The sequence below is a fragment of the Pseudarthrobacter sp. CC12 genome, from assembly GCF_039907755.1.
In the GTDB taxonomy this organism is placed as follows: Bacteria; Actinomycetota; Actinomycetes; order Actinomycetales; family Micrococcaceae; genus Arthrobacter; species Arthrobacter niigatensis.
Genome location: NZ_JARDJH010000011.1, coordinates 56801 through 114325 on the forward strand (window position 1 = coordinate 56801; position 57525 = coordinate 114325).

Below are 57525 nucleotides of genomic sequence, written 5' to 3' on the forward strand. Positions count from 1 at the left end.
GGTGACCTCCGCGGCTTTCTGGTCCGCGAACGCAAGCCAGCTGCGGAGTTGCGCGGGCAGCCGGGTCTCCTCGTCAACGTCATGCGGGACGTGCTGGGTTGAGGTGGACGTGGAGACTGCCACCTTGCCTGCGGCGGCCCTCAGCCCATCGAGTTTCGCGGCCGAGGCAGCGAGGTCGTTGCGCCAGATGTTGTGGCCGTCCACGACGCCGGCAACCAGGGTCTTGTTGCCCAGGCCCGCCAGTGCTGCGGCGGAGGGAACAGCGCCCTTGAAGACGTCGATGTGCAGGGCGTCGATGTTGGTGGCGGCAAGCGTTCCCAGCTGGCCGCCGAGGGACCCGTAGGGGGTGGAGACGAGGATCTGCGGGCGGTTGGCCGCCGCGGTGAGGATGTCGTAGGCGCGGGCAACCGCTGCTTCGACCTCTGCAGCGGGGGTGTCCTGGTCGACCACCAGTGCGGGTTCGTCGAGCTGCACCCAGCCGGCGCCGGCGGCGGCCAGCTTTTCGAGCAGCTGGACGTACACCGGCAGGATGTCCTCGAGGCGGGACAGCGGCGCGAAGCCGGCCGGGGCGTCGTCGGAGGCCTTGGACAGGAGCAGGTAGGTAACCGGGCCGACGATGTACGGGCGGGTTTCGATGCCGTTGGCCAGTGCGAAGGCGAACTCGTCGACCTTGGCGGTGGAGGCCAGGGTGAATTCGGTTTCGGGGCCGATCTCAGGGACCAGGTAGTGGTAGTTGGTGTCGAACCACTTGGTCATTTCCAGCGGCTGCTGGTCCTTGGTGCCGCGGGCCAGGGTGAAGTAGCCGTCGATGTCCAGCTGCCCGGCGGCGTTGAGGAGCCTGCCGAAGCGTGCGGGCACGGCACCCAGGTGGGCCGTGGTATCCAGGACCTGGTCGTAGTAGGAGAACGTGCCGGGGACGGCTGCGGCCTCGGTCAGTCCCAGGTCATGGAGGCGCCTGGCGGTGGACAGCTGGATGTCCTTGGCGGCCGCGTCCAGTGCGGCGGCGTCGATTCGGCCGGCCCAGTAGGCTTCGACGGCCTTCTTGAGTTCGCGGCGGCGGCCGATCCTCGGGTAGCCGAGGAGTGAGGCGGACGGGAAGGGCGTGTTGTTTTCAGGCATGGCAAAGGTCCTCAGGTCGGAGGTAGGTCAAAAAGGGCGTGGGTCAGCGCGGTGAAGCGTGGAGGGTGCCGGGCCGGCGTTCAGCTGGCCAGCTGGGTCCGGGCAGCGGCGGCGCGGGCGTGGCTGCTGCGGTTATGCCGCGGCAGGGCCAGCTTGTCCAGGACTTCCAGCGCGCTTTGGTGCTCGTTGAAGGTGTAGAGGTGGAGTCCGGGGGCTCCGGCATCGAGGGCGGCATTGGCCAGGTCGACGGTGGCGTCGACGCCGATGTGGAGCCGTTCAATGTCGTTATCGGCAGCCGCGAGGCGATCCATCAGCCTGGGTGCCGGTTCCACTCCCGCCAACTCCCCCAGCCGCTTGAGGCGGCGGAGGCTGGTGAAAGGCATGACGCCGGGAATGATGGGAATGGTTACGCCGGCACGGCGGGCCCGGGTGAGCAGGTCCTCGTACTGCGAGGCTTCGAAGAACACCTGGGTGATGGCGAAATCGGCGCCGGAACGCTGCTTGGCGAGCAGCACTTCGACGTCGTGGTCTTCGCTGGGTGACTCCGGGTGGCGGGTGGGGTAGGCCGCCACGCCAACAGCGATCTTCCCGGCACAGAGCAGGGCCGAACGGCGCTGCTCCACCCGGCGGATGAGGTCGATGAGGTCCTGGGCGTACCGCAGGGACCCGGCCGCCGGCGGGGCGCCGTCCTGGGGGAGGTCGCCGCGCAGGGCGAGGATGCCACGCACCCCGATGTCCAGCAGGTCGCCGATGATCGCAGCGAGTTCCTGGGGGGTGTTGCCCACGCAGGTCAGGTGGGCCAATGGCCGCAGCGTAGTTTCGACCAGGAGCCGGTTGATGAGCTCGAGGGCGGTGTCCCGGTTCGATCCGCTGGCGCCGTAGGTGACGGAGACGTAGTCGGGCTCAGTAGTCTCCAACTCGCGGATTGTGGTCCAGAGGGTCTCCGCCGCCGCGGGCGAACGCGGCGGGAACAACTCATAGGAGAGAGCCACCGGGGCGGTCTCGGATAACTGGGGATGTGCGTCAATAAGGCTTGGTGGTGACATTTGCGTCCTTGGCTTTTGGGCCATTGGGGCTGCCTGCCCCAAGGGGCGGACAACCGGCAATGAATTTGAGTTTGGGAACACGGAGGGACTCCACGAGGACGCAGCCGCGACTGTTACGCCTGGAATGAAGTAGTCCGTGAGCAAATGTCAGGCCCACATGGGGGCACCCACACCCTCCGGAGCGGAGGATCGCTGACACGTTACCGCGGTAACTTGTCTAAGACTCTAGGGGGCCCGGCGGGCCGGGGACAAGTTGGTACCGAATTAAGACGCAGTTTTACGGGTTGTTTCTTGCGGCAACAGAATAATGTTCGTCCGTGGGCGCCCTACCACGGTCGCTCCGGGGCGGTGGCGTCCCCGCCGTCCAAGTATTCTTCCCGTTCGCGCCCGCTGTTCCGCTCCCGTTCCGCTTGCCGGGCACTGTCCTGCAATTGGTCCAGCTGATCCTGCCGGTTGTCACCGGACGGGTCCGGGGTCGGCTCCCCCGCCGGCGCAGGTTGCTGCGCCGCTTTTTGTCCGGCGGCCCCCAGTTTGTCTTCCAGCCGGCCTTCAGCGTCCGACAAGCGGCCGCCCGCTCCACCCTCTGCTTCGTTGGACCGGCAGCTTTGCGGCGCCTGCCCGGCAACGTCCAGCGCCTGCGTGAACAGTTGAACGGCCGACGCCGGGTCCCCGGCCTGAAGGCGCTGGTCACCCAGACGTTCAATCACCAGGACGAGGTTCACGCGCACCGGGCATTCGTCGCCGGATCCGTCCGGGACCATCGCCAGCGACTGTTCGAACAAGGTCCGGGCACTCTGGTGGTCACCCGACAGCACGGCAGCATCTCCGGCGGCGAACGGCGCCTTGTGCGGCTCCACCAGGTTGGCTATTCCAAGGCCGCCGGCCGCACTGCCCACCGCGGACGTGTTTCCGGCCTCGAAACCGGTGGCGGCCTGACGGGCGAGGAGGCCCAGGCTGAGGAGCTTGGCGGCGACACACAGCGCCAGGAGCACCGGCAGGGCGGACCACAGCAGCAGGCGGCGCCTGCGGATGTTGGCCGTCATGGTTTGCCCCCATTGCGGGACGCGGGACGGAGCCCCTGGAGTTGACGGATGATGCCCACCGCTTCGGGCAGGGCCAGCAGGAAGGCGCCGATGGAGAAGGCCCAGTAAAGCTCGCTGGCAGCTCCCAACGATCCGTCCTGGTCCGTTCGTTCGGCCCTGCCGGGGTGGGCCCGTTCCATCATGGCTGCCACAGGATCGCCGGCAGAGCGGTGGAGGTAGGGCACGCCCAGCTGGGAAGCGACGGTCCGCAGCCGCCCTTCGTCGATGACGGACAGCGCGTCCCCGGAGCTGCCGGGCCGGGTGTCCTGCACGTAGTTCGCCGGGGCACCGCTGCCGCCGCCGTCGGAAGCCTGGCCGGTGTTCGCTTTCATCCGGCCGCCGCCGGAGGTGCCGTACCCCAGCACCGCTCCCCCGGCCACCAGCCCGCCGTCGACCTTCATGGCCTCCGGCTCCTTGCCGCGGGTCTGTTCACCGTCCCCCAGGTAGTACACCAGCCGGGGCCGGTCCGGCCGGCTGTCCCGGGCAGCGGCCAGCCGTTCGGAAAGGACCTGCCTGGCCGCGGTGATGCTGCTGCCCCTGGCGTAGGCGGTCACCTGGGGTTCCATGACGTCCGTAATGGTTTCCAGCGCCAGGGTGTCGGTGCTGAGCGGCATCCGGACATGCGCCGTGGTGTCGAAGGTGATGACGGAGAAGCGGGCTCCCGGCAACTGTTCGGCGATGGCCATGATGTCCCTGCGGACGCCGTCCAGCCGCGGGGACCTGTTGCCGTAGTCCTCGGCCACCATGCTGGTGGTGGTGTCCACCACGAAGAACACGTCCAGGTCGGCGGTGGCGGCCTGCACCGAACCGCCGGGCATGGCGGGCCGGAGGGCTGCCACCAGGACCAGCAGGACAATCCCGCCCCGCCGCACCGCCACGCGGCTGCGCAGCGCTGTCCGCTGCAGGTGCCACAGGACCGCGGACAGTACGAGCCCGGACAGCAGCGCAACGCCCAGCGGCAGGCCCGGCACTTCCGAAAACACTGCCCGCGGTGCTCCCTGGATCGCCGCCCTTTCGGTCTGCTCCACGGCGGTGACAATTTCCGGCACAGCATCGGGACTGCCAAGGGAGTAGTACGAACCGCCGGTAGACAAAGCAGCAGCGCGCAGCCGGGCACCGGGTTGGTCGGAATCGCCGCCGTAGTCCAGATCGCCCGGATTAAGAGCGTAGACATGCACCGACCGCTCCTTCGCCAGCAGGGCAGCCTGCTCCAAGGTCAGGATCGGCTTGCCCGAAAGGAAGTTGTCCGTGGCCAGCACCACAGACCGCGAACGCGTGGGCATACTGCCGCCGCCTGCCGCGTTCCCGTCCTCACCGGAGGGTCCGCCGGTGGCTCCCGGGAAGCTGTTGAGGCAGGAGGCCAGGCCATCCCCGATAAGCGAGGATCCCCTGCTGCTCCAGGTGCCGTCCAGGAATCCGGAGCTTCCTGGTTTGCCGTCAAAGGCGTCCTTGGCAGCCTGCAGCTGCTCCTGGGCGTAGGCATAGTCATCGGTCAGCGGAAACACCTGGATGGCGCTGCTGTCGAAGATGGTCAGGCCGATCCGCTCGCCGCGGAAGTTCTTCGCCAGGCCGGCGAAGACCTCCACGACCGCAGCGTCGGCACCGCTCATGGAGCCGGAGGCGTCCAGGCAGAGCATGACGTCGCGGTTGTGCTGCTCCGGGCGGATGGTGGTCACGTCCGCCGGCCGCGCTGCCGCAACGGCCGTGGCTGCCAGCAGCACCGCGCAGGCGGTCGCGGCAGCGGCCATCCAGCGGCGGTGCCGCCGGAGGGCTGCCTGGTATTCCGGGAGGGCGGTGAGCCTGTCGGCGTGCGCCACGGGCCGGCGCCCTACGTTGGAGCCCCGGCGCCCGCGCAGCGCAACCCAGGCCGCCGCACCGGCGGCCAGAGCGGCGAGCGGCAGCAGCCACCAGAAGATCAGTTCCATGCGCGCACCGCCTCGGAAGCTTTTGCTGCCGAGGCAGCCACGGAGGGCAGCGGTCCGGGGCCGAATTCGGCGGGATAGAGGGCCTCGATGACGTGTGCCGCAGCCGGGAGCGGGTGCCGGGCCAGGTCCTGGTGCGTCATCCTGGTGGCGTCGACTCCCGTTGCGTCCCGCACGAACCCGCGCAGCAGGAGGCTGACCTGCTGGTGCGCTGCGCGTGCGTCAAGGTTTCCCGCCGCCGCCTCCTGTTCCACATCGCGGATCCGCTGCAGGTACGCCGCCTTCAGCCCGGGCAGGTCCGTCAGGGCGGACCGGGAGCGGGCCCGGCCGGCCGTGGAGCGCACAGGAGGACGCGTGGTGGCAAACACGAAGACGTACCACCCTGCCACCAGGGCCAGGACTGCCGCGCCGCACCACATCCAGGCCGTGCTGTACTGCAGCGGGCCGTAGAACCCAGGGTCAGCCTGCACGCCGGTGCCTCTCCAGGAGGGCGAACAAGCTGGCGATGACATCCCCGCTGCCGGCCACCTCACCTTCGGTGATTCCGGCCGATTGCAGCATGGCTTTGCGCGCTGCGTCACGGTCCTTAGCGGCTGCGGCGTAGGCAGCCGCTACCACGGAGGACGTGGCCGGCTGCCAGGCAAGGAGGGAGGAATCTGCCACGCTGTAGGAGTCGCCGCTCCGCTGTAACCTTGCGTCGGCCAGGGGTGGAGGAACCAGTTCCGCATCCCTGACCGTCAGCCACAGGATCTCATGCTGGGCGCGCAGCCTGCGCAGGAGGCGTCCGGTGGCATCGTCCGCAGCCAGTTCATCCGCGACGACGAACAGCAGGTGCCGTCCGCTGATGTTCCGCGCGATGTAGTCGAGCTGGTCGCGGATGCTGCTGCCAGGCGCGTCGAGGCCAGTGTGTGAGTCCACGTGCCGGAGCAGCCGTTCGAGATGCGCCTCTCCGCCCTTCGCCGGGAAGGACCGGGTTGCGGCCGAGTCACCGCACACCATTCCCACCACGTCGCCGTGACGGAGGGCCAGGTAGCCCAGGACGCCGAGGGACAGCACGGCGATGTCCTTCTTCGCTTCCCCGGACCGCGCCTCCGCCGCCATGTTGCGTCCGGTATCGGTGACCAGGAGGACTGTCTGCCTGCGGACGGCCACGTAACGCCGGATCAAGGGCGAGCCGTGGCGCGCCGACGCTTTCCAGTCAATGTCGCGGACCTCGTCACCGGGGACGTAGGCGCGCAGGTCGTCGAAGTCCAGGCTGCGGCCCCTGAACACGGAACCGTATTCGCCGTCGAGCATGCCGCGGGCTTTGCGGTGCGCGAAGATGGCAATCTTCGATTTCACGCGCTGGAGGAGGGTGGCCATGCGGGGTCAGGGAGTCTGGACGGCGGCGACGATGGCGTCGATCACCGATTCCACGGGAACCTGCTCGGCCACCGCGTCAAAGTTCAGGATGAGCCGGTGCCGGAGCACCCGGTGGGCCAGCGACCTGACGTCCTCGGGGATAACGTGGTCCCGGCCGTTCAGCAGGGCCACCGCCCGGGCTGCCTGGCTGAAGGCAATGCTGGCCCGGGGGCTGGCGCCAAACTCGATGAATCCGGCAAGTTTCGCATCAATGTACGCGGGCGCGTTCCGGGTCACGTACACCAACCCCACGATGTAGTTGATCACCGCCGGATCGATGTAGATGCGGGCAGCCAGTTGCTGGATCCCGGTGACGGCGTCCAGGGAGGCGGCAGCGGCGGGCTTCTGCTCCGGGGTGTAGACGCCGGCGTCGATCCTGCGGATGATCTCGGCCTCTTCGGCCGGGCTGGGGTAATCCAGGACGTCCTTGAGCATGAACCGGTCCATCTGCGCTTCTGGCAGCTGGTAGGTACCCTCCTGCTCGATGGGGTTCTGGGTGGCCAGGACAAGGAATGGCGAGGGCAGCCGGTAGTCCTGCCCGCCGATGGACGTCTGGCGTTCCTGCATCGCCTCGAGCATCGCGCTCTGGGTCTTGGCGCTGGAGCGGTTGATCTCGTCCAGCAGCACAATGTTGGCGTGGACCGGTCCGAGCTGGGTGTGGAAGCTTCCCTTGGCGGCGTCGTAGATCTGTGTTCCCACGATGTCGCTGGGCAACAGGTCCGGGGTGCATTGGATCCGGCGGAATTCACCGCTGACGGCGTCGGCAAGGGCCTGCGCGGCGGTGGTCTTCGCCAGCCCCGGGACGCTCTCCAGCAGGATGTGTCCGCCGGTCAGCAGGCCCACCAGCAGCGATTCCCGCAGCCGGGGCTGCCCCACCACCTTGGCATCGAAACTTCGTGAAATGTTGGCGGCCACCTGCTGCGCCCTGGCCAGCTCCGCAGGTTGGATTCGTGCGGGCACGCTGGTCGAAAGCACTGGATTCCCCCTGATGACGGTGTTGGGCGGACGGTCCGGGCCGGCCGCGTCCCGTCCGTCATCCTATCCAAGCCGGGCAGCCCCGGCCCGGCAATGGGCACCCCTCCCCATGCGGGTCCGGCAGGTCTATCCTTTTGCCATGATTGAGCTCCCAGCCAGTTACAAGGAATATCTCGCCGACAAGAGCCAGATGGTCATCGACACCGTCAGGCCCGTCCTGATGCAGTCCGCTGCCGATAAACTCCACGGCGTCCGCGTGGTGGACACCCACCACGGCCACCAGGCCCATCTGGATGACACCCTGCCGTTCGGTGTGGTGCTTGAGGACATCGATTAGCCCCTTACAGCTCCCGACAGGGCCAGTGAGTTGCCGGACCCGCGCGCCACGATGGCGTAGAGGGCCAGGACCGGAATCGAATAGAGGATCGAGAATGCGGCCAGTTGGCCGTAGGCAACTGCCCCGTGCTGGCCGAAGAAGCTGAAGATCGATACTGCTGCCGGCTGCCTGCCCTCGGAGAGCAGCAGCACGAACGGGACGAAGAAGTTCCCCCAGGCCTGGATGAAGACGAAGATGAACACCACGCCCAGGCCGGGCCCCATGAGCGGCAGCACGATTGCACGCAGGCCCGCCAGCCGGGAGGCGCCGTCCACCCAGGCCGCCTCCTCCAGCGCCAGGGGCACGGCATCCATGAAGTTCCTGGTCATCCAGATGGCCATGGGCAGGCTGGCGGCTGCCAGGAACAGCACCGTGGCCGGGAGGGAATCCAGCAGCCGGAACTGCACGAACAGGCCATAGACGGGCACCATGATGGCCGTGACGGGCAGGCAGGTTCCGAAGAGGATGCCGGACATGAACGGGGTGGTGAAGCGGGAGCGGTAGCGGGACAGGGGGTACGCGGCGGGAACGGCGGCCGCCAGCGTCACGATCCCCGTCCCGGCGGACAGCAGCAGGCTGTTCCACAGCGGCCGGAACAGCAGTTCCGGAGTGAGGACGGCGGCGAAATTGTCCAGGGCCGGCCGTTGCGGGACCTTGACCGCATGTCCCGCGGCAGGATCCAGCGAGCCGAGGACCAGCCAGAGCAGCGGCAGCAGGAAGCACCCCCCAATCAGCAGCAGGATAACGTCCGCCAGAATGCTGCGCCTGCCTTTTCGCCCGGCGGTCACGGCTTCTGCTCCTTCAGCAAACGAAGGTATGCTCCCCCGAATACTCCGCCGATGAGGATCAGGACCGTAGCGACGGCGGTGCCATAGCCGATGTCTCCGAACTTGAAGGCCTCCTGGTAGGCCAGCACGGGCAGGGTGGTGCTGCCGTTGGCAGGACCGCCGGCGGTCATGACCCAGATCAGGGTGAAGACGGCCAGGGTCTGCAGCGTGACCAGCATCAGGTTGGTGGCTATGCTGCCCCGGATCACCGGAAGGGTAATGGACACCAGCCGCTGCCAGGCCCCGGCACCGTCCATCTGTGCAGCTTCGGTCAGCTCGCCGGGGACTCCGGCAAGCGCGGACCGGTAGACCAGCATGGAGAAGGCGGTCCCGCGCCACACGTTCGCCAGGATCACGGCCGCCATGGGAACCGCGTAGAGCCAGTCTGTCTCCGCCAGTCCCAGCCCGCCGAGCAGCTGGTTGAGTGTTCCGTCGCGGCTGAAGAAGGCGTAGGCTGCGAACGCCGCCACGATCTCCGGCAGGACCCAGGCGGCGACGACGGCGGTCCCGACAGTTGCGGAGACCACCGGCCGTGCACGCCGCATCAGGACCGCGAGGGCGAGCCCCAGCACATTTTGGCCCAGGATCGCCGAACCGGCGACGAAGAGGACGGTCAAGGCCAACGACAGCGGAAAGGTTTGGTCCTGCAGCAGCCGCTGGTAGTTGTCCAGGCCCACCCAGTCGGGGTTCCTGGCGTGGCGCCCGGTGAGTGCGGCGTTGGTCAGGGAGGCGTGGAAGGCCCACAGCACCGGGCCGGCGAGGAACACAAGCAGAAGCACGACGGCGGGCAGCACCGGCAGGTACCGGACCACGTGCCGTGTGCGGTGGCTGGCGGGCACCGCTTACTTCCGGATGGTTTTGTCGCCGCCCACAATGCCGGCCACGGCCGCGTCGTAATCGGCTGCCGCCTGTTCCGGGGTCCTGTTACCGGTGATAACGGCTTCGGTGGCCTCCTGCACGGCAGCGGAGATCCGCGGATAGTCGGACGTCGCGGGGCGGTACCGGGTGACTGCGACCAGGCTGGACACGTCCTTCACGAACGGGTTGGCAGATTGGTAGCCGTGGTCGGCAGCGACGTCGGTGCGGACGGCGATCTGCGAGCTGTCCACCGTGAACCTGAGGGAGTTCTTTGCGTCCAGGGCGGTGGTCAGGAATTTGAACGCGAGGTCGGGCTGCTTGGTTTCCGCGCCCACGGCCAACGTCCATCCTCCGGACATGCTCACTGCGCCGGGCGGGCCCCCTGCCTGGGTGGGGAACGGGGCCACTCCCATGTCCTGCCCGTACTCCGGCCAGGCGTAGCTGCCGCCGTCCTGCCAGAACGACGGCGCGTAGGAGCCTTCCACGGTTGCGCCAAGTTTTGCCTTCGGGAACCATTCGCCGAACACCTTTTTCCAGACGTTCGGATCCAGCGCCTCGGCCGGAGGCACTGCGAGCTTTTCCCCATAGAGGGTTTTGAGGAAGGCCAGCGAATCCTTGAAGCCGGCCGAGCCAACGACCCACTTTTTCGAATCCTGGTCATAAAGGGCCGTCCCGGTGCCGTACAGGAGCTCGTAGAAACCCTGCATCACGCTTCCTTCACCGGTGCCCTTGCCGGCATACATGTTGAAGGGAATCACATCCGGCTGGGAGGCCTTGATCTTCCTGGCGGTGTCCAGGATCTCCTGCCAGCTTGACGGGCGCCACGGCAGGCCAATGCCGGCAGCCTCAAAAACCTTCTTGTTGTACCAGATGGCACGCGTGTCGGTGCCCAGCGGGACCGCGTACGTGCCGCCGTCGTCCGCTTTGCCTGCTTCCTTGGCGCCGGCATCGAACTTGTTCCAGTCCCCCCACCCGGACAGGCGGCTGTCCAGGTTCAGGAGGTAGCCGGCGTCCACGTCGGAGCGGACCTTGAACGTGTCCTCGTAGAAGACGTCCGGGGCGGTGGCGGGCGACCGCAGCGCCAGCGCCAGCTTGGTGCCGTAATCGTCGTCATTGGCCTGGATGGGCTGCAGCTCAATTGCCACACCCTGGTTGGCGGCCTCGAACTCCTTCTTCGCCTCCTGGAACATGGTGTCCAGTACCGTGAACGAGTCTGTTTTCTGGTACGCCACCTTGATGGTCCGGTTTCCGCCGGCAGGATCGGCGGGGGTGCAGGCCGCGAGGACCAGGACTGCGGCGGCCGCCAGCGATGCGGCTTTGGATGCCCGGCGGAACACGGCCCCGTCAGCTTTCCAGCAGGAGCCGCTGGGCGCGCGGCGCGAGCGTATGTTCCAGGACCAGCGAGGCGGCGCCGATGGCGCCCACGTCCTCCCCCACCCCTGTACCCACGACTTCGATGGGGTGGATCAGGCGTGCGGCGCTGTTGGCGTCCAGCAGCGGCGGGACCAGTTCGAGGTAGCGCTGCGACAGGCAGGTCCAGAACGGGCCACCGAAGACCACCCGTTCAACATCCAGGGTGTTGGTGACCACCGAGACCGCCCGGGCAACCAGGACGGCGGACTTGTCCAGGATGGCGGCGGCGCCCTCGTCGCCGGCGTAGGCACGGGCGCACAGCTCGGAAAAGCTCTGCTGGATTTCGGCGGCACTTCCGGCCTGGGCCCCCTCCAGGACTCCCGCTGCCACAGCTTCCGCCACCAGGACCTGCGGTATGCAGGATGACTTCACGCAGCCGCGCTGGCCGCAATCGCAGGGCGGTCCGTCCGGGTCCACGATGATGTGGCCGATCTCGCCGGCGTTGCCGGATGTGCCGCGGACCACCTCATCGTTCAGGACGATCCCGCAGCCGATGCCGGTCCCCATGTACATGAACACGAAACTGCCGGCGCCGCTGGGGCCGCCCGCCCATGTTTCCGCCACGGCGGCGCTGGTGACGTCCTTGTCCACCAGCACGGAATAGCCGGTGGCCTTGGCCAGCGCGTTCCGCAGTTCCACCCTGTCCCATCCGGGAAGCAGTGGCGGGTCCACCACGGTGCCGTGGTCCAGGTCGATGGGACCTGGAGCGGCCACTCCGAGTCCTGCGATGCGGGCATGGTCCACGCCGGAATCCTCCACGAGCTGGGCCAGCTCCGCGGCGATGGTGGCGATCACGGCGGCGGGATCGTTTCCGCCCGGGGTCTTGATCCGGGAGTGCCGCACCACGGCTCCCACGAGGTCAAGCACCACGAATGTGGTCACGGCCGGGTCCAGGTGGACACCGAGGGCGTACATGCCGCCGGGGTTCAGGCGCAGGATGGTGCGGGGCTTGCCGGGGCCGCTGCCCTCCTTGCCGGCTTCGACGATCAGGTTCTGGTCCAGCAGGCGGCGGGATATGTTCGAGATGGTCTGCGGCGACAGGCCAACGATCTGGGCGAGTTCCACCCGGCTCAGTCCCCCGGAGGTCCTGCGGATTGCGTCGAGGATGACCGTGAGGTTGAAGTCCCCCATCCTGGGCAAGTTGGTTCCGCGCCTCGGAGAGGATGGGCGGATCTCAGACACGGTGTCCCCTAAACGTCTTCGGCTACCTGGCGGTGGTGATGCTTTGAATCGTACGTTAAGCGTCCGCCACCGCCCACATGTCCTGCCAGCGGCGCGGCGGATGTCGTGGCCGGTGAGGGGAAGGAAGGGGTCAGCGGGACCTGCGGGCGCTGCGGGTGACGGTGAACTTCGGGTTACGGCCCTCCACCGCGGTGGGCCCGACGGACCGCTCCAGGGCGGGCAGGTAGTCCAGGTGCCGGTTGTACACCGTCCACAGCTCGCCCCCCGGAGCCAGGACCCGTCCCGCGGCTTCGATCATCTTCAGCCCGGCGCCGGCGTGCACCCCGGCACCAACATGGAACGGCGGGTTCAGGAGTACGGCGTCCACCGAGCCGTCCGCGAAGGTGCTGAGCGCATCGTCCTGCAGCACCGTGATCCGGTTCCCAAGACCATTCAGGCGGGCGGTGGCCAGGGCGGACTGGACGGCCGCCGCGGACTGGTCGGTTGCCGTCACCGCGGCCTCCGGGAACTGCCTGGCATACATTGCGGCGAGGATACCGGTGCCGCATCCGAGGTCGACGGCGTGGCGTGCCGGCTTCATGGCGGGCAGGAACGTCAGCAGGAAGCGCGTGCCGATGTCCAGCCTGGCGCCGGCGAAGACAGCGCCGTGCGCGGCGACGTCCAGGTCCAGTTCCGCAAGGTGTTCAACCACCGGAAAACGCGGGGATGCGGCGGCGGTTTTGGGACCGGCCGCGAGGAGGATCCGCGATTTTTGCCGCGCCAGCTGCGGCTGCACGGACACGAAATACCGTTCAAGGACGGCGTTCATGCCCAGTGACATGTGCTTCACCCGCCCACCTGCGAGCAGCCGGACATCCGGTGCGGCGTACCTGGCAACGGCGGCAGCGATCTCCTCAAGCTCGGCGAGGGTCTTGGGGAGTTGCAGCAGGACGGTGTCCGCTCCGGCCAGCAGTTCGGGCCCCAGGGGCAGCTGCATGAAACTGGACCCGGCGCTGTCTGCCGGAAGCCCGGCAGCCTCCCGCCTCGCTGACAGTTCGGCCGCGTTCAGCCGCAGGGCCCGCTCCCCGGTGACCAGGTCCTGGTGCACGCGAAGCGACGCCGGGGCCAAGGTCTCGGCGGTGCCGAGAGTGAGTGCTCCGTAGCGGTCTCCAATAACCGCCACGCCACCGCCCGCCCGTCCCAGGGCGACAGCTGTTTCCAGCAAGAGCCGGTCGGTGGCGTCCCAGGCCTGCAGGTTGGGGGCTTCCACATCAGGCCGCCGTCGCAGCCCGTCGAAGATGTCCGCCAGGGTGTTTGCTGCCACCGGTGTGCTGCCGCCTTCTGTCGCCTCTGCCGGCCCCGGGACCCGGGGCATCACCCCCACGTTACCGGTTCCGCCGCCGTCACCGTCGCCATCGCCGGCAGCTTCAGGATCGCTGCCACTGCTGCCCGTCCGGCACGGTTGGCGCCGATGGTGGACGACGACGGGCCGTACCCGACCAGGTGGACGCGCGGCTCGGCCGCCACCTGCGTTCCGTCCATGGCGATCCCGCCGCCCGGTCCCCGCAGCTGGAGCGGCGCCAGGTGTTCCAGTTCCGCCCTGAACCCTGTGGCCCACAGGATGACGTCGGCCTTGAGCAGGGTGCCGTCGGCGCGGCGGACCCCCTCGGGTTCAATGGCGGTAAACATGGGCTGCCGGTCCAGCGCTCCCCGTTCCTTCGCTGCACGAAGGGCGGGCGTCCAGATCAGGCCCGTCACCGATACGACGCTTTGCGGTGGGAGCCCCTTGCGGACGCGCTCCTCCACGAGTGCCACGGCGTCATGGCCCGCCCTGGCATCAAACGCTTCGTCGCGCCACACCGGCTCCCGGCGCGTGAACCAGCTGGTGGAAGTGACGCGGGAAATCTCCTCCAGCAGCCCCACGGCAGAAATCCCGCCGCCCACCACGATCACGTGCCGGCCGCGGAACTCATCCGCGGACACGTAGTCGGCCACATGCAGTTGCCTGCCGCGGAACGAGGAACGGCCGGGATAGATGGGCCAGAACGGGCGGGTCCACGTGCCCGTGGCGTTGATGAGTGCCTTGGCGCGCCAGTCGCCGTCGGACGTTTCGATCCGCAGCCGGCCGGCCGGATTGCTGTCCTCGCGCCGCACGGCCCGCACCTTCACCGGCCGGTGGACGGCAAGCCCCAGCTCCGCCTCATAGCCGGCGAAATAGCGGGTCAGGAATTCCGAGCTTGGTTCCGCGGGGTCCACCTCCGGCTTGGCGATCCCGGGAAGGTCGCTGATCCCGTTGACGGTGGCCATGCGCAGGCTCTTCCAGCGGTGCCGCCACGCGCCGCCGGGACCTTCCCCGGCGTCGAGCACGGCGAAGCTGAGCCCGCGGCGCTGGAGATGGTACGCCGCCGACAGGCCTGCCTGGCCGGCCCCGATGACCACCACATCGGTTGGGTCAGGAATCACTCCCCCATGATAGTCGCGGAGGGCTGCCGGGCCTTAGGGTGGGCGCATGGACACTGAAGACGCCGGACAGAGCGGAACCGGAGTGCGTGGACACGCCGCCAGGCTGGAGAAGGCGCTGGGGGTGGTTTTGGGCACCAGCGAAGTCCCGCTGAGGCTGCGGGCATGGGACGGCTCGGAAGCAGGCCCCGCCAACGCACCGGTCCTGGAGTTCAAGTCCCGGAAGGCTTTGCGGCGGATGCTCTGGTCACCGGGGCAGCTTGGCCTGAGCCGGGCGTACGTGGCAGGCGACATCGACGCCCCCGGTGACATCTTCGAAGCCTTCGCTGCGTTGAGTTCAGCCGGGAAGTTCGCCGAGCCCGGACCCTTCCGGCCGCTTTCCGCCAGCGAACTCTGGCTGCTGGTGCGTACCGCGGTCCGGCTGGGCGCTGTTGGACCCAGCCCTGCCCCTCCGCCCGAAGAGGCGCGGATCGCCAGGAAGGGCAGGATGCACTCCCGTGGACGGGATTCGGCTGCCATCTCGCATCACTACGACGTCGGCAACGATTTTTACGCCTTGGTGCTGGGACCCTCAATGGTCTACTCCTGCGCTGTGTGGCCGGACGAAGGCGCCCCTCCCGGCGGCGGGCCGGACAATGGACTGGACTCGGCGCAGGAAGCCAAGCTGGACCTTGTCTGCCGCAAGCTGGGCCTCCAGCCCGGGATGCGGGTCCTCGATGTTGGCTGCGGGTGGGGCAGCTTCGCCCTCCATGCCGCGGCAAGGTACGGCGCCAGGGTGGTGGGCGTGACGCTGTCAATGGAGCAGGCCATCCTGGCCCGCAAGCGCGCAGCCGACGCCGGCCTCACCGACAGGGTGGAGATCCGGGTCCAGGACTACCGGGACGTCAACGACGGGCCCTACGATGCCATCAGCTCCATCGGCATGTCCGAGCACGTGGGACGGCCCCAGACCCCTGCCTATGCCGCAGCGCTCTTCGGGCTGCTCCGCCCCGGCGGCCGGCTGCTGAACCATGCCATCTCCTGGAACGCCGGCCCCACCGCCCCTGATCCCGACTCATTCATCCCCCGGTACGTCTTCCCGGACGGCGAGATGATCAGCCTGGGCGAAATGGTGTCCGCCCTGGAGACTGCCCGGTTCGAAGTCCTCGACGTGGAAGCACTGCGCCCCCACTACGCGCTGACCCTGCGGGCGTGGGTCAGGCGGCTGGAGCAGAACTGGGCGGAAGCGGTGCAATTGGCCGGAGAAGGGCGCGCGCGGGTGTGGCGGCTGTACATGGCGGCCAGCGCCATCGGATTCGAAAACGGACTCACTGGAGTCAACCAGGTCCTGGTGCGCCGTCCGGGCGGGGAGGAACCGCCGTTGCGCCGCACAGCCTGGCTGTGACGCAAGCGCCTTCCTGCCAGGACGCAACCTGGCAGGAAGGCGGCTTGGCGACCCCGCGGTCAGGCCCCAGCGCGGTCAGGCCACCGGGGAAGGTCCGCCCGGCTGGGTGAAGTGCTGGGTCTTTTCGATCTGCACCACTTTGGGATCCGTTTCATCGGCGGCGTAGTCCGTGGGGCGGGTAAGGTCTTCGCCGGTCCGGACCTTGAGGGCCCGCATCACCAGGGTCAGCACGGCGGCGACCACCAGGTTCAGCGCGAACGCCGACACGGCAATGTAGACGCTGAAGTCCGTGCCGGGAATGGGGGCCACCGAACCACCAAAGTGTGCCTTGGTCACGGGGTTGACCACGTTGTAGGCGGAGACGGTACCGAAGATGATGCCCACCGCCCAGCCGATCAGCAGGGCCCAGCGGTCGAACCAGCGTGTGTAGAGGCCGGCCACCACTGCGGGGAAGGTCTGCAGGATCCAGATGCCGCCCAGCAACTGCATGTTGATGGCCGCCGACTGGTCCATGGCGATCACAAAAACCAGGGCGCCCACCTTCACCACCAGGGAGACAATCTTGGACACCTTCGCCTCCGTTTTTGGATCGACGTCCGGGCGGATGAAGTCGCGGTAGATGTTCCGGGTGAACATGTTGGCGGCGGCAATGGACATGATCGCTGCAGGCACCAGGGCCCCGATGGCAATCGCGGCCAGTGCGATCCCGGCGAACCAGGCCGGGAAGTGGTCAAGGAACAGCTGCGGGACCACCAGCTGCGGATTGACCGATCCGTCCAGGTCGATTGGCTTGGTGCCCGCCTTGATGGCCACGAAACCCAGCAGGGCCAGGAATCCGAGCATCAGGGAGTACAGCGGCAGGATGGCGGCATTGCGGCGGATGGTGTTGCGTGCCTTCGAGGCCAGCACCGCGGTCACCGAGTGCGGATACATGAACAGCGCCATGGCCGAGCCCAGCGCCAGCGACCAGTAGGCGGAGTAGTTTGCCGCCCCGGGGACGAAGACACCCGCCGGCTTGCCCGTGGCCTGGTTCACCGCGCCCAGCTTGGTCTGCGCCGCCCCGAAAATGGTGTCCCAGCCGCCGAACTTGATGGGCAGGTAGATCACGGCGACAATCACGGCAAGGTAGATCAGGAGGTCCTTCACGACGGCGATCATCGCCGGGGCGCGCAGGCCCGAGGTGTAGGTGTAGGCGGCCAGGACCACGAAGGCCAGGATCAGCGGCAGGTCGGTCAGCAGCACGTTGCCGGAGCTCCCCAGGCCAAGGACGGTAAGGACTGCCTTGATACCCACCAGCTGCAGCGCAATGTAGGGCATGGTGGCGACGATGCCCGTCACGGCCACGGCCAGGGAGAGCCAGCGGCTGCCATAGCGGCCGCCCACGAAGTCCGCCGAGGTGACGTAGCCGTGGCGGTGCGATACGGACCACAGCCGGCTCATGATGATGAAGATGATCGGATACAGGACGATCGTGTACGGAACCGCGAAGAAGCCGCTTACCGCGCCGGTGGCCCACATGGCTGCCGGCACCGCCACGAAGGTGTACGCGGTGTAGAGGTCCCCGCCCAGGAGGAACCAGGTGATCCAGGTGCCGAAGCCGCGGCCGCCCAGTCCCCACTCGTCCAGGCTGTGCAGCCCTTCCACTTCGGTGCTGCGGCGCCACTTGGCGGCGAGGAAGCCCATCACGGCCACGATGACGAACAGCAGCACCACAATGATCAGGGCAGTCCAGTTGATCTCGCGCGTGTTCATGGCCGGCCACCTCCCAACCCGGCCCCGGCGGAGCCACTGCCTGCCTGGGGCGGGCCACCTGCGCGCGCCTCGGCCCGCCGTCGTCGGTCTTCCTTGGTGACCAGCCAGTACGCACTGCCGGTCAGGATCGCAGAGATTGGCACCCACAGCAGCTGGTACCAGTAGAAGAAGGGCATCCCTGCCAGCCGCGGCGCGTCAAAGGAGTAGAGCTGCGGCATTAATGGGAAAAGGATGGCGGCGGCCAGCAGGATACCGGCGCCGATATAGGGTGCGGGCCTGGCCGGTCCGCGGATAGCGGTGTCCCGGGTCAGGCGCGGTTCATCCGGAAAAGCCCCGCCGTTGCGGTCGTAGCCGTCTGCGTGGGACATCTGTGACCTCCTCGTCAGCCTGTCCCGCGGCCGCCGCTTTGGATGAAAGCTGTCCGGAGGCGGGACGATGTGCCCTCAACCACAGTTGTACCGCGCTTTGACCTGCGCCGGAAGGGTTTCGGCCCAGTATCGGTTGCCGGTGGCAACAAAAAAAGGAACCATCACGTGTGATGGTTCCCTTTCCGTACTGGTGGAGCTGAGGGGACTCGAACCCCTGACCCCCTGCATGCCATGCAGGTGCGCTACCAGCTGCGCCACAGCCCCGTACGTTTGTTTTCCGGTGGAATTCCCCGGAGCAACCTGACCAGAGTAATGCACTTTTCCGCTGGACGCCAATCGGCGGTGATCAGGCGTTTGGGCACCCCACCACGACGCCTTGACGCGACAAAAAAGTCCGCCGGAACCACATGGTTCCGGCGGACTTTCCGGTGGAGCTGAGGGGACTCGAACCCCTGACCCCCTGCATGCCATGCAGGTGCGCTACCAGCTGCGCCACAGCCCCGGATTGTTGCTGCCCTTGCGAGCTATCTTCAGGGTCTCCCCCGAAGCAACTCAAATATCTTAGAACAGCATTTCCGAAAATTCCAAATTGGGAATATTCGCCGCCAGGCGTGGCCTACTCGCTGTCGGAAACAGCGCCGGCTTTGGCTGACGCGTCATCACCGAGCTCCAGGTCGACGACGGGGCAATCCTTCCAGAGACGCTCAAGGGCGTAGAACACGCGGTCCTCCTCGTGCTGGACGTGGATCACGACGTCGGCGTAGTCCAACAGGACCCAGCGGCCGCCGGACCGGCCCTCGCGGCGCACCGGCCGCAGGTCCTGCTTGGCGAGCTCTTCCTCGATGCCGTCCACGATGGCGTTGACCTGGCGTTCGCTGGGCGCCGAGGCGATGAGGAAGACATCGGCGAGGGCCAAACGTTCGCTGACGTCCATGGCGACGATGTCCTGGGCGATCTTGTCCGCGGCGGCCTTGGCGGCCGTGCGGGCTATAGCGATGGACGATGATGTTGCAGTCACAAGACTCCTTGTTTTGGTTAAGTGTTGGTGCCGGCTGGCAGGTCAGCGGGACATGCCGCTGACGATCAGGATGATCCCGGCGATGAGGGCCAGGATCCCGAAGGCGAGGATGCAGAACTGGAGAATGCGGTTCCGGCGGGCCCTGGTGAGGCCGGCGGTGGCGGCATCCAGGGGATCGAGCCCGTAGGCGGAGCGGGCGGGAACCCGGGGAAGGTCTTCGAAAAGATCCTCCGACTGGTCTTCCGGCCGCGAAACCGGCTTGGGACGGCTGGCGGCTTTGGCAGCCGCCTCGGCGCGGGCGATGACCTGTGAGCGGCCGGTTGCCGCATCCGGGGCTGGCGCTTTGGGCCGTGCGGCGGGCCTCCGTTTTCCAGCGCCCGGTACTTTCGTGCCGGGCAACTTGGTACCGGGCCGGGTGGTCACCGGAACGTGGGAGGTGGCCGGCGGTTTCATGACCGGCCGCTCCACGCCCGGCACCTGGACGAACTCCAGGGGCGTCACCATCGCGAGGTTGCTGGCCGTTGACGGGCCCGCGGTGTCCTTTTGCGCCGGAGCGTTGCCGGGGGCGCCGGCGGGATTGCCGGCCTGCTCGGCAAGTTTCTGCCGGGCCATGGCGCGGCGGTTCAAGACGGCGGCCCGTTCGGCCAACGCAATTTGCTCAGCCAGGATTTCGGGATCCACGGCTTCCGGATCCAGGGAAGCGATGTGCTCCATCTTGGCAATCTGGTTCCTGGCCTGCGCGGCGATGAGTGCGCGCGCTTCCAGGGCCTGTTCCACCGTCATGCCCTCCGGGGCGCCGGCGGGGGCATGGGCAGGGTTGATTGCGTTGGTATTGTCCGCGCCCTCTCCTGCCCCGCCGGTGTCTTTGCCTGGCGTGGCAGGCTTGGGGGTACCTGGCGTGGCCGCCTTGCCCGCAGGAGGAGGGGCGGCCGGAACGATGGGGTTGGCGGACGTCAGGGCCTGCTCCTTGAGCTGCTGCAAGCGCAGCTGGCGCCGGGTGGGGGGCCCGCCGGCAGCAAGCTGCCCTTCCTTTTCCTCAAGCTCCTTGATGGTGCGCAGTGCGGCACGGTCGCGGGCGCGGATCTGGGAGGAGCGTTGCATGGCGGCCTGGTCCGACGGCGCCTGGGTGTGGGCTGCCGGGGCGGCTCCCCCTGCGGAACCGGAGGCGGGCGCCGAATCCTGGCCGTCCTGCGCGGGCGCGCTGTCAGCCGGCCGGTTAGCGGCCGGTGGGCGCTGCTCCGTGGCAGGCAAGGTGGCCTGCTGGGCGTCCCTGGCCTTCCGGAGTTCCCGGCGGCTGCGGATTGGGGGCTGTTCCTGACTCATTGAGAACTCATTCAGTACTGGCTGGTTCGCGTGCTTCGGACGTTGCGTCATCCGCGCCTGCCGGTGCCTCCGAGTACAGACCGTACTTGGCGATGTACTGGACCACCCCGTCCGGGACGAGGTACCAGACCGGGCTGTTGGAGGCCACCCGGGCGCGGCAGTCCGTCGACGAGATGGCCATGGCGGGCACTTCCAGAAGGCTGACGTCGTCCCGGCCCATGCCGTCCAGAACGTGCCCGGGCCGGGTCACGCCAACGAAGTGGGCGAGCGACCAGAGTTCGTCGATGTCCTTCCACGACAGGATCTGCGCCAGCGCATCCGCGCCGGTGATGAAGAACAGGTCGGCGTCCGGGCGCTGCGCCCTGAGGTCGCGCAGGGTGTCGATGGTGTACGTGGGACCGGGGCGGTCGACGTCGACACGGCTGACGGTGAACCGTGGATTGGAGGCCGTGGCGATGACGGTCATCAGGTAGCGGTGTTCGGGCTCGCTGACCTGTTTATGGGACTTTTGCCATGGCTGCCCGGTGGGAACGAAGACCACCTCGTCAAGGTCGAACTCCGCTGCGACTTCGCTGGCCGCCACAAGGTGGCCGTGGTGGATGGGATCGAAAGTCCCGCCCATCACGCCCAGGCGCAGCCTCCCCCGGGCCCCATTGCGTTGCAGGTTGTGGGAAATGTTAGTGGCCCTGCCCGCGATCGTGCTTGTTGGGGTGCTGGCGGTGCGGATCCGCGTGCTCATCCGTGGCAGCGTGCCGGTTGCCCAGGTTGTTGTAGGACCAGGCAATGAGCATCAGCACCACCAGGATGCCGAACATGGACACGCCGAAGACCCACGGTTCGGCCCACAGGGGCGCGAGCTCCTCGTGGCCTGATTCGCCTGCAGCGGCGACGGACGTGGCAATCTGCTGGAGCAGCATTTTCTCCCCTTGTTCAAGGATTTACAGGCAGCGGAACCTTCCGCTGCTTTCCGGGTTCTGGTCTATGTTACCGCGTTGCTACCCGCGGACCTGGCCTTCGCCCTGGACGATCCACTTCGTGGTGGTGAGTTCGGTCAGGCCCATGGGACCGCGGGCATGCAGCTTCTGCGTGGAGATGCCAACCTCCGCACCCAGGCCCAGTTCCCCGCCGTCGGTGAACCGGGTGGAGGCGTTGACGATTACCGCAGCGGAGTCAACCTCGGCGATGAAACGCTCGGCATTGGCGAGGCTGTTGGTGAGGATCGCCTCGGTGTGGCCGGTGGACCAGGTCCGGATGTGCTGGACGGCTTCGTCCAGGCTGTCCACCATTGCCACGGCCAGGTCCAGGTCCATGTACTCCGTTTCCCAGTCCGCGTCCGTCGCCGGTTCGGTTTCGACCGTGGCGGGCAGTGCGGCACTGATGCGCCCGTCCACGTGGAGCCGGACACCGGCGCTGCGAAGGGCGGAGGCGACGGCGGGAAGCACCGTTGAGCCGGAATGGACCAGCAGTGTCTCCACGGTATTGCAGACACTGGGCCGCTGGGTCTTGGCGTTGAGCAGGATCTCCACGGCCATGTTCTCGTCGGCGGACTCATCGATGAAGATGTGGACGTTTCCCTCGCCTGTTTCGATGACCGGCACGGCGGAGTTGGTGACCACGGTCTGGATCAGGTCCCGGCCGCCGCGGGGAATCAGGACATCCACCCTTCCGCGGGCTTTCATCAGGACGGTGGCGCCTGCACGGCCGTACTGGTCCACGGTCTGGACTGCGTCAGCCGGCAGGCCAACGGATTCCAGGGCTTCGCGCAGGATCCGGACCAGCACCTGGTTGGTGGCTTCTGCCGCGCTGCCGCCGCGGAGGATGACGGCATTGCCACTCTTGAGGGCAAGTCCTGCGATGTCAACAGTGACATTGGGCCGTGCCTCGTAGATGGCAGCAACCACCCCCATGGGCACATTGACCTGGCGGAGGCGCAGCCCGTTGGGGAGGGTCTGCCCGCGCACCACGTTGCCCACGGGGTCCGGAAGGCCGGCCAGGTTTTCCAGGGCCGCCACCAGCCCGGCGACGCGGGATTCGGTGAGGGTGAGCCGGTCCAGGAGGGCAGCGGAGGTCCCGTTGGCCTTGCCCCGCTGCACATCCATGGCGTTGGCAGCGAGGATGGCCGGGACATTCTCCTGCAGGGCGGCGCCCACGGCACGGAGGGCACGGTCTTTCCAGGCCCGGTTGGCGGTGGCCATTTGACGGGCGGCCAGGCGGGCGCGGTCGGTGATGGCGTGGACGGCCGGCTCCACCCCGGCAGCGGGCAAGGGTGCCTCGGCCGATTCCGGTTCTGCTGCGGGAACCGGCTGCTCCTGCGCAGCGGTGGTTCCGGAATGTTCAGCAGCGTGGATCAGGGCGTCAGTCATGATCCAAGTTTAGGCGAGGTGGCAGCTCAGACCAGCACCAGGTCATCAACATGAACAACTTCACGGTTGTAGCCGCTGCCCATTTCCTCGCCCAGCTCATGCGTTGACCGTCCCAGCATCCGCGGCAGCTCCTCGGAGGAGTAGTTCACCAGGCCGCGGGCAATAATGGTGCCGTCGGCTCCGGCCAGCTCAACGGCGTCGCCGGCTTCAAATTCGCCATGCACGGCGGAGATGCCAGCCGGCAGCAGGGACGTGCGGTGGTGCCGCACAGCGCGGACTGCCCCCTCGTCCAGGACCAGCCGGCCCTGGACCGACGCAACGTGCGCCAGCCACAGGAGGCGGACCGGTTTGCGGGAGCCGTTGACGGCGAACCACGTGCCCACGTCCTCGCCGTTCAAGGCCGCTGCGGCATTGGGTGTGGACGTCACCAAGGCGTGGATTCCCGATCCTGCCGCCATGCCGGCGGCCTCCACTTTGGTCATCATGCCCCCGGTGCCCACGCCCGCCTTGCCCGCCTTGCCAATGGATACGCCCTCGAGGTCGTGGGCGCCGGTGACCAGCGGGATGCGCCTGGCACCCTGGGAAGGTGGGCCGTCATAGAGGGAGTCGACGTCGGACAGCAGCACGAGTGCGTCGGCGCGCACCAGGTGGGCCACCAGGGCGGCCAGCCGGTCGTTGTCACCGAAGCGGATCTCATGGGTGGCCACGGTGTCGTTTTCGTTGACCACCGGGACTACCCCAAGGTTCAGCAGCCGGTCCATGGCGCGGAGGGCGTTGGTGTGCTGGCTGCGGCGCATCAGGTCCTCGGCGGTCAGCAGGACCTGGCTGACGGTGACCCCATGGGCACCGAAGGCCTGGGTGTACCGGGCCATCAGGAGCCCCTGGCCCACGCTGGCAGCGGCCTGCTGGGTGGCCAGGTCGCGGGGCCGTTTGGCCAGACCAAGCGGCGCCAGGCCTGCGGCGATGGCGCCCGAGGACACCAGGATGATCTCGGCGCCCGCATTGCGCTTGGCCGCCAGGGCGTCAGCGAGGGCGGTCAGTGATTCCTCCGAGATGCCGCCCTTGATGCTGGTCAGCGACGAGGAGCCTACCTTGACCACGATCCGGCGGGCCCCGGCCAGCGCGCTCCTGTCCCCCGCGGGCACGGCGGGTACTGCAGTCATGCCCCTAGAGGTCATCGTCCGCTTCCAGTCCGCTTTCCTTGACGGGCTGGGCGGCACGGCGGCCGCTGACGGACTCGGTCCAGATCCCGGCCTTCCGCTCTGCCTCGAGCTCCGCCCGGGCGGCAGCCTTGGCGTCGCGGCGCTCCTGCTGCTCTTCGCGCTTCTGGCTGCGGGTGGGGCGGTCGCCGATATCGGCGAACCGGACGTCGGTGCCGCGCGGCGACGCCAGGAGCTCAGCCCCTGCCATCATGGTGGGCTCCCAGTCGAACACCACGCCGTCGTCCTCGCCAATGACCACGGTGTCACCGGGCTTGGCGCCCTGCTTGAACAGTTCGGTTTCAACGCCGAGCCGGGCGAGCCGGTCCGCCAGGTAGCCGATGGCCTCTTCGTTGGTGAAGTCGGTCTGCTTGACCCAGCGCACGGGCTTTTCGCCCAGGACGCGGAACAGCGGTTCCAGGTTCTTTTCCTCGCGGCGGATCTTGAACCCGGCTTCGTTGACTGCACGCGGCCGCAGCACCGCAGGCTGCACCTTGGGCGGTGCGGCAGCCACCGCATCCCGGGCTGCCTTGACGATCTCCGCCATGGCGAAACCGAGCTGGCGCAGGCCCTCATGGCTGGTGGCGGATACTTCGAACACACGGTAGCCGCGCGACTCGAGCTCCGGACGCACGAATTCCGCCATGTCCTTGCCGTCGGGCAGGTCCACCTTGTTCAACGCGACCAGCCGTGGGCGGTGGTTCAGGGGAACCACTTCACCGTCCTGGCCGGCATAGCTCATGTCGACGGCGTACTTCTCCAGCTCACCCTCGATGATGGCGAGGTCCGTGAGCGGGTCCCGGTCCGATTCAAGGGTGCCGCAGTCCAGCACATGGACCAGGGCCGCACAGCGCTCGACGTGGCGGAGGAAGTTGTGGCCCAGGCCCCGCCCCTCACTGGCGCCCTCGATGAGGCCGGGGACGTCGGCGATGGTGAACCGTACGTCGCCGGCCTGCACCACGCCGAGGTTGGGAACCAGGGTGGTGAACGGGTAGTCGGCGATCTTGGGCCGGGCGGCGGACATGGCTGCAATCAAGCTGGACTTGCCCGCTGACGGGAAGCCCACCAGCGCGATGTCGGCAATGCTCTTGAGTTCCAGGACGATGTCCCGGGAATCCCCCTCGATGCCGAGCAGCGCGAAGCCGGGGGCGCGGCGCTTCTGTGAGGACAGGGCAGCGTTGCCGAGCCCGCCCAGGCCGCCGGCGGCTGCCACGAACTCGGCGCCTTCCCCCACGAGGTCGGCCAGGACTTCGCCGTCCTTGGTCTTGACCACCGTGCCGTCCGGAACGGGGAGGATCAGGGTCTCGCCGTTCTTGCCGCCGCGCCAGTCGCCCATGCCGGGGCCGCCGTTGCTCGCGTGCCGGTGCGGTGCGTGGTGGTAGTCGAGGAGCGTAGTGGTCTGGTGGTCCACGCGCAGGATCACGTCGCCGCCGTTGCCGCCGTTCCCGCCGTCGGGACCGCCGAGTGGCTTGAACTTCTCGCGGTGGACGGAGACGCAACCATGGCCGCCGGTTCCGCCGGATACATGCAGTACTACCCGGTCTACAAAGCTGGCCACGTGGATCTCCTCAGGTGCTGTTTATGGGGCGCCCGGGGACGCCACATCGATTGTAATGCTGTTAAAAGAACAGTGGAGCGGACCCTCAGGCCCGCTCCACCGCTTCAGAACTGGTTGTTACTCTGCAGCTGCAGCAGCAACGATGTTGACTACGCGACGACCGCGGCGGGTGCCGAATTCAACGGCGCCCGGGGTCAGTGCGAACAGGGTGTCGTCACCGCCACGGCCAACGCCGGCGCCGGGGTGGAAGTGGGTGCCACGCTGGCGGACGATGATCTCGCCGGCGGAAACAACCTGGCCGCCGAAGCGCTTGACGCCGAGGTACTGAGCGTTGGAATCGCGACCGTTGCGAGTGGAGCTCGCGCCCTTTTTATGTGCCATCTGAAATGCCTGCCTCTAAATTCTGGGGAATCTGTTGAAATGCCTGAACAGTAACCGCGGTGGTTACTTGATGCCGGTGATCTTGACCTTGGTCAGTTCCTGGCGGTGACCCTGGCGCTTCTTGTAGCCGGTCTTGTTCTTGAACTTCTGGATGACAATCTTAGGACCACGCAGGTCCTGGAGGATTTCAGCCGTAACAGTTACCTTGGCCAGGTCAGCGGCGGCGGAGGTGACCTTGTCACCATCAACCAGGAGCAGTGCGGGCAGCTCAATGGTGCTGCCGGCTCCACCGGCGACGCGGTTCAGGGTAACGAAGTCTCCAACGGAAACCTTCTCTTGGCGGCCGCCTGCGCGGACAATCGCGTACACCACTTGGGAACTCACTTCTCTCGACGTTTATTACAAAATTTGCGTGCGGAACCGACTCAAAAAAGCCAGGGTTCGCGCTGTGCCTCAACGCCGTGGGGTCATAACCCAAGTGTTGGCGTAAGCACCGAAGATCCAGAATACGCTAAATCCATCTACGGCCGCAAATGAGGCTGGTTCCGGCGGCCCGGGTGTGGTAGTAACCACACTCCGACAGGCAGCACCGCAACCATGGACTCCATCATAGCGGCGGCGCTGCCCGCAGGGTTCAGGAATGCAACCTCGGCGCGTCGAAGAATTCCACTTCCAGGCGGCAGGACTGCTTGAACGCAGTCACCATCGCCGCGCGTTCGTGGTCGGAGGCCTTCCGCCCTGCTGCGTCCACGATGGCGATGGCCCGGCGGGTGGCCTCGGCGAAGCCCTCGTCCGCGTAGGTCCGGAGCCAGGCTGCGTAGGCGTGGCCGCCCGGCTCTCCCGAGGCAAGGAACCGGGCGTGCAGCTTTTCCCCGACTTCGGCGTAAAGCCAGAAGCAGGGCAGGACGGCGGCGGCCAGGACGGCGTAGCTTCCCGACGCCGATGCTGCGGTGAGGTGGTCCACGTAGGCCTTGGTGACGGGGCCAAGTCCGCCCTGGGCGGGGCGGGTGCTGAGCCACGAGCGGTGCAGCTCCGACTCCACTTCCAGGCACTGCTGCGATGATCCGGCCCAGAACAGCTGCTCCCCTTCTGACGGGGCCAGGGCACTCGCCCGGGCAAGGACCCGGGAGTAGCCGTTCAGGTACAGGGCATCCTGCGCCAGGTAGTAGGCGAAGTCCTTCTCGGCCAGGTCCCCGGTGGCCAGGCCGTGGATGAAGTCCAGGGCGTAGATGTCCGCCAGGTCCTGCTGGGCTTCCGTCCACAGCCGGGCAGCGAAAGCGCCTTCCGCGAGGGCCGGCCGCACGTGGTGGAAATGGTGCACGGGGCCGTTTCCCCGGCCCACTTCAAGCTGCTCCGACTTCTCAAGGGCGCCGGCCAGCCATGGCTTGACCGTTCGGAGCGATGCCTCCCAGTCGCCAAGGCGTGCCTGGACGGTGGCCATCGCGGAGGAAAGGGAACAGCCGGTGCCGTGGCTGTTGCGCGTGTCGATGCGGTTTCCCTGCACCTCCACCACTTCCCCTGGCAGGAGGCCTGCCGTATTGACCAGCGCATCCGGGCAGTCCGCACCCGCCAGGTGCCCGCCCTTGACAAGGATGGTGGCGCCGGTGGCATCCGCCAGGCGCCTCCCCTGCTCCAGCGCTGCCGCCCAGCTGTCTGCTGGATCCGCGCCCACCAGCATGGCAAGCTCCGGCAGGTTGGGGGTAATGAGGTGGGCCAGGGGCAAGATGTCCCGGAGGGCGGCCTCGGCGGACTCTTTCAGCAGCCGGTCGCCGCTGGTGGCCACCATCACCGGGTCCAGGACAACGACGGCGGGACGGACCTTCTCCAGCCAGTGCCGGACAGTGCGGATCACGGCCTCGTCCCCCAGCATGCCGATCTTGACGGCGTCAATGGAGATATCATCGCTGACCGCGTCCAGCTGCTGTGCCAGGAAGGCTGCGGGAGGAACGTGGACTGCCTGTACACCGCACGTGTTCTGCGCCGTCAGGGCCGTGATGGCTGCCATGCCGTAACCGCCGTGGGCGGCAATGCTTTTCAGGTCGGCCTGGATGCCTGCGCCCCCGGACGGGTCGGAGCCGGCGATGGACAGGACCCGCGGGACTTCCCGGCCGGTTGGCAGCCCGGTGCCGGCGGCGGAGGAAGCTGGCAGGGGCATGGAAAGGGTCGAAGACAAGAGACATCCCTTCGCCGGTACTAGCCGGACAGGTTCAACGGGTCTGGATCTCAGCCGGCCTGCTGCGCGGCACCCCGTGTCGGTTCCTACCCTAGCCCGTGTGCCGCACCCGGGAAAAAGGTGACAACGGCCGCCGCAAAAATGGGCCCTCCCGCAACGGCAGGAATCCCCGCCCCGCACGGTACCCCCGGTAATCCGGGTGGACCGATGCGCAGGACGGGGATTCCTGGCTGGAAGCTCCTGTGCCTAGAGTTCCGAGGCAGGCACCCCGACGCCGAGGATGATGGGTTCCTCGGCCGCCTTCCGCGGTTCCGGCTGGTCCTTCGCGGGTTCGGGGGCCTTCGCTGCGTGCGAGTGCCCACCGGCATCAGCCTGGACGTTTTCATGGTGCTGGACGGCGGTCTCGTTGGCGGCACCCTGGGCACGGCTGGCGGCCCGGTGGCGCCGGGGCCGGCGCTGCCGGGACTGCTCCAGCGTGTGGTCCGAATAGTCCTTTTCAGGGGACGCCTCAGGAGCGGCACCGGCGCGGGCTCCCGCCGCCCCTGCGCCGGCCGGCTGCTCCGGTGCTGCCTCTTCTGCTGCCTGCAGAGCCTCTGCCTGATTGGCAGGCGCATGTCCCACAGGGGAAGCCGGCTGGCCCAGGTGTGCGAATGCTTCCGCAAGCCGGTCCAGCGTCAGGGCAGGCTTCGGATGCTGTTCCCCGGCGTGCTCCACGAACGGAAGCGGGACTTCCTCGCCGCCGAACGTGAGGACGGCTGCGGGACGTGCCGGGGCATCGGCGTCGTGCTTCTCCTCAACGGGTACCTGCGCGGGCTCCGCGGCCGGCACCTGCCGGGCAGCCGCTACCTCGTCGTCGTGCAGGTGGGCCGCATGGGCGGCAGCGGCGATGTTCGCCAGGGCAAGCCTGGTTGCCTCCGCCTTGGCGTGCCGCTCGGCGTCGGACGGGTCCGGCTGGACGGTGTGGACATGGACGGCAGGTGCCGGGGCAGCCTCGGGCTGCTGGCCGCCGCGTCCCCGCCGCCGCTTGCGTTCGGACCGGACACCGGGCTGGGCGTCGTTCCGCTGCGCTTCCGGGCGGGCCTCCGCACGGGTTTCGGGCCGGTTGTCGGTGCGCTGGACGTGGTGCTCGGCCGCCACCGTGTTGGCCCGGCGGTGCTCCACGGGATCGTCGTGGGTCACGACGCCCCGGCCGGCGCAGGCCTCGCACTGCTCGCCGAACACCTCCAGCAGGCCGGTGCCCATGCGCTTGCGCGTCATCTGGACCAGGCCGAGTGAGGTCACCTCGGCAACCTGGTGCTTGGTCCGGTCCCGGCCCAGGCACTCAACCAGGCGGCGCAGGACCAGGTCGCGGTTGGATTCGAGCACCATGTCGATGAAGTCGATCACGATGATGCCGCCGATGTCGCGCAGCCGCAGCTGGCGCACCACTTCCTCGGCCGCTTCGAGGTTGTTCTTGGTGACGGTTTCCTCGAGGTTGCCGCCGCTGCCGGTGAACTTGCCCGTGTTGACGTCCACCACGGTCATGGCCTCGGTGCGGTCGATCACCAGGGAGCCGCCGGAGGGCAGGAAGACCTTCCGTTCGAGGGCTTTGTGGATCTGTTCGTCGATTCGCCAGGCGGAGAAGATGTCCTGGTCCTTGGTCCACTTCTCGAGCCGGCCCACAAGGTCCGGCGCCACGTAGGTGACGTAGGCCTCGATGGTGTCCCAGGCCTCCTCGCCGGAAACGATGAGCTTGGAGAAGTCCTCGTTGAAGACGTCACGGACCACCTTGATGGTCAGGTCGGGTTCGCCGTAGAGGAGCTCGGGGGCCAGGATCTTGGTGGAGGTGGACTGGCTTTCGATGCCTTCCCACTGGGCGCGCAGCCGGTTGATGTCGTGCGTGAGCTCTTCCTCGGAAGCGCCCTCGGCGGCGGTGCGGACAATGACGCCGGCGTGCTCGGGAAGGCGGTCCTTGAGGATGCGCTTGAGCCGGTTGCGTTCGACGTCGGGCAGCTTCCGGGAGATGCCCGTCATGGAACCGCCGGGGACGTACACCAGGTAGCGGCCGGGCAGGGAGATCTGGCTGGTGAGGCGGGCACCCTTGTGGCCCACCGGGTCCTTGGTGACCTGGACCAGCACGGTGTCGCCGGACTTGAGCGCGTTCTCAATGCGGCGCTGCTTGCCCTCCAGGTTGACGGCTTCCCAGTTGACCTCGCCGGCGTACAGGACGGCGTTGCGGCCGCGTCCGATGTCCACGAACGCCGCTTCCATGGATGGCAGCACGTTCTGGACCTTGCCCAGGTACACGTTGCCGATCAACGAATCCTGCTGGGTCTTGGACACGAAGTGCTCTGCCAGGACGCCGTCTTCGAGGACGCCGATCTGGATTCTGTCATCGCGCTGGCGCACGATCATCTGGCGGTCCACGGATTCGCGGCGGGCCAGGAACTCGGCTTCGGTGATCACCGTGCGGCGGCGGCCGGTGTCGCGGGATTCGCGGCGGCGCTGCTTCTTGGCCTCAAGGCGGGTGGAGCCCTTGACGCTGGTGACCCGGTTGTTGACCGGCGCTTCACTGACCGCGCGCGGCGCACGGACCCTCGTCACCGTATTGGGCGGATCGTCGTCTTCCCCACCGGTCAGCTCAAGGTCCTGGTCACCGCGGCGGCGGCGACGGCGGCGGCGGGACGTCACGCCGTCTTCCACCTGGCCTGCGTTGTCCTCGTCGGACTCGTCCTCAGCATCGGAACCGCTGTCCTCGTTGTCCTCCTCCGCCGTACCACCGATGCGGCTGCGGCCCCTGCGGCCACGGCTGCGGCGACGGCGGCGGCTGGAGGAATCCTCGGCGTCTTCGGATTCTTCTTCCTCAGGCTCCGCGGTGGCCGAAGCTGCGGGCCGGACTACGGTGCTGAGGTCCGGGGCCTGGAAGAGTACTGAGGTGGGGGAAGCGGGTTCCAGGAACAGCGAGCCGAAGGGGCTGGCGGCAGCGGCGGCCTCGCCGTCTTCCACTGCCGGCGCTTCCGTGGGCTGCTCCGGTGCCGGAGCCCCTTCCGTTGCAGGAACGGCTTCCTGCCCGGCGGGCACGTTCGCCTGCTCCACGTCCTGTTCGGCGATCTGGTCAGCGGCCTCCGGCAGCACTGCCTCCGGGACTGCGGAGGCAGGTGTTTCACCAGCCGTTCCCGCGGAGTCGGCTGCGGGGGCGGCGGCTGGAGAGGCAGCCTTGCGGGTGGCTACCCGACGGCGGCGGACCGGCTTGGTTTCGGGATCTGCCGTTGCCTCCTGGGCAGGAACGGCAGGGCTGCCGGCGCCGGGGTCCGGAACTGCGGCCGGCGCGTCAACGGTCGCCACTTCGGCAGCACGCTCCGCGTCAGCGGCGAAGGCAGGCAGGGGTTCCGCGGTGTCGGCCTTCTTCCGGGCCCGGGTGCGCCGGGCGGGCGCCTTCTGCGCAGTGCCGGCTTCTTCGGCAGCGGTTGCGTCCACGGTGGTTGCTTCAACCGCGGTTTCTTGACCGGCCGGGTCTCCACCGGGGGCCGAATCGGCATCCGGTGCGCTGGTCACGGCATCCGCAGGGGCATGCCCGGTTTTGGGTGCCGCCTTGCGGCGGGTCCGCGGTGCCCTCTTGGGCGCGGCAGCCGCTGCTTCATCGTTAACGGCGAGTTCCTGGTCATTCTCCATATGTGGCAACACTCCTGCCCCTGACGTACCGCCACATCCGGCACCCATTGGGGCACATATTGTCAACACCCGCAGGCATTGACAGAAGTCAAGTGGATACTCCCAGGTTCGCACCGTCGTTGGGGTGCGGCAGCCCGTGGGAGCCGGCGGATGTTCTGAAAACCCGTTGTGCTGCGTGCTACAACCAGGTGCCGCCCAATGGAGTCGCGGGTGTGCCGGAAGAATCCGAAGCCTGCCCTGCTCATCATTGGCGGTCTTGGGAACAAACCACCGGACCGGAGTCCGAATGTGGATCGGCTTCCAGCCACGTTCATTCTCTCATACCCGCGCCGGATCGCAGCGGAAGCGGGCGTTGCTGTTCCTTTGCCTGTGTGGTGGCTCCAGCCGGCGGCGTTACAATCAGGCACAGGAGCACCGGACGAAAAGGACGCCATACCCATGCCCAGCATCTCCCCCGTCAGCGCCCACGAGCAGGAACGGGCCGCCGAGCCGCAGGCCAGCGCCGCCGGAAGCCTTCCGCGGATGGCGCGCAACCGGCCCTTTGGTTGGTTGCTGGTCATCACCGGAATCGTCGGCTGGCTCGCTTCCGGAACCCTGGTCCTGGAAAAACTCGAGGTACTCAAGGACCCCAACCACACCACCGTGTGCGACGTGAATCCGTGGATCTCCTGCGGCCAGGTCATGCAGACCTGGCAAAGTTCCCTCTTCGGCTTCCCCAACATGTTTATCGGCATCGTGGCCTTCGCCATCACCATCACGGTGGGCATGGCCCTGCTGTCCGGAGCGACCTTTGCCCGCTGGTACTGGCTCGGGCTGCAGGCAGGAGTCACGCTCGGCTTCGCGTTCGTCGTCTGGCTGTGGTCCCAGGCCCTGTACTCCATCCACATCCTGTGCCCGTTCTGCATGATCGTCTGGGCGGCCATGATCCCGCTCTTCGTGTGGACCACCATCCGGAACATCACGGCCGGCGTCATCCCCCTGCCCGCCCGGGCAACCCGCATCCTTGGCGATTCCGGCTGGATCATCACGGCGCTGCTGTATGTTGCCGTCATCGCCACCATCTTCTTCGCGTTCATCCAGGTGTTCGCGGGTACCTCGGGCTTTTAGGCCGCAGACGACAGAAGCCCTTGGTTCCGAAGAACCAAGGGCTTCTTGCTGTTCCGGGGCCGCTCAGCCCTGGAACCAGATCTTGATCTCCCGGTCGGCTGACTCAGTCGAGTCGGAGCCGTGGACCAGGTTCTGCTGCACCTTCAGGCCCCAGTCCCGGCCGAAGTCGCCGCGGATGGTGCCGGGGGCCGCCGTCGTGGGGTCCGTGGTGCCCGCCAGGGAGCGGAAGCCTTCGATGACACGGTGGCCTTCGAAAATGGCCGCCACCACGGGGCCGCTGAGCATGAATTCCACCAGGGGCTCGTAGAACGGCTTGCCAACGTGCTCCTCGTAGTGCTGCTCCAGGAGCTCACGGGTGGCGTCAACCTTCTTCAGCTCAACAAGGCTGTAGCCCTTGGCTTCGATGCGGGCCAGGATGGCCCCGGTCAGGTTACGGGCGACGCCGTCGGGCTTGATCAGGACGAGGGTGCGCTCAGTGGTCACAACTGCTCCAATGCGTTGGTGGGGTTTCGGGACAAGTCTACGGGGACTGGCTTATGGGGTCTGCGGTTGGGCGGGACCCGCGGCCTGGTCGGGGTGCGTGGCTTCCCATTCGGCCTGTTCGCGGGCGCGCTGGGCGGCTTCCCGGTCCAGCCGGATGCCGGTGCGGATGCCGTACCACCAGGCCACCGCAAAGAGGGCGCCCACCAGGAACATGGCCGGCTCGAAAATGCCGGTCAGGATCAGGACGATCTGCAGGACCGATCCAAGGCCGATGCCCCAGGGCTTGTTGAGGACCGCGCAGGCGAAGACCATGACCACGCTGAGGGCAATGCCGACGCCGAGGATCAGGGCGGGCGGGAATTCCCCGCGGCGCAGCCCAAACACCACCAGCGTGGCAAAGAACATGACAAACGCTTCGAGCAGCAGCACGGTGGAGGCGAACATGACCTTGGTGGAACGCCGCTTCCTGGGCATGCCGGGCCGCCACTCGCGCTGCGCTTTTGTCAGTCTGGCCATGGTCATGCCTCCGTTTTTCCGAGCAGGATCCGCGCCTCGGCCACCAGGGTGATCGAGCCTGTGACCAGCACGCCGCCGGAAAGGTCGTCGTTGGCCTCGGCCCGTTCCACAGCCCATTCCAGTGCATCGTCCAGTTTCTCGGCGACGTGGACGTTGTCCTCGCCGAAGCCCAGGTCGATGGCCAGCTCCGCCAGTTCCGCCGCGGGAACGGCGCGCGGGGAGTTGGACTGGGTGAAGCAGTATTCCCCAGCCACGCCCCCCAGGGATTCCTTGAGCTGGCGAAGGATCTCCTCTGCGTCTTTCTCCTTGAGCACTCCCACCACCGGAACCAGCCGGGTGAAGGTGAACGCTTCCTGCAGCGCGGCGGCCGAGGCCTTGATGCCGTCGGGGTTGTGGGCGGCGTCCACGATGATTGTGGGCGCGGTGCGGACCACTTCGAGGCGCCCGGGTGACGTCACCGCGGCGAACCCTTCCTGCAGGACCTCGAAGTCGAGTTCCTTTTCGCCCCCGAAGAATGCTTCCAGGGCTGCCACGGCCACGGCGGCGTTCTGCGCCTGGTGGGCGCCGTGCAGCGGTACCAGCAGGTCCGGGTAGCGGCCGGCGATGCCCTGGATGGTGACCATCTGCCCGCCCACGGCCACTGCCCGTGACTCGACGCCGAACTCAACGCCCTCGAAGCGGAAAGGCACACCCACTTCCTTGGCCTTTTCCAGCAGAACCTGGGCCGCGTCAAGGGGTTGCGCTGCGCTGATGAGGTAGCCGCCGGGCTTGATGATGCCGGCCTTTTCGTAGGCGATGTCCTCGGTGGTGTCGCCCAGCAGGTCCGTGTGGTCCAGCGAAATCGGCGTCACCACCGATACCTGGCCGTCGCCCACGTTGGTGGCGTCGGTGATGCCGCCAAGGCCCACTTCGATGATGGCCACGTTGACGGGCTGGTCGGCGAAGATGGCGAAGCCCAGGATGGTGAGGCACTCGAAGTAGGTCAGGCGGGGCTGGCCCTCGGCTTCCAGTTCGGAGTCCACGATCTGCAGGTAGGGCCTGATCTCGTCCCAGATCCGAACGAACGTCTCATCGGACACGGGGTGGCCGTCGATGCTGATCCGTTCGGTGACCTTGGACAGGTGCGGGCTGGTGTACCGCCCCGTACTCAGGCCATGGGCGCGGAGCACGGATTCGATCATCCGCGAGGTGGAGGTCTTGCCGTTGGTTCCGGTGACGTGGATGATCGGGTACGCCTTGTTGGGCTCGCCGAGCACATCCATGGCGCGGAACAGCGGCGCGAGGCGGGGTTCCATCTTGTTTTCCGGCGCACGTCCCAGGAGTTCGGCGTAGACGCTTTCCACGGAGAATTCGTCGGTCATGTCCTAGGCCTCCACTTTTTCGACTGCGACGGCGGGTTCGGACACATCGCCCGGCCCTGCGGTCAGCTCTACCGTCAGCGTCTCGCCCTTGACCAGTTCAGCGTTGGCCAGCAGGGCATCCACCACGTGCTGCGCGGCTGTGACCGTTGTCCGGATCCGGTCGCTGACGTTGAGCCCGGCGTCCTTGCGGGCCTGCTGGATGGCGCGGACCATGTCGCGTGCCAGGCCTTCGGCCTCCAGTTCGGGGGTGACCTCCGTGTTCAGGACCACGAACCCGCCTCCGGGCAGCACGGCAACAGCGGCAGACCCGCCCTCGGACTCAGCCACCACCGTCTCCAGCGTGTACTCCTGGGGCTCCAGTTGCAGCCCACCCGCGGTGACCACACCGGCGTCGTCCACGGACCAGCCACCGGACTTGGATCCCTTGATGGCCACCTGGACGTTCTTGCCCAGGCGTGGGCCCGCGGCACGGGCGTTCACCACCAGCTTCTGCTGGATGCCGAACTCTTCAGGGGAAGCGGTGGCCGCGTCGAGCAGGCGCACGGAGCGCAGGTTGAGTTCATCGGCGACGACGGCGGCGAAGCCTTCCAGCACATCCGCCCCGGGTGCCACGACGGTGAGTTCCTGGAGGGGAAGGCGGACCCGTAGGTTGGCTGCCTTGCGGAGCGAGGACCCGGTGGAGCAGATCTGCTGGACCCGGTCCATGGCCTCCACCAGCGCGGGGTTGGCGGGGAAGAGGTCCGCGTCCGGCCAGTCGGCCAGGTGCACGGAGCGGCCGCCGGTCAGGCCGCGCCAGATCTCCTCGGAGACCAGCGGGAGCAGCGGGGCTGCAGCGCGGGTGACGGTCTCCAGCGCGGTGAACAGGGCGTCAAAGGCGTCCTGGTCCTCGTCGAAGAACCTCTGCCGGCTGCGGCGGACGTACCAGTTGGTGAGCATGTCCAGGTAGCTGCGGAGCGAGTCGCAGGCACCGGAGATGTCATAGGTGTCCAGCTGCACGGTCATGTTTCGCACCAGGTCGCCGGTGTTGGCCAGCAGGTACTGGTCCAGGGTGTCCGCATAGCCGTCGTAGCGCAGCTTCGCATCGTAGCCCTGTCCTGCGGCGGCAGCGTTGGTGTAGAGCGTGAAGAAGCTGTACACGTTCCAGAGTGGCAGGATCACCTGGCGCACGCCGTCGCGGATGCCTTGCTCGGTGACGATCAGGTTGCCGCCGCGCAGGATGGGGCTGGACATCAGGAACCAGCGCATGGCGTCGGAGCCGTCGCGGTCCAGGACCTCGGAGACGTCCGGGTAGTTGCGCAGGCTCTTGGACATCTTCTGCCCGTCCGAGCCCAGCACGATGCCGTGGCTGATGACGTTCCGGAACGCCGGCCGGTCGAACAGCGCTGTGGACAGGATGTGCAGCATGTAGAACCAGCCGCGGGTCTGACCGATGTATTCGACGATGAAGTCAGCAGGGTTATGCGTGTTGAACCAGGCCTCGTTCTCAAATGGGTAGTGCACCTGGCCGTACGGCATCGAGCCGGAGTCGAACCAGACATCCAGGACGTCTTCCACCCGGCGCATCACAGACTGGCCCTCTTCGGGCGTGCGGGGATCGTCCGGGTTGGGCCTGGTGAGCTCGTCGATGAACGGGCGGTGCAGGTCCACCTGTCCGTCCTTGTTCAGCGGCAGCCGGCCAAAGTCGGCTTCGATTTCCGCCAGGGAGCCATAAACGTCCGTGCGCGGGTACTCGGGGTCCGTGGACTGCCAGACGGGGATGGGGCTGCCCCAGAAGCGGTTGCGGCTGATGGACCAGTCGCGCGCGTTCTCGAGCCACTTGCCGAACTGGCCGTCCTTGACATTGCCGGGGATCCAGTTGATCTCCTGGTTCAGTTCGGACATCCGGTCCTTGAACTTGGTGACCTCCACGTACCAGGAGGACACGGCACGGTAGATCAGGGGGTTGCGGCAGCGCCAGCAGTGCGGGTAGCTGTGCTCGTAGCTGGCCTGGCGGACCAGGCGGCCCTGGGCACGGAGCACCTGGGTGATCGGCTTGTTGGCCTCGAAGACCTGCAGCCCCACGATGTCGTGGAGGTCGCCGTGCTTGAACAACGGCAGGAACTTTGCGCCCTCGTCCACGGAGAGCACCACGGGGATGCCTGCCTCCTCGCAGACTTTCTGGTCATCTTCACCGTAGGCGGGCGCCTGGTGCACGATGCCGGTGCCGTCCGTGGTGGTGACGTAGTCGGCCACCACGAAGCGCCAGGCGTTCTCCATGCCGTATTTCTCGTTGTCGGCGAAGTCGTCCCAGAGGCGCTGGTATTCCAGACCCTCCAGCTCGGCGCCGGTGTGGGTGGATACGACGGCGGCTTCAGCATCCTCGAAGCTGTCATAGCCAAGGTCCTTGGCGTAGCTGCCCAGCAGGTCCGCTGCAAGCATGAAGCTCCCGGTAACCGGGGCGTCGGCGGAGGCCGCCTTGATGCCGTTGGGGCCGGCCGGCAGCACGGCGTAGGTGATGGAAGGCCCGACGGCGAGCGCGGCGTTGGTGGGCAGCGTCCAGGGGGTGGTGGTCCAGGCGAGGGCCTGCACGCCGTCGAGCTTCTTGGACAGCGCGGAGCCGCCGGCCATGATGGGGAACGTGACGGTGACGGTCTGGTCCTGGCGGTTCTTGTAAACGTCGTCGTCCATCCGCAGCTCGTGGTTGGACAGCGGCGTTTCGTCCTTCCAGCAGTAGGGCAGGACGCGGTAGCCGTTGTAGGTCAGCCCTTTGTCGTGCAGCTGCTTGAACGCCCAGAGGACCGACTCCATGTACTCGACGTTGAGGGTCTTGTAGTCGTTGTCGAAGTCCACCCAGCGTGCCTGGCGGGTGACGTAGCTGCGCCATTCGTCGGCGTACTTCATCACGGACGCGCGGCAGGCGTCGTTGAACTTGTCGATGCCCATGGCCTCGATCTGGGTCTTGTCCGTCATCCCCAGCTGTTTCATGGCCTCGAGCTCGGCAGGCAGGCCGTGGGTGTCCCAGCCGAAGCGGCGCTCCACGCGCTTGCCGCGCTGGGTCTGGTAGCGGCCCACCAGGTCCTTGGCGTAGCCGGTGAGGAGGTGGCCGTAGTGCGGCAGGCCGTTGGCGAAGGGCGGGCCGTCGTAGAAGACGAATTCGTTGCTGCCGGGCTCGCCGCCGGGGGCGTCGGCACTGCGCTGGTCGATGCTGGCCTGGAAGGTGCCGTCCTGGTCCCAGTACTTCAGGATGCGCTCTTCGATCTCCGGGAACTTCACGGAGGCGGAAACGCCGGCGCTGCCGTTGGAACCGGTGCTGGAGGCTGAGGCCTTGGGGTAAAACGTCATGTTCGACATCCTGGGTTGAGCGTGGTGAACCCCGGCAGGACCGGATGTTCCGTTCAGGATGCGAGGACGGCTGCCGTGCCGTCTTTGAAAGACTTCACGCCCACCGCGGTACCACCTCACTTACCGGCGCCGCGTGTCTTCCGCAAGGAACACGCGCTGCCCCGGCCTCTCATTACTGCTGTGACGGGCTTACCCGTCCGGTTCTACTGGCGCGGCCACCCTTTACCTGGGCCGCGTGTTCTTCCGGAAGCTCGCCGGTGATTGCCGGGTCATCGCCAACCTAGATTCTACTATCGCCATGGCGTCCTGTGCCATTCCGGCCCGTCGCGCCGCATCCCGTTCCCGGTCCGGAGGCTCCGGGACCCGGTGCCTCCCGGGGAACCGGTGCAGGGAACTGGTGGTGACGGGGTGCGGAATTAGGGAGGCAGTTACGGGCAGCGACCGCTGTCCGGCCCGGACCGGGCCGCGAATAATGGACAGATGCAAGCGGTGCAGCCATCCGTGCCGGGCATGCGGCCCAGCCTTTTGCGCCGGGCGGGTTCGTGGGCCTGCTGGTCAATCGCGGCCGTCCTGTGGCTGCCCGCAGCAGGACTGACCATCGTGCGCCTTGCCGGCGGCGGGTCCGGCACTCCGTGGGTCCAGTTGCTGTCCCTGTTCCCCGCCAGTTTGTTCGCGTCCCTTGCCGCGGCGGCAGCCGCACTGGCCGCCGTTGCCCTGGAACTCCGGGGTGCGCGGATTGTGCTGGCCGTGCTGGCCACCTGTCTCCTGTTAGGCCAGCTGTCGATGGTGGCGCCGCGCATCGTCCCCGCGTCCGCGGCCCCGGGCACACTCTTTGAGCGGCCGGCCCGCGCCGGTGCGGCCGCAAGCCATGCCGGTGTCCACCCACTGACCGTGATGGCATTGAACCTGGGATCCACGGGCGTGGATCCCACCGTCCTGCTGGGGCAGGCCCGGGCACGGGACGTGGACATTCTCGCCCTTCCTGAACTGGCACTTGAAGGCCTGGCAAGCCTTGAGGCGGCAGGAATTGGCGTGGACTTTCCGTACCGGGTCATCGATGTTGACGGAGCCGGCACCGGCAACGCCATCTTCTCCCGCTATCCACTCGTGCCGATGCCGCGGGTGCCCGGTACCTCCTTCTACCAGACCCGCGCCGTCGCCGATGTCCCGGGCACCGCCGGCGGCATCCGGCTGACCTCGGTGCACGTTGACTCCCCCCGCCCTGGACATACGCCATCCTGGCGGGCGGAACTCGACCAGCTGGCAGGCCTGCAGCAGGGACTACCGGCGGACGGGAGCTCAGTCCTGCTGGGCGACTTCAACGCCGGGCAGGACCATGCGGAGTTCCGGAACCTGCTCACCACCGGCCTTACCGATGCCGCCGGGACCGTAGGGATGGGCCTGGTCCCCACCTGGCCCATGAATGCGCCGGTCCCCGCCTTTACTGCGATCGACCACATCCTTGTGAGCCGCGGCATCAGGGTGGCGGGGTTCAGCACCGTCGGATTCCCCGGGACGGACCACGCCGCCGTCGTCGGCATACTGGACACCTGGCCTTGAACCGCGCCCCTGTCCCGCGCCGGATGAGGGCGGCCACCGTGTGCCGGTGGCTGTTCGTACCGGTCGCGTTGCCGGTTGCTGCAGTGTCGGCCGTCCGCGCCATACCGGTGGAATGGCCCGTCCTGGGGGTGCAGCTGGTGGCGTTCATGCCCTGGGTTGCCGCGCCTGCCGCGGCAGCCTTGCTCCTCGCATTACTGGGGCGTAGCCGGTGGCAGCGGGTCCTGGCTGCATCGCTGATGGGCTGTCAGGCCTTCTGGCTGCTTCCACTGGATGTCCGCGGGCCCACCGCCGAGGCGGCCGGACGGCCGGTCACCCTGGTGGCCATGAGCATCAACGCGGAACTGGGCGGCGCGGACGCAGGGGGGATCGTGGACCTGGTCCGTGAACGGCGCGTGGGCCTGCTGGCAGTGCAGGAGTACACGCCCCAGCTCTCGCTGAAGCTGACGGCGGCGGGGCTGGACGCACTGCTTCCGCACCGGATTGCCCACGCCAGGGAAGGCGCCGGGGGAACTGCGGTCTACTCGTCGTCCATGCTCGAGGACGCCGGGGTGCTTCCGGACACCCGGTTCAGCATGCCGGTTGTCCGGCTCGACCTGGGCGGTGGCGGGGGTGCAACCCTTCGTGTCGTGGCCGTGCACACCCTGGCGCCGGTGGGCAGCGCCGTGAACCAGTGGCGCAAGGAACTGGCCACAGTGGCCGGGGCCGGCACCGGCTCCGGCTACTCGGTCCACCCGATCGCTGGGACGGACCACGCCGCCGTGGTGGCCACCCTGCACGTCCAGGTCCCCTAGCCCTTCCGGATCAGCTTGTGCGTGGCTGCCTGCGCCACTGGCCGGACGACGATCTGGTCAAGGTTGACGTGGTGTGGGGCGCTGACGGCGTAACGGACGACGTCGGCCACGTCTTCTGCGGTAAGCGGCTTCTCCACGCCCTGGTAGACCTTTTCTGCGGACTGCGCATTCCCGAGCCGGTTGAGGGCGAACTCCTCGGTCTGCACCAGCCCCGGCGCCACCTCGATGACCCGCACATTGTGCTCAGCCTCTTCCAGCCGGAGGGCGTTGGTCATGGCGTGCTGCCCGAACTTGGCAGCGTTGTAGCCGCCCCCGCCTTCGTAGGCGTCCAATCCCGCGGTGGAGGTGAGGTTCAGGACGGTGCCCTCACCGGTGGACCGCAGCATCGGAAGGAACGCGCGGGTGAGCTTGAGGGTTCCCAGGACGTTGACCCGGTACATCCACTCCCAGTCGGCGGTGTTGGCATCGCCCACCTTGTCGGCACCCCTGGCACCACCGGCGATGTTGATCAGCGTGTCAATGCCGCCTGCTTCGGTGACCTGGGCGAGGAGCCGGGACACGTCGTCGTCCTCTGCGATGTCAGCGGGAACAGCGACGGCGCCTGTCTCCCTTTCCAGTGCCGCCAGCCGCTCCGCCCGGCGTGCCACCGCGAAGACCGTCCACCCGCCGGCGCGAAGCGCACGCACCGTTGCCTCTCCGATTCCGCTGCTCGCGCCGGTCACCAATGCTGCCTTTTTCTGCAAGTCCTCAGTCATGGCACCACCCTAGCGGGATCAGCCGCCGGGCCGTCCCAGGAGGTAATCAAGCAGGACCCGCGGGTGGTTGGCGTCAGTATCACCGGCGGGCGCAGGTCGACGGCGGCGTTTTCCCTGGCCATCCCCCGCGGCCCGGGCCGGTCCACCAGCACCCGGAAGCCGTCGTCGTCGTCCGCCGGGGTGACGGGTTGGGTGGGATGGAGCCAGCATGAAAGAATTGCCCAATGGCTGAAGACACGCAGGGTACAGACACGCCCACCACCGCCCCCATCAATGTTCCGGACAAGCCGGCCCTCGAAGGCCTCGAAGCCGCGCTCACCCGGCGCTGGCTGTCCGAAGGAACCTACAAGTTCAACCCCGACACCACCCGGGAGCAGGTCTACTCGATCGACACTCCCCCGCCCACCGCGTCGGGATCGCTGCATGTGGGGCACATGTTCTCCTTCACCCAGACTGACGTCCAGGCACGCTACATGCGCATGACCGGCAGAAACGTCTTCTACCCCATGGGCTGGGATGACAACGGCCTGCCCACCGAACGCCGGGTCCAGAACTACTACGGTGTCCGCTGCGATCCGGCCATCCCGTACAACGCCGACTACCAGCCGCCCGCGCAGCCGGCCAAGAACCAGCGCGATTTCGACGTCGTGTCCCGGCAGAACTTCATCGAACTGTGCGAAGAACTGGCCGTTGAGGACGAGAAGGTCTTCGAAAACCTGTTCCAGACCCTGGGCCTGTCCGTGGACTGGGACCTGACCTACCGCACCATCGATGACACTTCCCGCGCAGTGTCCCAGCGCGCCTTCCTGGCCAACCTGGCCGCCGGGGACGCCTACATGGCCGAAGCTCCCACACTGTGGGACGTCACCTTCCGCACGGCCGTGGCGCAGGCCGAGCTTGAGGACCGCGAAGTCGCCGGGGCCTACTACCGCTACCCTTTCTTCACCGAAGACGGGGACAAGGTCTTCATTGAGACCACCCGTCCGGAGCTGCTGGCGGCGTGTGCCGCACTGGTGGCGAACCCCGACGACGAGCGGTACCAGCCGCTGTTCGGCAAGACCGTGAAGTCCCCGCTGTTCGATGTTGAACTCGAGGTCAAGGCCCACCCCCTGGCAAAGGCGGACAAGGGCTCCGGCATCGCCATGGTCTGCACCTTCGGTGATCTGACCGACGTCACCTGGTGGCGCGAACTGCAGCTTCCCACCCGTGCCATCATGGGCCGCGACGGCCGCATCATCGCCGAAACGCCAGAGTGGATCACCAGCGGGGCCGGCAAGGAGGCGTACGCCGCCATCGCCGGGAAGACTGCTTTTTCCGCCAAGGAAGCCGTGGTGGAACTGCTCAAGGAAGCCGGCCTGCTGGACGGTGAGCCCAAGAAGATCACGCATCCGGTGAACTTCTTCGAAAAGGGCGACAAGCCCCTGGAAGTGGTTACGTCCCGCCAGTGGTACATCCGCAACGGCGGCCGTGACGAGGACCGCCGCGAACGCCTCATTGGCCGGGGCAAGGACATCGACTTCCACCCGTCGTTCATGCGTTCCCGCTATGAAAACTGGATCGCCGGCCTGAACGGTGACTGGCTGGTCTCCCGCCAGCGGTTCTTCGGCGTGCCCATTCCCGTCTGGTACCCGCTCGACGCGCAGGGAAACCCGGACTACGACAACCCCATCCTGCCCTCCGACGAGCTCCTGCCCGTCGACCCTGCCGCCGACGCCGCCCCGGGCTTCGACGAGGCACAGCGCGACCAGCCCAACGGCTTCACCGGCGACGCCGACGTCCTGGACACCTGGGCGACGTCCTCCCTGACCCCGCAGATCGTGGGTGGCTGGAGCCGGGACGAGGACCTGTTCGCCAAGGTCTATCCGTTCGACCTGCGCCCCCAGGGCCACGACATCATCCGCACCTGGCTGTTCTCCTCGGTGGTCCGCGCGGACTCCCTGCAGGACTGTGCCCCCTGGAAGCACGCCGCCATCTCCGGCTGGATCCTGGACCCGGACCGCAAGAAGATGTCCAAGTCCAAGGGCAACGTGGTGGTCCCCACGGACGTCCTGAACGAGTACGGCTCCGACGCCGTCCGCTACTGGGCCGCCTCTGCACGGCTGGGCGCAGACACCGCATACGAGATCGCGCAGATGAAAATCGGCCGCAGGCTCGCCATCAAGCTCCTGAACGCCTCCAAGTTCGTCCTGAACCTGGGCGCCACCGAGAACTCGGTGCTTTCGGGCGATCTCGCCGTGCTGACGAACCCCCTGGACCGTGCGCTCCTGGCCCAGCTGGCCGACGTCGTGGCCCAGTCCACCAAGGCATTCGACAACTATGACTACGCCCGGGCGCTGCAGCTCACGGAGTCGTTCTTCTGGCAGTTCACGGATGACTACGTGGAGCTGATCAAGGACCGCGCCTACGGAGCTGCGGGAGATCCCGAGCAGGCCTCGGTTCTCGCCGCCCTGGCCACCACACTGGACACCCTGCTGCGGCTGTTCGCCCCGTTCCTGCCGTTCGCCACGGAGGAAGTGTGGAGCTGGTGGCGAAACGGGTCCGTGCACCGGGCCGAATGGCCGGCTGCACTGGAGATCCCGGACGGCGACACCACCATGCTGGCAACGGTGGGGGTGGCACTCAGCGGTGTCCGCAAGGCCAAGTCCGAGGCCAAGGTCAAGCAGCGCACCGAGGTGCTGTCCGCCACGATCACTGCGCCGGAAGCGCTGACAGCGCAGCTGCAGGCCGGGCTGGCTGATTTGAAGGCTGCGTCCAACGCCCGGGAGATCACCCTGGCGGTGGGCAGCGGCGACCTCACAGTCTCCGACGTTGCTTTGGCACCCAGCGACGAGCCGGCCAAGGCCTGACGCCGGACCATAGCCAGGTCAGCCTTTTCGAGGCAAAGGGGAAGCCCCATCAGCGTTTTGCCGTTGGTGGGGCTTCGACTTTTCGGCCATCCGGTGACGTGCTCTGATGGTCTGGCAGGATCCGCTGATCTTCAGGTCTTACTACCCCGTCACTGGTAGCTTGCATTTAACTTTGCCGATGGCTGCGTTAACTGACAAATCTCTGAATCTTTGGTTCCTGCGTCCCCTTCTTTCGAAGTGGTAGGAACTATTGTTCTCCTGCGCCGGACCACGTGCAAGGGCCCCGGGATAACTACATTCAGGTAGTTTTCCCGGGGCCCTCCCAGCGTGTCAGTGCCCGGCGTTCAGTCGAATTCCGGGCTCTCGGTGCGGCTGCGCTTCAACTCGAAGAAGTGCGGGTAGGCAGCGATGGCCGTGGTGGCGTCCCAGATCCTGCCGGCTTCCTCACCGCGGGGGATACGCGTCAGCACCGGGCCGAAGAACGCGGTGCCATTGAAGGCGACCACCGGGGTGCCAACGTCCTGGCCCACCAGCGAGATACCTTCCTCGTGGCTGGCCCGGAGCTTCTGGTCGTACGCGTCGGAGGTGGCGGCATCGGCCAGGGAGGCGGGGAGCCCGCACTCCGCAAGGGCTTTGGTGATGACCTCGGTGCGGTCTTTTTCACCCTGGTTGTGGATCAGCGTGCCCATGGCATCGTAGAGCGGCTTGATGACCTGCGGTCCATGCTCTTCACGGGCGGCGATGATCACCCGGACCATGCCCCAGGCGTTGTCCATGGATTCACGGTAGCCGGGGTCCAGGTCCCGTCCCTCGTTCAGGACTGCCAGGCTCATGACGTGCCACTCGGTCTCGATGTCCCGCACGGTTTCCACTTCCCCGATCCAGCGGGAGGTCACCCATGCGAACGGGCAGAGGGGGTCGAACCAGAAATCGGCTTTGTTCTTGGCGGGTACAGTCACGGAGGTCCTCTCGGTCAGGCAGACTTACGGCGCTTGGCCACGTGCGGAATCATGGTGGGTTCGGCCCCGCGCAGGACTACGTCCTCGGTGATCACCACGCTGGCCACGTCCTCGCGGCTGGGAAGATCGAACATCACGGGAAGCAGGACTTCCTCCAGGATCGCGCGCAGGCCGCGGGCGCCGGTGCCCCGTTCCAGGGCCTGGTCGGCAATGGCATCCAGGGCGGTGTCGTCGAACACCAGCTCCACGCCGTCGATCTGGAACATCTTCTGGTACTGCTTCACCAGGGCGTTCTTGGGTGTGGAAAGGATTTGGATCAGGGCATCGCGGTCCAGGTTGGACACGGTGGTGATGACGGGGAGCCGGCCGATGAATTCGGGGATCAGGCCGAACTTCAGCAGGTCCTCCGGCATGACTTCACCGTAGGAGTCCACCTTCTTGCTGGCCTCGTTCAGTGGAGCGCCGAAACCGATGCCCTTGCGGCCGGAGCGGGAGCCAATGATCTCTTCCAGGCCGGCAAAAGCGCCGGCGACGATGAACAGGACGTTGGTGGTGTCGATCTGGATGAATTCCTGGTGCGGGTGCTTCCGTCCGCCCTGCGGAGGCACGGATGCGACCGTACCTTCGAGGATCTTCAGGAGGGCCTGCTGCACGCCCTCGCCGGACACGTCGCGGGTGATGGACGGGTTCTCGCTCTTGCGGGAGATCTTATCGATCTCGTCGATGTAGATGATGCCCTGTTCGGCCTTCTTGACGTCGTAGTCAGCGGCCTGGATGAGCTTGAGGAGGATGTTCTCCACGTCTTCGCCCACGTATCCGGCCTCGGTCAGGGCAGTGGCGTCGGCGACGGCGAACGGGACGTTCAGCCGGCGGGCGAGGGTCTGCGCAAGGTAGGTCTTGCCGCAGCCGGTGGGACCAATGAGGAGGATGTTCGACTTGGCGATCTCGACGTCGTCGTGGTGGGCGCCGTCCCCGAGGTTCCCGGACTTGGGCGCGTGGCCGGCCTGGATGCGCTTGTAGTGGTTGTACACCGCGACGGCGAGGGACCGCTTGGCGGGCTCCTGGCCGATGACGTATTCCTGCAGGAAGTCGAAGATTTCGCGCGGTTTGGGAAGCTCGAAGCTGCCGAGGTCGGCGACCTCCGCGAGCTCTTCCTCAATGATTTCGTTGCACAACTCGATGCATTCATCGCAGATGTAGACACCGGGGCCGGCAATCAGCTTGCGCACCTGCTTCTGGCTCTTTCCGCAGAAAGAGCACTTCAGCAGATCCGTGCTCTCGCCAATCCGAGCCATATGTGAACCCCTTAGTATCCTGCTGCCTGGCAGCCTTGCACCATTGCTGAAATCTCTCCCGGGCTGCACGGCCCGGTTTGTGACAACATCCACTCTAGGTCACATTGGGCCCCAAGGGTGGAATGAAAAGGCCGGTGCGGCCAAATGAACTGGACCGCACCGGCTTCCGGTACTGCTACCTCGTGATTGCCTGGGGCTTGATCTTGCGGGAGTCAAGAACCTGGTCGATGAGGCCGTATGCCTGGGCTTCTTCGGCGGTAAGGATCTTGTCGCGCTCGATGTCGTTGTTGACCTGCTCCGACGTGCGTCCGGAGTGGTGGGCCAGGGTGTCCTCCAGCCAGGAGCGCATGCGCATGACCTCTGCGGCCTGGATCTCCAGGTCGGAGGCCTGTCCGCCCTGGCCGCCGGACAATGCGGGCTGGTGGATGAGGACGCGGGCGTTAGGCAGCGCCAGCCGCTTGCCGGGCGTGCCCGCAGCGAGCAGGACGGCGGCCGCGCTGGCGGCCTGGCCGAGGCAGACGGTCTGGATCTCGGGGCGGATGTACTGCATGGTGTCGTAGATCGCCGTCATGGCCGTGAAGGAGCCGCCCGGCGAGTTGATGTAGAGGGTGATGTCGCGGTCGGGGTCCGTGGACTCCAGGACCAGCAGCTGGGCCATGATGTCGTCAGCGGAAGCGTCGTCCACCTGCACGCCGAGGAAGATGATGCGGTCCTCGAAGAGCTTGGTGTAGGGGTCCTGGCGCTTGAAGCCGTAGGGGGTGCGTTCCTCGAACTGCGGCAGGACGTAGCGGCTGGACGGAAGATTACCGGCTGACCACCCGAAGTTGTAGTTCATTGTGTTTGCTCCTGATCGAAAGGGGTTCTGGATGCCGGTTAGTTCTGGGAGGCTGATTCGCCGGAGGAACCGTTGGACGTTCCGCCGCCGCCTGAGACGGAGCCGGCGTGCGCGGCGATCTTGTCGAAGAAACCGTATTCGAGGGCTTCGGTGGCTGTGAACCACTTGTCGCGGTCGTTGTCCTTGAGGATGGTTTCAACGGTCTGGCCGGTCTGCTCGGCGGTGAGTTCCGCCATGACCTTCTTCATGTGCAGGATGAGCTCGGCCTGGATCTTGATATCGGAAGCGGTGCCGCCGATGCCACCGGACGGCTGGTGCATCAGCACGCGGGCGTTGGGCGTGGCGTAGCGCTTGCCCTTGGTGCCGGAGGAGAGCAGGAACTGTCCCATGGATGCGGCCAGGCCGGTGGCGACGGTCACGACGTCGTTCGGGATGAACTGCATGGTGTCGTAGATGGCCATGCCTGCAGTGACGGAGCCGCCGGGAGAGTTGATGTAGAGGTAGATGTCCTTTTCCGGGTTTTCGGCCGAGAGCAGGAGCAGCTGCGAGCAGATCGCGTTGGCGTTGTCATCACGCACCTCCGAGCCCAGCCAGATGATCCGCTCCTTGAGGAGGCGGTTGTAAATGTAGTTGTCCTGGGCTGCAGGATCGACGGTCGCCATCCGGGGGGCCTCTGAGTGCTGTGACATGTTTACTTACCTCTCACTGGTGACGGTGACATCACTGAAAATCACTACTTGGACACTAACCGGTTTCACGGGTGTTTTGTTCGCGCACCGACGGCTGTTCGCTGACGGCGCACGATCACCGAACCGGCAGCGGGCTGCTTCCCGCAGAACGCGAACGGCCCCCGGATCGAAGGGATCCGGGGGCCGTTGCTGCGGGTCAGGAAGGACTACGCCTTGGCGTCAGCCGTAGTGTCCTCGGCTTCGACAACCTCTGCCTCGGCAGCCTCGGCCTCAACACCCTCGGCGTCGGCGGCGGGAGCCTCTTCACCGGCGGGGCGGACGAAGTCGCTGAGGTCAACGGTGTTGCCCTCGGTGTCGGTCACGGTGGCCTGGCCCAGGACGACGGCCAGTGCCTTGCGGCGGCGCACCTCGGAAACCATCATGGGGACCTGGCCGCTCTGGTCGATGATCTGGGCGAACTGGTTGGGGTCCATGCCGTACTGGCTGGCGGTGGTGACGATGTAGTCGATCAGCTCGCTCTGGCTGACGTTGACTTCTTCCTTCTCCGCGATGGCGTCGAGGATGATTTCGTTCTGGAAGGCGCGGGCCGTGTTGGCGCGGACCTCTTCGCGGTGCTCTTCGGTGTCGTGCTCGCCGTCACCGTGGCCGTTGCCCTCCTGGAAGTGGGCTTCGAGCTGCTCTTCGACGACGGAGTCCGGAACGGGAACCTCTACGAGTTCAACCAGCTTGTCCAGGACCTTGTCGCGGGCTTCAACACCTTGCTCAACGATCTTGGACTCGGCGGCCTGCTTTGCCAGGTCTTCGCGCAGTTCGGCGAGGGTGTCGAACTCGGAGGCCAGCTGGGCGAAGTCATCGTTCGCCTCAGGCAGTTCGCGTTCCTTGACGGCCTTGACCACTACCTTGACCTGGGCGGCTTCGCCGGCGTGGTCGCCGCCCACCAGGGTGGTGTCGAAGATGGCGTCTTCGTCGGCGCTGAGGCCGGTTACGGCTTCGTCCATGCCCTCGAGCATGGTGCCGGCGCCTACCTGGTAGGACAGGCCGGCCGCGGAGTCGACCTCTTCGCCGTCGATCGTGGCGGTGATGTCGATGGTGAGGAAGTCGCCGTCGGCAGCGGGGCGGTCAACGGACTTCAGGGTGCCGAAGCGGCCGCGCAGTTCGTCCAGGGCCTTGTCCACGTCGGCGTCGGAGGATTCCGCAGCGGCAACCTGGACCTCGAGGCCGGCGTAGTCCGGGAGTTCGATCTCGGGGCGGACGTCGACCTCGGCGGCGAACTTCAGGCCACCGTCGGTGGCGGTGGGGTCGGGAACCTCGGTGATTTCCACCTCGGGCCGGCTCAGCGGGCGGATGCCGGATTCCTGCACGGCAGCCTGGTACCAGCCGTTGAGGCCGTCATTGATAGCGGTCTCCAGGACGTAGCCACGGCCGACGCGCTGGTCGATGAGCTTGGCGGGAACCTTGCCCTTGCGGAACCCGGGAACCTGGATCTGCGACGCGACGGTCTTGTAGGCCGAGTCGATGCTGGGCTTCAGTTCCTCAAAGGGGACCTCAACATTGAGCTTGACCCGCGTGGGGGTGAGGTTCTCGACAGCGCTCTTCACGGTCTAAGTACTCCTGGGTTGTGGGATGGGTTTCTGCAACGCAATGTGTGTCCAGGCCGGCTGGTCCTGGCCGCAGAGTCGGGGTGACAGGATTTGAACCTGCGACTTCCTGCTCCCAAAGCAGGCGCTCTAGCCAAGCTGAGCTACACCCCGTAAGTGCACAGGCAAGTCTACGGTGATACGCGTCGCGAATGCACATTTGACACGTAGGCCATGGATTAGGTTTAGTTGTATCCGGCTTGGACAGCCAGCCCGGAGTTTCCGCGAAAAACGGATCTTCCTTCGGGGACGTAGCTTAATGGTAAAGCCTCAGTCTTCCAAACTGATTACGCGGGTTCGATTCCCGTCGTCCCCTCCATGGCAAAAGGACCCCTCGGTTGAGGGGTCCTTTTGTGCGTTTGCCCCTAGGCCTGCGGCTGCTGGCAGTAGGGGCACCAGTAGAGGTTCCGCCCGGCGAGGTCGGCCATGAGCACGATGGTGCGGCATACCCGGCAGGGCAGACCGTGCCGTTTGTACACGAAATGGACGTCGTCACGGTGCGGGAAGTGCGCGCTCCTGGCCGGCACCGGTTCCCCTGCCGCGGCCGCCTTGGCCGCCGTGGTGCCGTTGAGCGTCCAGTATTTCGGCGGGGTGGTGATGATCCGCCCATCGGCGACGCCGTCGTTCATGACGGTAACGACGTCGCGCCACAGCCTGCGGGCGTCGGCCTCCGGCAACTCAGCCCCGGGAAGGAGCGGATCGAGGCGGCGGCGGAACAGGACTTCGGCGCGGTACACGTTTCCGACGCCGGCAATCACCTTCTGGTCCATGAGCAGGGCCGCCAGCGGGGTCTTCCGGGTCCGGACATTGGCGGCGAACCGCCCGGCGTCGCCGCGAAGGTTCCGCAGCGGATCAGGTCCCAGCCGCGCCAGGACCGCGTCGGCCTCCGCTGCGGTGATGGTTTCGCAGGTGGTGGCTCCGCGCAGGTCCGCCCAGCCGTGGCTTCCGGCGAGCCGGACCCGGACGGCCCCGACGGGCGCCGGCGGACCTGCGTAGGCGGCGCCGCCGTCGTCGTCCCCGTCAGTGAAGGCCTCCCGCTCCCCTACCCGCCGCGGCGCACCGATGCTTGACGCGCCGGTGAAGGTGCTGTCGCCGCCGAAGCTCCAGGCCCCGTAAAGGCCGAGGTGGACGTGCAGCACCAGCGAGTGGTCGAAGTGCAGGAACAGGTGTTTGCCGTGCGCCTCTGCGGCGACCATGGCGTGGCCGTCCAACAGCGCCGCTCCCCCGCTGAACCGGCCCTGGGGACTGGAGACAGCAAGTACTTCGCCGGTGAAGACGTCCCCGAACTGGCGGGCGAGCCGGCGGACGGAATGGCCCTCGGGCACTACTCGATGACCTCGCCGGTCGCTTCGTAGGCCGCGATCTTGCCGATCCTGCGCACGTGCCGTTCGTCATTGCTGAACGGTTCGGACAGGAACGCCTCGATCAGTTCGGTGGCTTCCTCCACCGTGTGCTGGCGTCCGCCCACCGCCACGACATTCGCGTCATTGTGCTCGCGGGCAAGGGTGGCGGTGGAGAGGTTCCAGGCCAGCGCGGCGCGCACGCCCTTGACCTTGTTGGCGGCTATCTGCTCGCCGTTGCCGGACCCGCCCAGGACGATGCCCAGGGCGTGTACGCCCGCCTGCTGGTCTGCGACCACGGCGAGGGCGGCGTTGATGCAGAACGAGGGGTAGTCGTCCTGGGCGTCGTAAGCCTTGGGCCCGTGGTCCACCACCTCGTATCCCTTCCCGGTCAGGTGGGACACCAGGTGGGCGCTGAGCTCCATGCCTGCATGGTCGGTGGCAATGTGGACCCGCGGGAAGGCAGGGGTAGTGGTCACGTGCTGATTCCGTTCGTTGGTGGGGCTGGCAGGCCGCCGGTGGGGGCCGGAACGACACCGATAAGGATACTAGGGCGGCGGTGGGGTCAGGGGTTCCGGACATCCGGTGGCGGCGGACCACCGCCACGGGCCCTGGCCGCCACCCGGGTGAGCACTTCGGCAAGCCGCGCGGCCGAGGCCTGGCTGCCGCCGCTGACGGCAAGGCGCTGGCCGTCGGTCTTGCTGACGACGACGGCGGGCCCGCTGCCGACGAGCATGGCGGCGGTTCCGCCGTGGTGCCGGTAGCCCCACCCGCCGTAATCGGCGGCCCTCACGTCGGCCGCGCTGGCGTCGGAAATGGCACCGGCGGGTACGTCCATCACCGGCACCACGCCGGCGAGCAGGACCTTCAGCCCACGCCGGTCCGCGCGGACGCGGGCGAAAAGGAACGCCGCACCCAGGAGGGCCAGGATCACCAGGAGGATCCCCAGCCAGGGCACCACGACGGCGATCAGGGCCGCCGGGAACAGGGAGGCGATGGCGATCATCACGAACACCGAACTGCGGGCGTGGACCCAGAGCCTGATGCTGTCCCGGGCAAGGTCCGGGTCCAGTTCCCTGGCGATGGCGACCTGGAGCGCGCGGTCATCATCAGGGGACCACTGCCGGTCGGCCTTGTACACCATGGCCATGGTCACGCCGAGGGAAACCGCCGCACCGCTCCCCAGGGCGAGGACCGTCATGTCCACGTGCGACTGCCGGGCGTCAGCCAGCCCCGTTTGGCCGATCAGGCCTGCGGCGAGCGCGGAGGTGATGAACAAGCTAAGGAAAAGCCCGGCACCCATCATGATCCTGCGCATCAGGACGGGCCGGCTTAGCGGCGCGGCCTGGAGCAGGACCAGCCACCCGGACACGATGATTCCCGCGGCGCCGGCCCCCACGTAGGCGCCGAAGGGCGCGAAGGCGGCGCCGCCGCTGTCCGTCCACTGGACCGCAAGCGGCTCCGGCAGATCCGGGCGCAGCAGGAACGCGCAGTAAACAAAGGCGGCAGCCAGGACGACAGGAAACCCGACGGCGAACCGCAGGGCCCTGGCATCCACCGAATCCAGCAGCTTTCCCATGCATCCAACGCTACCCCCGCGGCTGCCGGGGCCGCCGCCCGGCCCTGCCCCGCCCCCGCTGTGGGCTGCGCTACTTGCCATGGGAGGCAAGGGTGGAAGAATGCATCACAGTGCCGGCACCGGAACCACCGGCCGGCAGCCGAAAATTCTTTGGAGGACCTCCTTTGCCAGGCATGAACCTGACGCGCGCCGAAGCCCGTGAGCGCGCCGAACTGATTTCCGTCGAGTCCTACGACGTCAGCCTTGACCTGACCCGCGGCGGAGAGGTCTTTGGCAGCACCACCACCGTGAAATTCACGGCGGTTCCCGGAACGTCCAGTTTCATTGACGCCGTCACCCGCACGGTACACAGCGTGACCCTCAACGGCCGCGCCCTTGATCCGGACACCGTGGCCGACGGCGTGCGGATCCAGCTGGCGGACCTGGCGGAGCACAACGAGCTGACTGTGGTGGCGGACATGCCCTACATGAACACCGGCGAAGGCCTCCACCGGTTCGTGGACCCCGTGGACAACGAGGTCTACCTCTACACCCAGTTCGAGGTTCCGGATTCCCGCAGGATGTTCACCGTCTTCGAGCAGCCCGACCTGAAGGCGACGTTCGCCTTCACCGTTACGGCTCCGTCCCACTGGGATGTTGTGTCCAACTCCCCCACCCCCGAACCGGCACAGGCACAGGCCGCCGAAGACGGCGCCGCCCGGTCCGTCTGGACGTTTGCCCCCACGCCGCGGCTGTCCTCTTACGTCACTGCCCTGGTCGCCGGCCCGTACCAGTCCGTCCGCAGCGAGGTCACCAGCTCGGATGGCCGCGTGATCCCGCTCGGGGTCTTCGCACGGAAGTCGCTGATGCAGTACCTGGACGCAGACAACATCTTCGAGCTCACGCGGCAGGGCTTCGGGTTCTTCGAGGAACAGTTCGGCTGCCCCTACCCGTTCGAGAAGTACGACCAGCTGTTCGTGCCGGAATTCAACGCCGGTGCGATGGAAAATGCCGGTGCGGTGACCATCCTGGAAGGCTACGTTTTCCGCAGCAAGGTCACCGGGGCGCAGATCGAGCGGCGCGCCATTACCGTGCTCCACGAACTGGCGCACATGTGGTTCGGCGACCTGGTGACAATGCGCTGGTGGAACGACTTGTGGCTCAACGAGTCCTTCGCCGAGTACATGTCACACCTGGCCGCGGTGGAGGCCACGTCCTTCACCAGCGCCTGGACCACGTTTGCCTCCGTGGAAAAGTCCTGGGCGTACCGCCAGGACCAGCTGCCCACCACGCACCCGATCTTCGCAGAGATCAACGACCTGCAGGACGTGGAGGTCAACTTCGACGGCATCACCTACGCCAAGGGGGCCTCGGTGCTCCGGCAGCTGGTCGCCTGGGTCGGACCCGACCAGTTCATGGCCGGCGTCCGGGAGTACTTCGCCAAGCACTCCTGGCACAATACCGAGCTGCAGGACCTGCTGGTTGAGCTGGAGAAGGCAAGTGGCCGCGACCTGGACCACTGGGGCGGGCAGTGGCTGGAGACCGCCGGGGTTAACACCCTGGCTCCCGAGCTGGACGTGGACTCCGATGGAAAGCTGCGGTCCTTTGCCATCCTGCAGTCCGCGGTTCCGGAGTGGCCCACCATCCGGCCGCACCGGCTCGCCGTGGGCTTCTACAACCTGGACGACGCCGGCAAGCTCACCCGGGTGCACCGCGAGGAGCTTGACGTCGACGGCGAACGTACAGACGTCCCGGCGCTTGCGGGCGTGGCCCGGCCGGACCTGATCCTCATCAACGACGACGACCTTGCCTATGCCAAGGTGCGCCTGGATCCGGTGTCCCTGGCCACGGCCACGGCACACCTCAAGGACTTTGCCGAAAGCCTGCCGCGGACCCTGGTCTGGAACTCCGCGTGGGACGCTGCGCGGGACGGCGAAACACCGGCCCGGCAGTACGTGGACCTGATCCTGTCCAACGTCGCAGCGGAAACGGATTCCTCCGTGATTCTGGTCCAGCTCCGCCAGCTGGCAACCACCCTGAACTTCTATGTGGCCGAGGAACACCGCGAAGCCACCACCGTTGCGGCCGTGGACCGGTTGTGGGATTTGGCCTCGGCCGTTCCGGGCGGCTCCGACGGCCAGTTGCAGTTCATCAAGTCCTTCGCGCTCCTGGCCCGCAGCGCGTCCCAGCTGGACCGGGTGTCCGGCCTGCTGGACGGGTCAGTGGTCCTGGACGGCCTGGCCGTGGACCAGGACCTCCGCTGGGAGCTGGTGGCTTCGCTGGTGGCCGGCGGCCGGATGGGGCAGGACGGCATCGACGCCGAACTGGAGCGGGACAACACCTCCAGCGGGCAGAACGCAGCCGCCCTGGCCAAGGCTGCCATCCCCACCCCCGAGGCAAAGGCTGCGGCCTGGGAAGCCATTGTGGTCAAGGGAGAGCTGTCCAACGCGCTGCAGGGCTCCGCGGTGGCCGGTTTCATGCGGGTGCTGGACCGTTCCCTCCTGGAGCCGTACTCCGAAAAGTATTTCGCGGCCGTGCCGGGGATCGTGGCAACCCGCACCCACGCACTCGCCCAGCAAATCGTCGTCGGCCTCTACCCGGCGCTGCTTACCACGCAGGCCACCATCGACCGGACGGACGGATTCCTGGCCTCATTGCCGGCGGAAAGCGCGGCGCTGCGGCGGATGATGCTGGAAAACCGTGACGGCGTCGCCCGCGCCCTGCGTGCCCGTGCCGCCGACGTCCTGCCGGCGGGCGGCCCGGAGTGAACCTCCACGAACACCAGTACGCACTGACGGTCCAGTGGACCGGCAACCTGGGGGCGGGCACGTCGTCCTACCGGGGTTACTCCCGGGACCATGACGTCGCCATTCCCGGCCTGCCGGTCCTGAAGGGTTCGGCGGATCCGACTTTCCACGGAGACCGCGGGCGCTACAACCCAGAACAGCTCCTCCTGGCTGCGCTTGCGCAGTGCCACATGCTGTCCTACCTGCACGTGGCGGTGAAGCACGGGGTGGTGGTCACTGGCTACCGGGACGAGGCCACCGGGCTGATGCGGCTGAACCGGGACGGCAGCGGACAGTTCGAGCGGGTGGTCCTGAACCCGCACGTGACGGTGGCCGACGCGGCGCAGGCGGATCTGGCGGCCTCGCTGCACCGTGAGGCCAACCAGGTCTGCTTTATTGCCCGGAGCGTGAACTTCCCGGTGGAGCACCAGCCGGTGACGGTGGCCGCCTAGTCCCTCCCGCCTGCCGCTGCCCTGTGGCGGCGGCAGGCCGGCCTTCCGGTGCCAGGAAATTTCCCGGGAGCGGAAGGCGGTTCCGCCGAGGATGGGAATGCGGATTGCTCCACGCTGCGGCGCTAGGGTTGAAAGAGAACAGAGCAATATCCCAAGGAGCTATTTCCACCCATGGTCAGCATGTTGTCCATCCTTCCCCCTGCCACCAGCCAGCCGAGCGGCGTGAGCCTGCCGGGCATCGTGATCAGCCTCGGCGTCGGCGTTGCCGTCTGGCTCGTGGCCACGTTCATCATTTCCCGCATCACCAGGCGGGTGGCGTCGGGCAGCAACTTCTTCAAGAAGCCCACGTTCAAGTGGGCTGCCCCGGCCTTCCGGGCCCTCGACCACGAACGCCGCGTCCAGCGTGCCGAAACCATCGGTTCGCTGCTCAACAGCGTGGTGGGCGTGCTGGTGGTGATCATTACCGGCATGTATGTGCTGCAGAACCTGGACATCAACATTGCCCCGCTGCTGACCAGCGTGGGCATCCTCGGTGTAGCCATCGGCTTCGGCGCCCAGCAGCTGATCCGCGACTTCCTGGCGGGGATCTTCATTACCATTGAAGACCAGTACGGAATTGGCGACGTCATTGAAACCAGCGAAGTGGTGGGCGTTGTGGAGTCCATGGGGCTGCGGATCACCCGCGTCCGCTCCGACGACGGCGCGATCTGGTACCTGCGCAACGGCGAGATCCTGCGCGTGGGCAACCGGTCCCAGGGACGCTACGTTCCGCTGCACGAGACCGACGACGGCACCACCGACCAGGGCTCGGCGCACGTTGAGACCAAGAAGACTGACCAGAAAGCCGGGGACTAGCATGTCGCTTCCCATTGAGCCGGGCCCGGGGCAGCGGCCCCAGTTGATGCAGAACGATCCGTTCAGCAAGCCGGACTACACCGACAGCTTCTATGACGCCGTGGGCGGCCACGGCACCTTCGTAAAGCTCATTGACGTCTTTTACGACGGCGTGGCCACCGATCCCGTGCTGCGGCCCATGTATCCGGAAGAGGACCTGGCCCCGGCGAAACGCCGGTTCCTGATGTTCCTTGAGCAGTACTGGGGCGGTCCGACAACGTACGGCGAGGAGCGCGGCCACCCGCGCCTGCGGATGCGGCACATGCCTTTCAAGGTCACGCCCGAGGCAAAGGACCGGTGGTTGTTCCACATGCGCACCGCCGTGGATGCCCTGGAGCTGCCTCCGCTTTACGAGGCCACGCTGTGGGACTACATGGAGCGGGCGGCGCTGTCCATGGTGAACAGCCCTTCCGGCTCCTGAGAACCTGTCCGGCAGGCGCCCTGCAGTCCGGCCTAGGTGTACTGAGTCAGGACGTTGGTTACGTCGTGAATAGGTGAAGACCTCTTAGGTTGGTGGTTACCACACACAG

The 57525-nt window shown here is 67.0% G+C and carries 49 protein-coding genes, 4 tRNA genes and 1 riboswitch (1 of these 54 running past the window's edge); of the genes, 11 read left to right on the forward strand and 42 right to left on the reverse strand.

The window, feature by feature from the left end:
* The 7 genes from metE to PV772_RS10355 all read right to left on the reverse strand — a co-directional run.
* Positions 1–1119: the 5' end (the start) of a 5-methyltetrahydropteroyltriglutamate--homocysteine S-methyltransferase gene (metE, locus tag PV772_RS10325; protein WP_347886082.1), read on the reverse strand. It extends 1212 nt beyond the left edge of the window; only the first 1119 of its 2331 coding nucleotides appear in the window; it begins with the start codon at positions 1117–1119; its stop codon lies off the left edge, out of view.
* An 80-nt stretch (positions 1120–1199) separates the two neighbouring features.
* A complete protein-coding gene (locus PV772_RS10330) occupies positions 1200–2165 on the reverse strand; it encodes a methylenetetrahydrofolate reductase (RefSeq protein WP_141160247.1) in 966 nt (321 codons plus the stop codon).
* A gap of 326 nt (positions 2166–2491) precedes the next feature.
* On the reverse strand, positions 2492–3208 hold the full coding sequence (locus PV772_RS10335) for a hypothetical protein (protein ID WP_141160246.1): 717 nt from the start codon (positions 3206–3208) through the stop codon (positions 2492–2494).
* Positions 3205–5172 (reverse strand): VWA domain-containing protein, encoded by a 1968-nt coding sequence (locus PV772_RS10340; RefSeq protein WP_347886083.1) that lies wholly within the window; start codon positions 5170–5172, stop codon positions 3205–3207. Before PV772_RS10340 ends, PV772_RS10335 begins: the two co-directional genes overlap by 4 nt.
* Entirely contained in the window at positions 5163–5639 is a 477-nt protein-coding gene (locus tag PV772_RS10345; RefSeq protein WP_141181708.1) for a hypothetical protein, read from the reverse strand. The genes PV772_RS10340 and PV772_RS10345 overlap by 10 nt, the downstream gene beginning before the upstream one ends.
* Entirely contained in the window at positions 5629–6531 is a 903-nt protein-coding gene (locus tag PV772_RS10350; RefSeq protein WP_347886084.1) for a DUF58 domain-containing protein, read from the reverse strand. Before PV772_RS10350 ends, PV772_RS10345 begins: the two co-directional genes overlap by 11 nt.
* Before the next feature lie 6 nt (positions 6532–6537).
* Complete coding sequence (locus PV772_RS10355; protein ID WP_347886085.1) at positions 6538–7545, reverse strand: MoxR family ATPase; 1008 nt, start codon at positions 7543–7545, stop codon at positions 6538–6540.
* Positions 7546–7654: 109 nt separating this feature from the next.
* Between PV772_RS10355 and PV772_RS10360 the strand changes: the two genes are divergently transcribed.
* Positions 7655–7882, forward strand: a complete 228-nt coding sequence (locus PV772_RS10360) for a hypothetical protein (protein ID WP_141181711.1) — start codon at positions 7655–7657, stop codon at positions 7880–7882.
* On the opposite strand, the gene PV772_RS10365 is transcribed toward PV772_RS10360, so the two are convergent.
* From PV772_RS10365 to PV772_RS10390, 6 genes are all read right to left on the reverse strand, one after another.
* Positions 7879–8709 carry a carbohydrate ABC transporter permease gene (locus PV772_RS10365; protein ID WP_347886086.1) on the reverse strand — a complete coding sequence of 277 codons (831 nt, stop codon included), beginning with the start codon at positions 8707–8709 and terminating at the stop codon, positions 7879–7881. The genes PV772_RS10360 and PV772_RS10365 overlap by 4 nt on opposite strands.
* Complete coding sequence (locus tag PV772_RS10370; protein WP_141160240.1) at positions 8706–9587, reverse strand: sugar ABC transporter permease; 882 nt, start codon at positions 9585–9587, stop codon at positions 8706–8708. The genes PV772_RS10365 and PV772_RS10370 overlap by 4 nt, the downstream gene beginning before the upstream one ends.
* Positions 9588–9590: 3 nt before the next feature.
* The gene (locus PV772_RS10375) at positions 9591–10943 is read right to left on the reverse strand and encodes an extracellular solute-binding protein (RefSeq protein WP_347886087.1); all 1353 of its coding nucleotides are present in this window, start codon (positions 10941–10943) and stop codon (positions 9591–9593) included.
* Positions 10944–10950: 7 nt separating this feature from the next.
* Positions 10951–12150: an ROK family transcriptional regulator gene (locus PV772_RS10380; protein ID WP_141160238.1), complete on the reverse strand. Its 1200-nt coding sequence runs from the start codon at positions 12148–12150 to the stop codon at positions 10951–10953.
* Between the two features lie 181 nt (positions 12151–12331).
* Complete coding sequence (locus PV772_RS10385; RefSeq protein ID WP_347886088.1) at positions 12332–13504, reverse strand: methyltransferase; 1173 nt, start codon at positions 13502–13504, stop codon at positions 12332–12334.
* Between the two features lie 50 nt (positions 13505–13554).
* Entirely contained in the window at positions 13555–14643 is a 1089-nt protein-coding gene (locus PV772_RS10390; protein ID WP_347886089.1) for an FAD-dependent oxidoreductase, read from the reverse strand.
* 46 nt (positions 14644–14689) lie between these two features.
* On the opposite strand from PV772_RS10390, the gene PV772_RS10395 reads away from it, so the two are divergent.
* Positions 14690–16024, forward strand: a complete 1335-nt coding sequence (locus PV772_RS10395; protein WP_347886090.1) for a class I SAM-dependent methyltransferase — start codon at positions 14690–14692, stop codon at positions 16022–16024.
* 75 nt (positions 16025–16099) lie between these two features.
* Here the strand turns inward: PV772_RS10395 and PV772_RS10400 are convergent, their stop codons facing one another.
* The 15 genes from PV772_RS10400 to PV772_RS10470 form a co-directional block, all read right to left on the reverse strand.
* Complete coding sequence (locus tag PV772_RS10400) at positions 16100–17776, reverse strand: sodium:solute symporter (RefSeq protein ID WP_141181715.1); 1677 nt, start codon at positions 17774–17776, stop codon at positions 16100–16102.
* Positions 17773–18144, reverse strand: a complete 372-nt coding sequence (locus tag PV772_RS10405) for a DUF3311 domain-containing protein (protein WP_141181716.1) — start codon at positions 18142–18144, stop codon at positions 17773–17775. The genes PV772_RS10400 and PV772_RS10405 overlap by 4 nt, the downstream gene beginning before the upstream one ends.
* Positions 18145–18332: 188 nt before the next feature.
* A tRNA-Ala gene (locus tag PV772_RS10410) sits at positions 18333–18408 on the reverse strand.
* A 165-nt stretch (positions 18409–18573) separates the two neighbouring features.
* Positions 18574–18646, reverse strand: a tRNA-Ala gene (locus PV772_RS10415).
* Positions 18647–18760: 114 nt separating this feature from the next.
* Positions 18761–19162 carry a ribosome silencing factor gene (gene rsfS, locus PV772_RS10420; protein WP_141160232.1) on the reverse strand — a complete coding sequence of 134 codons (402 nt, stop codon included), beginning with the start codon at positions 19160–19162 and terminating at the stop codon, positions 18761–18763.
* A gap of 42 nt (positions 19163–19204) precedes the next feature.
* Positions 19205–20485 (reverse strand): hypothetical protein, encoded by a 1281-nt coding sequence (locus PV772_RS10425; RefSeq protein ID WP_347886091.1) that lies wholly within the window; start codon positions 20483–20485, stop codon positions 19205–19207.
* Between the two features lie 7 nt (positions 20486–20492).
* Complete coding sequence (gene nadD, locus PV772_RS10430) at positions 20493–21122, reverse strand: nicotinate-nucleotide adenylyltransferase (RefSeq protein WP_307357101.1); 630 nt, start codon at positions 21120–21122, stop codon at positions 20493–20495.
* Positions 21123–21162: 40 nt separating this feature from the next.
* Entirely contained in the window at positions 21163–21402 is a 240-nt protein-coding gene (locus tag PV772_RS10435; RefSeq protein ID WP_141160230.1) for a hypothetical protein, read from the reverse strand.
* Positions 21403–21480: 78 nt separating this feature from the next.
* A complete protein-coding gene (locus PV772_RS10440) occupies positions 21481–22848 on the reverse strand; it encodes a glutamate-5-semialdehyde dehydrogenase (RefSeq protein WP_347886092.1) in 1368 nt (455 codons plus the stop codon).
* A 26-nt stretch (positions 22849–22874) separates the two neighbouring features.
* The gene (gene proB, locus PV772_RS10445; RefSeq protein WP_210418933.1) at positions 22875–24011 is read right to left on the reverse strand and encodes a glutamate 5-kinase; all 1137 of its coding nucleotides are present in this window, start codon (positions 24009–24011) and stop codon (positions 22875–22877) included.
* A 4-nt stretch (positions 24012–24015) separates the two neighbouring features.
* Positions 24016–25605, reverse strand: a complete 1590-nt coding sequence (gene obgE, locus PV772_RS10450) for a GTPase ObgE (RefSeq protein ID WP_141160227.1) — start codon at positions 25603–25605, stop codon at positions 24016–24018.
* A gap of 117 nt (positions 25606–25722) precedes the next feature.
* A complete protein-coding gene (gene rpmA / locus PV772_RS10455; protein WP_009372867.1) occupies positions 25723–25986 on the reverse strand; it encodes a 50S ribosomal protein L27 in 264 nt (87 codons plus the stop codon).
* Between the two features lie 63 nt (positions 25987–26049).
* The gene (gene rplU, locus PV772_RS10460; protein WP_003803420.1) at positions 26050–26358 is read right to left on the reverse strand and encodes a 50S ribosomal protein L21; all 309 of its coding nucleotides are present in this window, start codon (positions 26356–26358) and stop codon (positions 26050–26052) included.
* A 262-nt stretch (positions 26359–26620) separates the two neighbouring features.
* Positions 26621–28141, reverse strand: coding sequence for a bifunctional hydroxymethylpyrimidine kinase/phosphomethylpyrimidine kinase (thiD, locus tag PV772_RS10465; RefSeq protein ID WP_347886102.1), 1521 nt, complete (start codon positions 28139–28141; stop codon positions 26621–26623).
* A gap of 7 nt (positions 28142–28148) precedes the next feature.
* Positions 28149–28246: riboswitch (TPP riboswitch) on the reverse strand.
* Positions 28247–28405: 159 nt separating this feature from the next.
* A complete protein-coding gene (locus PV772_RS10470; RefSeq protein ID WP_347886093.1) occupies positions 28406–31810 on the reverse strand; it encodes an Rne/Rng family ribonuclease in 3405 nt (1134 codons plus the stop codon).
* A 438-nt stretch (positions 31811–32248) separates the two neighbouring features.
* On the opposite strand from PV772_RS10470, the gene PV772_RS10475 reads away from it, so the two are divergent.
* The gene (locus PV772_RS10475; protein WP_347886094.1) at positions 32249–32917 is read left to right on the forward strand and encodes a vitamin K epoxide reductase family protein; all 669 of its coding nucleotides are present in this window, start codon (positions 32249–32251) and stop codon (positions 32915–32917) included.
* Between the two features lie 63 nt (positions 32918–32980).
* Here the strand turns inward: PV772_RS10475 and ndk are convergent, their stop codons facing one another.
* From ndk to ileS, 4 genes are read right to left on the reverse strand one after another with little or no spacing between them, the layout of a single operon-like run.
* Positions 32981–33400, reverse strand: a complete 420-nt coding sequence (ndk, locus tag PV772_RS10480; RefSeq protein ID WP_141160224.1) for a nucleoside-diphosphate kinase — start codon at positions 33398–33400, stop codon at positions 32981–32983.
* A gap of 51 nt (positions 33401–33451) precedes the next feature.
* On the reverse strand, positions 33452–33916 hold the full coding sequence (locus PV772_RS10485) for a DUF4233 domain-containing protein (protein WP_347886103.1): 465 nt from the start codon (positions 33914–33916) through the stop codon (positions 33452–33454).
* A gap of 2 nt (positions 33917–33918) precedes the next feature.
* Positions 33919–35277, reverse strand: coding sequence for a folylpolyglutamate synthase/dihydrofolate synthase family protein (locus tag PV772_RS10490; RefSeq protein ID WP_141160223.1), 1359 nt, complete (start codon positions 35275–35277; stop codon positions 33919–33921).
* A gap of 3 nt (positions 35278–35280) precedes the next feature.
* Positions 35281–38598 (reverse strand): isoleucine--tRNA ligase, encoded by a 3318-nt coding sequence (ileS, locus tag PV772_RS10495; RefSeq protein WP_347886095.1) that lies wholly within the window; start codon positions 38596–38598, stop codon positions 35281–35283.
* Between the two features lie 480 nt (positions 38599–39078).
* Between ileS and PV772_RS10500 the strand changes: the two genes are divergently transcribed.
* Both PV772_RS10500 and PV772_RS10505 read left to right on the forward strand, forming a co-directional pair.
* Positions 39079–40158 carry an endonuclease/exonuclease/phosphatase family protein gene (locus tag PV772_RS10500; protein WP_347886096.1) on the forward strand — a complete coding sequence of 360 codons (1080 nt, stop codon included), beginning with the start codon at positions 39079–39081 and terminating at the stop codon, positions 40156–40158.
* On the forward strand, positions 40155–40949 hold the full coding sequence (locus PV772_RS10505; RefSeq protein WP_347886097.1) for an endonuclease/exonuclease/phosphatase family protein: 795 nt from the start codon (positions 40155–40157) through the stop codon (positions 40947–40949). Before PV772_RS10500 ends, PV772_RS10505 begins: the two co-directional genes overlap by 4 nt.
* Here PV772_RS10505 and PV772_RS10510 read toward each other — a convergent pair.
* Positions 40946–41704, reverse strand: a complete 759-nt coding sequence (locus PV772_RS10510) for an SDR family oxidoreductase (RefSeq protein WP_347886098.1) — start codon at positions 41702–41704, stop codon at positions 40946–40948. The genes PV772_RS10505 and PV772_RS10510 overlap by 4 nt on opposite strands.
* Before the next feature lie 224 nt (positions 41705–41928).
* Between PV772_RS10510 and valS the strand changes: the two genes are divergently transcribed.
* Complete coding sequence (gene valS, locus PV772_RS10515; RefSeq protein ID WP_347886099.1) at positions 41929–44550, forward strand: valine--tRNA ligase; 2622 nt, start codon at positions 41929–41931, stop codon at positions 44548–44550.
* Positions 44551–44894: 344 nt separating this feature from the next.
* Here valS and PV772_RS10520 read toward each other — a convergent pair whose 3' ends face one another.
* From PV772_RS10520 to PV772_RS10545, 6 genes are all read right to left on the reverse strand, one after another.
* Positions 44895–45509 (reverse strand): DsbA family protein, encoded by a 615-nt coding sequence (locus tag PV772_RS10520; RefSeq protein WP_141160217.1) that lies wholly within the window; start codon positions 45507–45509, stop codon positions 44895–44897.
* Positions 45510–45523: 14 nt separating this feature from the next.
* Positions 45524–46804 carry an ATP-dependent Clp protease ATP-binding subunit ClpX gene (clpX, locus tag PV772_RS10525; protein ID WP_141160216.1) on the reverse strand — a complete coding sequence of 427 codons (1281 nt, stop codon included), beginning with the start codon at positions 46802–46804 and terminating at the stop codon, positions 45524–45526.
* Positions 46805–46979: 175 nt separating this feature from the next.
* Entirely contained in the window at positions 46980–47639 is a 660-nt protein-coding gene (locus tag PV772_RS10530; RefSeq protein WP_018769476.1) for an ATP-dependent Clp protease proteolytic subunit, read from the reverse strand.
* Between the two features lie 38 nt (positions 47640–47677).
* Entirely contained in the window at positions 47678–48301 is a 624-nt protein-coding gene (locus PV772_RS10535; protein ID WP_018761581.1) for an ATP-dependent Clp protease proteolytic subunit, read from the reverse strand.
* A gap of 233 nt (positions 48302–48534) precedes the next feature.
* Positions 48535–49926, reverse strand: a complete 1392-nt coding sequence (gene tig, locus PV772_RS10540; RefSeq protein WP_141160215.1) for a trigger factor — start codon at positions 49924–49926, stop codon at positions 48535–48537.
* Positions 49927–50004: 78 nt separating this feature from the next.
* Positions 50005–50079 (reverse strand) — tRNA-Pro (locus PV772_RS10545).
* A gap of 131 nt (positions 50080–50210) precedes the next feature.
* On the opposite strand from PV772_RS10545, the gene PV772_RS10550 reads away from it, so the two are divergent.
* Positions 50211–50284, forward strand: a tRNA-Gly gene (locus PV772_RS10550).
* Positions 50285–50330: 46 nt separating this feature from the next.
* On the opposite strand, the gene PV772_RS10555 is transcribed toward PV772_RS10550, so the two are convergent.
* The 3 genes from PV772_RS10555 to PV772_RS10565 all read right to left on the reverse strand — a co-directional run bounded on the left by PV772_RS10555 (position 50331) and on the right by PV772_RS10565 (position 52884).
* Positions 50331–51290, reverse strand: coding sequence for a DNA-formamidopyrimidine glycosylase family protein (locus tag PV772_RS10555; protein WP_141160214.1), 960 nt, complete (start codon positions 51288–51290; stop codon positions 50331–50333).
* Positions 51290–51784 (reverse strand): ribose-5-phosphate isomerase, encoded by a 495-nt coding sequence (locus tag PV772_RS10560; RefSeq protein ID WP_141160213.1) that lies wholly within the window; start codon positions 51782–51784, stop codon positions 51290–51292. The genes PV772_RS10555 and PV772_RS10560 overlap by 1 nt, the downstream gene beginning before the upstream one ends.
* Positions 51785–51870: 86 nt before the next feature.
* The gene (locus PV772_RS10565) at positions 51871–52884 is read right to left on the reverse strand and encodes a hypothetical protein (protein ID WP_141160212.1); all 1014 of its coding nucleotides are present in this window, start codon (positions 52882–52884) and stop codon (positions 51871–51873) included.
* A 173-nt stretch (positions 52885–53057) separates the two neighbouring features.
* Between PV772_RS10565 and pepN the strand changes: the two genes are divergently transcribed.
* The 4 genes from pepN (at position 53058) to PV772_RS10585 (ending at position 57416) form a co-directional block, all read left to right on the forward strand.
* Positions 53058–55631 carry an aminopeptidase N gene (pepN, locus tag PV772_RS10570; RefSeq protein ID WP_141160211.1) on the forward strand — a complete coding sequence of 858 codons (2574 nt, stop codon included), beginning with the start codon at positions 53058–53060 and terminating at the stop codon, positions 55629–55631.
* Positions 55628–56101 carry an OsmC family protein gene (locus PV772_RS10575; protein ID WP_307356203.1) on the forward strand — a complete coding sequence of 158 codons (474 nt, stop codon included), beginning with the start codon at positions 55628–55630 and terminating at the stop codon, positions 56099–56101. Before pepN ends, PV772_RS10575 begins: the two co-directional genes overlap by 4 nt.
* 171 nt (positions 56102–56272) lie before the next feature.
* Positions 56273–56956: a mechanosensitive ion channel domain-containing protein gene (locus PV772_RS10580; RefSeq protein WP_141160209.1), complete on the forward strand. Its 684-nt coding sequence runs from the start codon at positions 56273–56275 to the stop codon at positions 56954–56956.
* Between the two features lies 1 nt (position 56957).
* Positions 56958–57416, forward strand: a complete 459-nt coding sequence (locus tag PV772_RS10585) for a globin (RefSeq protein WP_347886100.1) — start codon at positions 56958–56960, stop codon at positions 57414–57416.
* The last annotated feature ends 109 nt before the right edge of the window (positions 57417–57525 follow it).

Bases quoted from the DNA above. Each gene is read 5' to 3' on its own strand.
- PV772_RS10400 (WP_141181715.1), bottom strand. From the start codon at position 17,776: ATGAACACGCGCGAGATCAACTGGACTGCCCTGATCATTGTGGTGCTG.
- pepN (WP_141160211.1), top strand. From the start codon at position 53,058: ATGAACCTGACGCGCGCCGAAGCCCGTGAGCGCGCCGAACTGATTTCC.
- PV772_RS10335 (WP_141160246.1), bottom strand. From the start codon at position 3,208: ATGACGGCCAACATCCGCAGGCGCCGCCTGCTGCTGTGGTCCGCCCTG.
- PV772_RS10490 (WP_141160223.1), bottom strand. From the start codon at position 35,277: ATGACCGACGAATTCTCCGTGGAAAGCGTCTACGCCGAACTCCTGGGA.
- PV772_RS10485 (WP_347886103.1), bottom strand. From the start codon at position 33,916: ATGGCCAGACTGACAAAAGCGCAGCGCGAGTGGCGGCCCGGCATGCCC.
- PV772_RS10340 (WP_347886083.1), bottom strand. From the start codon at position 5,172: ATGGAACTGATCTTCTGGTGGCTGCTGCCGCTCGCCGCTCTGGCCGCC.
- PV772_RS10470 (WP_347886093.1), bottom strand. From the start codon at position 31,810: ATGGAGAATGACCAGGAACTCGCCGTTAACGATGAAGCAGCGGCTGCC.
- PV772_RS10500 (WP_347886096.1), top strand. From the start codon at position 39,079: ATGCAAGCGGTGCAGCCATCCGTGCCGGGCATGCGGCCCAGCCTTTTG.
- PV772_RS10535 (WP_018761581.1), bottom strand. From the start codon at position 48,301: ATGGCGACCGTCGATCCTGCAGCCCAGGACAACTACATTTACAACCGC.
- ileS (WP_347886095.1), bottom strand. From the start codon at position 38,598: ATGACGTTTTACCCCAAGGCCTCAGCCTCCAGCACCGGTTCCAACGGC.
- PV772_RS10530 (WP_018769476.1), bottom strand. From the start codon at position 47,639: ATGAACTACAACTTCGGGTGGTCAGCCGGTAATCTTCCGTCCAGCCGC.
- PV772_RS10330 (WP_141160247.1), bottom strand. From the start codon at position 2,165: ATGTCACCACCAAGCCTTATTGACGCACATCCCCAGTTATCCGAGACC.
- PV772_RS10380 (WP_141160238.1), bottom strand. From the start codon at position 12,150: ATGGGGGACTTCAACCTCACGGTCATCCTCGACGCAATCCGCAGGACC.
- PV772_RS10565 (WP_141160212.1), bottom strand. From the start codon at position 52,884: ATGGGAAAGCTGCTGGATTCGGTGGATGCCAGGGCCCTGCGGTTCGCC.
- PV772_RS10585 (WP_347886100.1), top strand. From the start codon at position 56,958: ATGTCGCTTCCCATTGAGCCGGGCCCGGGGCAGCGGCCCCAGTTGATG.
- valS (WP_347886099.1), top strand. From the start codon at position 41,929: ATGGCTGAAGACACGCAGGGTACAGACACGCCCACCACCGCCCCCATC.
- PV772_RS10580 (WP_141160209.1), top strand. From the start codon at position 56,273: ATGGTCAGCATGTTGTCCATCCTTCCCCCTGCCACCAGCCAGCCGAGC.
- proB (WP_210418933.1), bottom strand. From the start codon at position 24,011: ATGACTGCAGTACCCGCCGTGCCCGCGGGGGACAGGAGCGCGCTGGCC.
- PV772_RS10475 (WP_347886094.1), top strand. From the start codon at position 32,249: ATGCCCAGCATCTCCCCCGTCAGCGCCCACGAGCAGGAACGGGCCGCC.
- thiD (WP_347886102.1), bottom strand. From the start codon at position 28,141: ATGCCCCTGCCAGCTTCCTCCGCCGCCGGCACCGGGCTGCCAACCGGC.
- PV772_RS10405 (WP_141181716.1), bottom strand. From the start codon at position 18,144: ATGTCCCACGCAGACGGCTACGACCGCAACGGCGGGGCTTTTCCGGAT.
- PV772_RS10425 (WP_347886091.1), bottom strand. From the start codon at position 20,485: ATGAGTCAGGAACAGCCCCCAATCCGCAGCCGCCGGGAACTCCGGAAG.
- PV772_RS10360 (WP_141181711.1), top strand. From the start codon at position 7,655: ATGCGGGTCCGGCAGGTCTATCCTTTTGCCATGATTGAGCTCCCAGCC.
- PV772_RS10350 (WP_347886084.1), bottom strand. From the start codon at position 6,531: ATGGCCACCCTCCTCCAGCGCGTGAAATCGAAGATTGCCATCTTCGCG.
- PV772_RS10435 (WP_141160230.1), bottom strand. From the start codon at position 21,402: ATGCTGCTCCAGCAGATTGCCACGTCCGTCGCCGCTGCAGGCGAATCA.
- rpmA (WP_009372867.1), bottom strand. From the start codon at position 25,986: ATGGCACATAAAAAGGGCGCGAGCTCCACTCGCAACGGTCGCGATTCC.
- clpX (WP_141160216.1), bottom strand. From the start codon at position 46,804: ATGGCTCGGATTGGCGAGAGCACGGATCTGCTGAAGTGCTCTTTCTGC.
- PV772_RS10510 (WP_347886098.1), bottom strand. From the start codon at position 41,704: ATGACTGAGGACTTGCAGAAAAAGGCAGCATTGGTGACCGGCGCGAGC.
- PV772_RS10440 (WP_347886092.1), bottom strand. From the start codon at position 22,848: ATGACTGACGCCCTGATCCACGCTGCTGAACATTCCGGAACCACCGCT.
- PV772_RS10395 (WP_347886090.1), top strand. From the start codon at position 14,690: ATGGACACTGAAGACGCCGGACAGAGCGGAACCGGAGTGCGTGGACAC.